At 55.9% G+C, this 56851-nt stretch carries 55 protein-coding genes (2 of these 55 running past the window's edge); 28 read left to right on the top strand and 27 right to left on the bottom strand.

Annotated features, from left to right (window positions below; all coding sequences use genetic code 11):
- From IEV29_RS08730 to IEV29_RS08720, 3 genes are all read left to right on the top strand, one after another.
- Positions 1-543, top strand: partial view of a DUF2238 domain-containing protein gene (locus IEV29_RS08730; RefSeq protein WP_188380805.1) — the 3' portion only. It extends 93 nt beyond the left edge of the window; only the last 543 of its 636 coding nucleotides appear in the window; the start codon falls outside the window, past its left edge; it ends in the stop codon at positions 541-543.
- A 74-nt stretch (positions 544-617) separates the two neighbouring features.
- Positions 618-1040 (top strand): VOC family protein, encoded by a 423-nt coding sequence (locus IEV29_RS08725; RefSeq protein ID WP_188380804.1) that lies wholly within the window; start codon positions 618-620, stop codon positions 1038-1040.
- Between the two features lie 104 nt (positions 1041-1144).
- Positions 1145-1486 carry a DUF3144 domain-containing protein gene (locus tag IEV29_RS08720; RefSeq protein ID WP_188380803.1) on the top strand — a complete coding sequence of 114 codons (342 nt, stop codon included), beginning with the start codon at positions 1145-1147 and terminating at the stop codon, positions 1484-1486.
- A 90-nt stretch (positions 1487-1576) separates the two neighbouring features.
- Here IEV29_RS08720 and IEV29_RS08715 read toward each other — a convergent pair whose 3' ends face one another.
- Positions 1577-1879: an antibiotic biosynthesis monooxygenase family protein gene (locus IEV29_RS08715; RefSeq protein ID WP_188380802.1), complete on the bottom strand. Its 303-nt coding sequence runs from the start codon at positions 1877-1879 to the stop codon at positions 1577-1579.
- 179 nt (positions 1880-2058) lie between these two features.
- On the opposite strand from IEV29_RS08715, the gene IEV29_RS08710 reads away from it, so the two are divergent.
- Positions 2059-2538, top strand: a complete 480-nt coding sequence (locus IEV29_RS08710) for a CreA family protein (protein ID WP_188380801.1) — start codon at positions 2059-2061, stop codon at positions 2536-2538.
- Positions 2539-2548: 10 nt separating this feature from the next.
- Complete coding sequence (locus IEV29_RS08705; RefSeq protein WP_229726287.1) at positions 2549-3586, top strand: AI-2E family transporter; 1038 nt, start codon at positions 2549-2551, stop codon at positions 3584-3586.
- A 7-nt stretch (positions 3587-3593) separates the two neighbouring features.
- Here the strand turns inward: IEV29_RS08705 and IEV29_RS08700 are convergent, their stop codons facing one another.
- The gene (locus IEV29_RS08700) at positions 3594-4829 is read right to left on the bottom strand and encodes a TIGR03862 family flavoprotein (protein WP_188380800.1); all 1236 of its coding nucleotides are present in this window, start codon (positions 4827-4829) and stop codon (positions 3594-3596) included.
- A gap of 149 nt (positions 4830-4978) precedes the next feature.
- Between IEV29_RS08700 and IEV29_RS08695 the strand changes: the two genes are divergently transcribed.
- A complete protein-coding gene (locus IEV29_RS08695) occupies positions 4979-5569 on the top strand; it encodes a DNA-3-methyladenine glycosylase I (RefSeq protein ID WP_188380799.1) in 591 nt (196 codons plus the stop codon).
- 590 nt (positions 5570-6159) lie between these two features.
- Entirely contained in the window at positions 6160-6480 is a 321-nt protein-coding gene (sugE, locus tag IEV29_RS08690; protein ID WP_188380798.1) for a quaternary ammonium compound efflux SMR transporter SugE, read from the top strand.
- A gap of 48 nt (positions 6481-6528) precedes the next feature.
- On the opposite strand, the gene IEV29_RS08685 is transcribed toward sugE, so the two are convergent.
- From IEV29_RS08685 to IEV29_RS08675, 3 genes are all read right to left on the bottom strand, one after another.
- Positions 6529-7023 carry an SET domain-containing protein gene (locus IEV29_RS08685; RefSeq protein WP_188380797.1) on the bottom strand — a complete coding sequence of 165 codons (495 nt, stop codon included), beginning with the start codon at positions 7021-7023 and terminating at the stop codon, positions 6529-6531.
- A gap of 124 nt (positions 7024-7147) precedes the next feature.
- The gene (locus IEV29_RS08680; protein WP_188380796.1) at positions 7148-8875 is read right to left on the bottom strand and encodes a methyl-accepting chemotaxis protein; all 1728 of its coding nucleotides are present in this window, start codon (positions 8873-8875) and stop codon (positions 7148-7150) included.
- Between the two features lie 66 nt (positions 8876-8941).
- Positions 8942-9436 (bottom strand): chemotaxis protein CheW, encoded by a 495-nt coding sequence (locus IEV29_RS08675; RefSeq protein ID WP_188380795.1) that lies wholly within the window; start codon positions 9434-9436, stop codon positions 8942-8944.
- Positions 9437-9751: 315 nt separating this feature from the next.
- On the opposite strand from IEV29_RS08675, the gene IEV29_RS08670 reads away from it, so the two are divergent.
- Complete coding sequence (locus IEV29_RS08670; protein ID WP_188380794.1) at positions 9752-11359, top strand: NAD(P)/FAD-dependent oxidoreductase; 1608 nt, start codon at positions 9752-9754, stop codon at positions 11357-11359.
- A gap of 1 nt (position 11360) precedes the next feature.
- Here the strand turns inward: IEV29_RS08670 and corA are convergent, their stop codons facing one another.
- Positions 11361-12326, bottom strand: coding sequence for a magnesium/cobalt transporter CorA (gene corA / locus IEV29_RS08665; protein WP_188380793.1), 966 nt, complete (start codon positions 12324-12326; stop codon positions 11361-11363).
- Between the two features lie 87 nt (positions 12327-12413).
- A complete protein-coding gene (locus tag IEV29_RS08660) occupies positions 12414-13217 on the bottom strand; it encodes a M15 family metallopeptidase (protein ID WP_188380792.1) in 804 nt (267 codons plus the stop codon).
- A gap of 109 nt (positions 13218-13326) precedes the next feature.
- On the opposite strand from IEV29_RS08660, the gene IEV29_RS08655 reads away from it, so the two are divergent.
- Positions 13327-14847 (top strand): B12-binding domain-containing radical SAM protein, encoded by a 1521-nt coding sequence (locus tag IEV29_RS08655; protein ID WP_188380791.1) that lies wholly within the window; start codon positions 13327-13329, stop codon positions 14845-14847.
- 17 nt (positions 14848-14864) lie between these two features.
- Here IEV29_RS08655 and IEV29_RS08650 read toward each other — a convergent pair whose 3' ends face one another.
- Entirely contained in the window at positions 14865-15077 is a 213-nt protein-coding gene (locus IEV29_RS08650) for a DUF3717 domain-containing protein (RefSeq protein WP_188380790.1), read from the bottom strand.
- Positions 15078-15226: 149 nt separating this feature from the next.
- Here IEV29_RS08650 and IEV29_RS08645 point away from each other — a divergent pair, with 149 nt between their 5' ends.
- The 3 genes from IEV29_RS08645 (at position 15227) to IEV29_RS08635 (ending at position 18061) form a co-directional block, all read left to right on the top strand.
- The gene (locus IEV29_RS08645) at positions 15227-16921 is read left to right on the top strand and encodes a SulP family inorganic anion transporter (RefSeq protein ID WP_188380789.1); all 1695 of its coding nucleotides are present in this window, start codon (positions 15227-15229) and stop codon (positions 16919-16921) included.
- Positions 16922-17053: 132 nt separating this feature from the next.
- Complete coding sequence (locus IEV29_RS08640) at positions 17054-17659, top strand: DUF2062 domain-containing protein (RefSeq protein ID WP_229726286.1); 606 nt, start codon at positions 17054-17056, stop codon at positions 17657-17659.
- Between the two features lie 12 nt (positions 17660-17671).
- The gene (locus IEV29_RS08635; protein ID WP_188380788.1) at positions 17672-18061 is read left to right on the top strand and encodes a gamma-glutamylcyclotransferase family protein; all 390 of its coding nucleotides are present in this window, start codon (positions 17672-17674) and stop codon (positions 18059-18061) included.
- Positions 18062-18079: 18 nt separating this feature from the next.
- Here IEV29_RS08635 and IEV29_RS08630 read toward each other — a convergent pair whose 3' ends face one another.
- Positions 18080-18679, bottom strand: coding sequence for a GNAT family N-acetyltransferase (locus IEV29_RS08630; protein WP_188380787.1), 600 nt, complete (start codon positions 18677-18679; stop codon positions 18080-18082).
- A 115-nt stretch (positions 18680-18794) separates the two neighbouring features.
- The gene (locus tag IEV29_RS08625) at positions 18795-19556 is read right to left on the bottom strand and encodes a TerC family protein (protein WP_188380786.1); all 762 of its coding nucleotides are present in this window, start codon (positions 19554-19556) and stop codon (positions 18795-18797) included.
- Between the two features lie 277 nt (positions 19557-19833).
- Between IEV29_RS08625 and argS the strand changes: the two genes are divergently transcribed.
- From argS to IEV29_RS08600, 5 genes are all read left to right on the top strand, one after another.
- Complete coding sequence (argS, locus tag IEV29_RS08620; protein WP_188380785.1) at positions 19834-21588, top strand: arginine--tRNA ligase; 1755 nt, start codon at positions 19834-19836, stop codon at positions 21586-21588.
- A 1-nt stretch (position 21589) separates the two neighbouring features.
- On the top strand, positions 21590-22180 hold the full coding sequence (locus tag IEV29_RS08615) for an SPOR domain-containing protein (protein WP_188380784.1): 591 nt from the start codon (positions 21590-21592) through the stop codon (positions 22178-22180).
- A 28-nt stretch (positions 22181-22208) separates the two neighbouring features.
- The gene (locus IEV29_RS08610; protein WP_188380783.1) at positions 22209-22874 is read left to right on the top strand and encodes a thiol:disulfide interchange protein DsbA/DsbL; all 666 of its coding nucleotides are present in this window, start codon (positions 22209-22211) and stop codon (positions 22872-22874) included.
- A gap of 105 nt (positions 22875-22979) precedes the next feature.
- Complete coding sequence (locus IEV29_RS08605) at positions 22980-23780, top strand: SDR family oxidoreductase (protein ID WP_188380782.1); 801 nt, start codon at positions 22980-22982, stop codon at positions 23778-23780.
- A 151-nt stretch (positions 23781-23931) separates the two neighbouring features.
- Complete coding sequence (locus IEV29_RS08600; protein WP_188380781.1) at positions 23932-24210, top strand: hypothetical protein; 279 nt, start codon at positions 23932-23934, stop codon at positions 24208-24210.
- Positions 24211-24243: 33 nt separating this feature from the next.
- Here IEV29_RS08600 and IEV29_RS08595 read toward each other — a convergent pair whose 3' ends face one another.
- The 3 genes from IEV29_RS08595 to IEV29_RS08585 form a co-directional block, all read right to left on the bottom strand.
- On the bottom strand, positions 24244-25116 hold the full coding sequence (locus IEV29_RS08595) for an MBL fold metallo-hydrolase (protein ID WP_188380780.1): 873 nt from the start codon (positions 25114-25116) through the stop codon (positions 24244-24246).
- Positions 25117-25168: 52 nt separating this feature from the next.
- Positions 25169-25501 carry a DMT family transporter gene (locus tag IEV29_RS08590; protein WP_188380779.1) on the bottom strand — a complete coding sequence of 111 codons (333 nt, stop codon included), beginning with the start codon at positions 25499-25501 and terminating at the stop codon, positions 25169-25171.
- 119 nt (positions 25502-25620) lie between these two features.
- Positions 25621-26685, bottom strand: coding sequence for an MBL fold metallo-hydrolase (locus IEV29_RS08585; RefSeq protein ID WP_188380778.1), 1065 nt, complete (start codon positions 26683-26685; stop codon positions 25621-25623).
- Between the two features lie 152 nt (positions 26686-26837).
- Here IEV29_RS08585 and IEV29_RS08580 point away from each other — a divergent pair, with 152 nt between their 5' ends.
- The 6 genes from IEV29_RS08580 to IEV29_RS08555 all read left to right on the top strand — a co-directional run bounded on the left by IEV29_RS08580 (position 26838) and on the right by IEV29_RS08555 (position 32644).
- Positions 26838-27260, top strand: a complete 423-nt coding sequence (locus tag IEV29_RS08580) for a YchJ family protein (RefSeq protein WP_188381130.1) — start codon at positions 26838-26840, stop codon at positions 27258-27260.
- Complete coding sequence (gene bioA, locus IEV29_RS08575; protein ID WP_188380777.1) at positions 27257-28612, top strand: adenosylmethionine--8-amino-7-oxononanoate transaminase; 1356 nt, start codon at positions 27257-27259, stop codon at positions 28610-28612. Before IEV29_RS08580 ends, bioA begins: the two co-directional genes overlap by 4 nt.
- The gene (gene bioF / locus IEV29_RS08570; RefSeq protein ID WP_188380776.1) at positions 28609-29805 is read left to right on the top strand and encodes an 8-amino-7-oxononanoate synthase; all 1197 of its coding nucleotides are present in this window, start codon (positions 28609-28611) and stop codon (positions 29803-29805) included. The genes bioA and bioF overlap by 4 nt, the downstream gene beginning before the upstream one ends.
- An 8-nt stretch (positions 29806-29813) precedes the next feature.
- A complete protein-coding gene (gene bioD / locus IEV29_RS08565; protein ID WP_188380775.1) occupies positions 29814-30560 on the top strand; it encodes a dethiobiotin synthase in 747 nt (248 codons plus the stop codon).
- A 22-nt stretch (positions 30561-30582) separates the two neighbouring features.
- Positions 30583-31611, top strand: coding sequence for a biotin synthase BioB (gene bioB / locus IEV29_RS08560; protein ID WP_188380774.1), 1029 nt, complete (start codon positions 30583-30585; stop codon positions 31609-31611).
- Positions 31612-31717: 106 nt separating this feature from the next.
- Positions 31718-32644 carry a hydroxymethylglutaryl-CoA lyase gene (locus IEV29_RS08555; protein ID WP_188380773.1) on the top strand — a complete coding sequence of 309 codons (927 nt, stop codon included), beginning with the start codon at positions 31718-31720 and terminating at the stop codon, positions 32642-32644.
- Positions 32645-32716: 72 nt separating this feature from the next.
- Here the strand turns inward: IEV29_RS08555 and IEV29_RS08550 are convergent, their stop codons facing one another.
- The 5 genes from IEV29_RS08550 to IEV29_RS08530 form a co-directional block, all read right to left on the bottom strand.
- A complete protein-coding gene (locus IEV29_RS08550) occupies positions 32717-34702 on the bottom strand; it encodes a TRAP transporter large permease (RefSeq protein WP_188380772.1) in 1986 nt (661 codons plus the stop codon).
- Complete coding sequence (locus IEV29_RS08545; protein WP_188380771.1) at positions 34699-35328, bottom strand: TRAP transporter small permease subunit; 630 nt, start codon at positions 35326-35328, stop codon at positions 34699-34701. Before IEV29_RS08545 ends, IEV29_RS08550 begins: the two co-directional genes overlap by 4 nt.
- Positions 35329-35435: 107 nt before the next feature.
- Entirely contained in the window at positions 35436-36596 is a 1161-nt protein-coding gene (locus IEV29_RS08540) for a TRAP transporter substrate-binding protein (RefSeq protein ID WP_188380770.1), read from the bottom strand.
- A 516-nt stretch (positions 36597-37112) separates the two neighbouring features.
- Entirely contained in the window at positions 37113-37409 is a 297-nt protein-coding gene (locus IEV29_RS08535) for a helix-turn-helix transcriptional regulator (protein WP_188380769.1), read from the bottom strand.
- Positions 37410-37520: 111 nt separating this feature from the next.
- Complete coding sequence (locus IEV29_RS08530) at positions 37521-38954, bottom strand: aminotransferase-like domain-containing protein (RefSeq protein ID WP_188380768.1); 1434 nt, start codon at positions 38952-38954, stop codon at positions 37521-37523.
- Positions 38955-39180: 226 nt separating this feature from the next.
- On the opposite strand from IEV29_RS08530, the gene IEV29_RS08525 reads away from it, so the two are divergent.
- Complete coding sequence (locus tag IEV29_RS08525; protein ID WP_188380767.1) at positions 39181-41505, top strand: FdhF/YdeP family oxidoreductase; 2325 nt, start codon at positions 39181-39183, stop codon at positions 41503-41505.
- Positions 41506-41535: 30 nt separating this feature from the next.
- On the opposite strand, the gene IEV29_RS16280 is transcribed toward IEV29_RS08525, so the two are convergent.
- The 5 genes from IEV29_RS16280 to IEV29_RS08505 all read right to left on the bottom strand — a co-directional run bounded on the left by IEV29_RS16280 (position 41536) and on the right by IEV29_RS08505 (position 47643).
- On the bottom strand, positions 41536-41670 hold the full coding sequence (locus IEV29_RS16280) for a hypothetical protein (protein WP_268234296.1): 135 nt from the start codon (positions 41668-41670) through the stop codon (positions 41536-41538).
- Positions 41671-41742: 72 nt separating this feature from the next.
- The gene (locus IEV29_RS08520) at positions 41743-44388 is read right to left on the bottom strand and encodes a DNA topoisomerase III (protein ID WP_188380766.1); all 2646 of its coding nucleotides are present in this window, start codon (positions 44386-44388) and stop codon (positions 41743-41745) included.
- Positions 44389-44651: 263 nt separating this feature from the next.
- Positions 44652-45128 carry a Smg family protein gene (locus IEV29_RS08515; RefSeq protein WP_188380765.1) on the bottom strand — a complete coding sequence of 159 codons (477 nt, stop codon included), beginning with the start codon at positions 45126-45128 and terminating at the stop codon, positions 44652-44654.
- A 285-nt stretch (positions 45129-45413) separates the two neighbouring features.
- Positions 45414-46562 (bottom strand): DNA-processing protein DprA, encoded by a 1149-nt coding sequence (gene dprA / locus IEV29_RS08510; protein ID WP_229726285.1) that lies wholly within the window; start codon positions 46560-46562, stop codon positions 45414-45416.
- 7 nt (positions 46563-46569) lie between these two features.
- Positions 46570-47643 carry a LysM peptidoglycan-binding domain-containing protein gene (locus tag IEV29_RS08505; RefSeq protein WP_188380764.1) on the bottom strand — a complete coding sequence of 358 codons (1074 nt, stop codon included), beginning with the start codon at positions 47641-47643 and terminating at the stop codon, positions 46570-46572.
- Positions 47644-47818: 175 nt separating this feature from the next.
- On the opposite strand from IEV29_RS08505, the gene def reads away from it, so the two are divergent.
- The 4 genes from def (at position 47819) to cls (ending at position 54662) form a co-directional block, all read left to right on the top strand.
- The gene (gene def / locus IEV29_RS08500) at positions 47819-48352 is read left to right on the top strand and encodes a peptide deformylase (protein ID WP_188380763.1); all 534 of its coding nucleotides are present in this window, start codon (positions 47819-47821) and stop codon (positions 48350-48352) included.
- 79 nt (positions 48353-48431) lie between these two features.
- The gene (fmt, locus tag IEV29_RS08495) at positions 48432-49379 is read left to right on the top strand and encodes a methionyl-tRNA formyltransferase (protein WP_188380762.1); all 948 of its coding nucleotides are present in this window, start codon (positions 48432-48434) and stop codon (positions 49377-49379) included.
- A gap of 206 nt (positions 49380-49585) precedes the next feature.
- Positions 49586-53344 carry a methionine synthase gene (gene metH, locus IEV29_RS08490; protein ID WP_188380761.1) on the top strand — a complete coding sequence of 1253 codons (3759 nt, stop codon included), beginning with the start codon at positions 49586-49588 and terminating at the stop codon, positions 53342-53344.
- A 10-nt stretch (positions 53345-53354) separates the two neighbouring features.
- A complete protein-coding gene (gene cls, locus IEV29_RS08485) occupies positions 53355-54662 on the top strand; it encodes a cardiolipin synthase (RefSeq protein ID WP_188380760.1) in 1308 nt (435 codons plus the stop codon).
- Between the two features lies 1 nt (position 54663).
- Here the strand turns inward: cls and IEV29_RS08480 are convergent, their stop codons facing one another.
- From IEV29_RS08480 to IEV29_RS08465, 4 genes are all read right to left on the bottom strand, one after another.
- Positions 54664-55431 carry a class II glutamine amidotransferase gene (locus IEV29_RS08480; protein WP_188380759.1) on the bottom strand — a complete coding sequence of 256 codons (768 nt, stop codon included), beginning with the start codon at positions 55429-55431 and terminating at the stop codon, positions 54664-54666.
- A gap of 76 nt (positions 55432-55507) precedes the next feature.
- Positions 55508-56185, bottom strand: coding sequence for a tRNA (guanine(46)-N(7))-methyltransferase TrmB (gene trmB, locus IEV29_RS08475; RefSeq protein ID WP_188380758.1), 678 nt, complete (start codon positions 56183-56185; stop codon positions 55508-55510).
- Between the two features lie 119 nt (positions 56186-56304).
- Entirely contained in the window at positions 56305-56562 is a 258-nt protein-coding gene (locus tag IEV29_RS08470) for a BTH_I0359 family protein (RefSeq protein ID WP_188380757.1), read from the bottom strand.
- A gap of 232 nt (positions 56563-56794) precedes the next feature.
- On the bottom strand, positions 56795-56851 hold the 3' end of the coding sequence (locus tag IEV29_RS08465) for a P-loop NTPase family protein (protein WP_188380756.1). Its footprint extends 303 nt past the window's final position; only the last 57 of its 360 coding nucleotides appear in the window; the start codon falls outside the window, past its right edge; its stop codon occupies positions 56795-56797.

Genomic DNA, 56851 nt, shown 5'->3' with positions numbered 1-56851 from the left:
GAACGTGCGACCTGGCTGATGGAAGTCATGCCGGTGTTGATCGCCGTCCCGTTGCTCGCGTGGACTTACAAGCGTTTTCCGCTGACCAATCTGTTGTACTTCCTGATCTTTCTGCATGCGCTGATCCTGATTCTTGGCGGTACCTACACCTATGCGCGGGTGCCGATTGGTTTTGTCGTGCAGGACTGGTTGGATCTGGCGCGCAATCCGTACGACAAGCTGGGCCATTTCTGGCAAGGCCTGGTGCCGGCCCTGGTGGCAAAGGAAATTCTGCTGCGTAACGGCCATGTGACAGGCCGCAAGATGGTGGCCTTTCTGTCGATCTGTGTGGCGATGGCAATCAGTGCCTGGTATGAACTGATCGAATGGTGGGCGGCCCTGTTGATGGGGCAGGGTGCGGATGAATTCTTGGGTTTGCAGGGCGACGAGTGGGACACGCAGTCCGACATGTGGTTTGCGTGCATGGGAGCCTTGTTTGCCATGCTGATTCTACGGCGCTGGCATGACCGTCAGATTGCACGTCTGCGAGGAGAGCGGAACTGACCCAATCCGGTGCTGTCGCATAACAAAATGTCGCTAATGCCGGCATCCATGCAAACCCATCAGAGGAGGAGCACATGACAGCCAAGAAAACGACCGCCACGATCATCCCTGGCATGCGCTATCGCGATGCGACTGCAGCCGTTGACTGGCTGTGCAAGGCGTTTGGTTTTGAAGTGGATGACATCTACAAGAATCCGGACGGCACGATCGTGCATGCGCAACTGACGTTCGGGAACGGCATGATCATGATCGGCTCGATCAAGACCGAGACGGATTTTGATGGCTTGATCAGGCAGCCGGATGAAATCGGGGGCTTCGAGACGCAAAGCCCGTATCTGATCGTGCAGGATGCAGAAGCCATGTATGCACGCGCCAAAGCCGCCGGTGCCACGATTGTGGTTGAGCTCAAGTTTGAGGACTATGGCGGACAGGGTTTTAGCTGTCGTGATCCGGAAGGCCGCTTGTGGAATTTTGGCACTTACGATCCGTGGTTGTGACAGCGAACCTGGGCGGGCAATGTTAATTCATGTGAAAATGCGGGCTTCGCGTTGCTTGTGCTGATGGCGACGCCCCGATTTCTTTAATTATTGTGAATTTGATCATGAGTGACGACGATTTCAAACCCAAAAGCATTTCCCGCCAGACCTCCAAGGAGCCGGATCCGAATCAGAAATTCTGGGACGCAGCGGACGATTTCATCCGTCTGGCGAATGAAGCCTGCAAGACGACTGAGCGTGGCCAGGTCTGTGCGGCGATCATGTATGCTGCTGCCCGTTTCAATGCATTCGCTGCTTCGGTTGATGCGCCGACGGTTGAAGTCTTCAACAAGGAGATTGATCCGGCCATCAAGTATTTCCGCGGTGAGTTCGAGAAAATGCTGCGTGAAAACATGCGTGATTACGCCGACAACTTCAAGAACTACCATCCGGAAAAATGGCAGTAATCTGCGGAAAGCAGTTCTGTGTAATAAAAAGCCTCGATACCGCAAGGATCGAGGCTTTTTGTTGGCGGCGCCATGCGCCTTATCTGTCTATCAGGCCGATTTTGCCAGCAGATTGAAGTGTTCCACTGCCGGCGGCGCAGCGAAGAACGGGCCGACGATACCGCGCCATTCCTGAAAGGCGGGCGATTCACGGAAATCGACCGTATGATTTTCCAGTGTTTCCCAATAGATCTGAATCACGTAACGTTCCGGGGATTCAATCCCCTTGTTGATGGCGTGGCCTTGGTAGCCCTTCGCCTTGCCGATCACGGTGTTGAGGCCGCGTTGCACGGCTTCATCAAATTCGGCTTGCTTGCCTGGTTGAATGCGGAGATCGACGAGTTCGAGAATCATGGTCTGTTCCTGTAGAAATGGCGGATGCGCGATTATGACATCTTTGTCCTTGTGATCGCATCGTCGAAGTGAGGCGCGCATATGCAGATAGCGGGCGGTGCGCTGCCCCACATCATGTTTCATCGGTTACTGGTAATCTTGTTGTGCGTCCTCATTCGTTTGTTCATTCGGAGAAGCCCATGCGTTCCCTTCCTTCCTTGTTGCTGCTGATTGCTACGGTATGTGCATTGCCCGCACAGGCGCAGCAGATTGGCGAGGTCAGCACGGTCTTCCGTTTTCTTGGCAAGAACGATCGCATCGTGATCGAAGCCTATGACGACCCCAAGGTGCAGGGCGTCACCTGTTTTGTCTCGCGTGCCCGTACCGGCGGCATCAGCGGCACCGTCGGTCTGGCCGAAGATAAGTCGGATGCTTCGATTGCCTGCCGTCAGGTTGGCGATGTGTTGCAATTCAAGGGCAAGTTGCCCCAGCAGGAGGACGTCTTTACCGAACGCACATCAATCCTGTTTAAACGTCTGCATATCGTGCGCGTGGTTGATTCAGCGCGGAATACGCTGGTTTATCTGACTTATTCCGACAAGCTGATTGAAGGCAGTCCGCAGAATGCCGTGACAGCCGTGCCGGTGCCCCGCAGCAATCCGATTCCGCTTGCCAAGTAACGGAACCAGCATGGCATCAAACCCCGAAAAAGAGATGTCGGCAAACAAGCGCGGTGAGGTAATCGCGATTGCTTCTTACATTCTGGCGGCGCTCGCCTTGTTGCTGGTGCTGCATCTTGGTTTGCTGGCAGCCTTGTTTTCCGGTTTGCTGGTGTATGCGTTGGTGCAGCTGATTGCGCCGCATCTCGGCAAGAAACTGGTTGGGCGGCGCGCCCGTATGTTTGTGGTGGCATTGCTCAGTGCCGCGATCGTGACTGCATTGACGGCGCTGATCTGGGGTGGTGTGACCTTCCTGCGCAGCGATGCCGGCAGCATGCAGGTACTGCTGCGCAAGATGGCCGATGTGCTGGAGGCTACGCGAGGCCAGATTCCCGACTGGCTGGCGGCGTATGTGCCGGTCGATGCCGAAGCGCTGCGCACCATGATCGTCAACTGGCTGCATGCACATGCGATTGAAGCGCGCACCATCGGTGCGACAGCCGGACGCATTCTGGCGCATATCCTGATAGGCATGATCATTGGTGCCATGGCGGCCCTGTTCGATACCACGACCACGCCTGCTTATCGTCCGCTGGCCGCCGCATTGCATGCGCGTGTCGTGACCTTGCACAATGCATTCAGTAACGTGGTGTTCGCGCAGGTAAGGATTGCAGCGATCAATGCCATACTGACCGGCATCTATCTGTTGGTGATTCTGCCTTTGTGCGGTGTGGAACTGCCTTTGCGCAAAACCATGGTCGTCGTGACCTTTCTGGTGGGCTTGTTGCCTGTGGTCGGCAATCTGGTATCGAACACCATTCTGGTCGTGATCGGGCTATCCCATTCCCTGCATATTGCGCTGATCTCGCTGGTCTTTCTGATTGGCATTCACAAGCTTGAATATTTTCTCAATGCGCGCATCATCGGCCATCACATCAATGCACGCACGTGGGAATTGTTGGCTGCGATGCTGGTGATGGAGGCGATGTTTGGCATTCCTGGATTGATTGCCGCGCCGGTGTTCTACGCTTACATCAAGCGCGAGCTGTCAGACCGCGGCCTGGTCTGATCTGAGTTCAGCCTGCTGTCCGTTGTTGCAGCCAGTGGAGTACGCCTTCACCCGCGACACGGCCGCTGGCAAAGCAGGCGGTCAGTAGATAACCACCGGTCGGCGCTTCCCAGTCCAGCATTTCACCTGCACAGAACAGGCCGGGTTTGGTCTTGCTCATCAGTGATCCGGTCAATGATTCGAAGCAGACGCCGCCTGCACTGCTGATCGCCTCGTCTAGCGGACGCGTGGCATGCAACGTCAGAGGCAGTGCCTTGATGGTTGCTGCGAGTCGTGTCGGGTTGCTGAATTCGTCCTTGCCCAGTACCTCGCGCAACAAGCCTGCCTTGACACCGGCAATCCCGACCTTGCTTTGCAGATGACTGGAAAGTGAACGCGCTCCGCGCGGGTGGCTGACTTCTTCGAGAACGCGCTCGGCTGATTTTCCTGGTGCCAGATCCAGCATCAGCGTGACGTGGCCTTCTGCATCCAGCCGATCACGCAAGGCGGATGACAAGGCGTAGATCAGGCTACCTTCCACACCACTTTCCGCAATGACGAACTCGCCCTGACGCGCCAGCAGAGCGCCGTGCACACCGTGACAGGATGCCACCACCGATTTGACCGGTTCACCGGCAAAGCGGGTACGGAAATGTTCGCTCCATGCGACGTCGAATCCGCAGTTGGCAGGCTTGAGTGGTGTGCTGATGATGCCTTGCGCTTGCAGGACAGGTAACCACTTGCCATCCGATCCCAGGCGTGCCCAGCTGCCACCGCCCAGCGCCAGCACGACCGCATCCACATGGATATAGTGTTCACCATCGGGTGTGGCAAACCGTAACGCATCATTGCCGTGCCATCCCAGCCAGCGATGCCGCATATGAAACTGCACACCACGGTCGCGCAGCCGTTTCAGCCAGGCGCGCAGTAACGGTGCGGCTTTCATGTCGATCGGAAAAACACGTTGTGAACTACCGACAAAGGTTTCGATGCCGAGCTCTTTTGCCCAGAGACGTAACGCGTCCGCGTCAAGGCGCGCCAGTATCGGTGCCAGTTGCTCGCTGCGAGAACCATAGCGCTGAACAAATTGTGCGGCAGGTTCCGCATGTGTCAGGTTCATGCCACCCTTGCCCGCGAGCAGAAACTTGCGGCCCACAGAGGGCATGGCATCGTACAGATCGACGGCGATGCCTTGTGCTACTATCGTTTCAGCTGCCATCAGGCCGGCTGGTCCGCCACCAATGACGGCAACGCGCGCGTTCATAGGAGCGTTAGGCAGCAGGGCTGCATGGATTGAAAGGCTGCGGAATGCATGGCGGACAGGGTAAGACCGGAAAGGCGCCATTCTTGATCATGCACGACATTTGTTCAAGCCTTGGGTGATAATGCTGGCCTGCTTGTGAAGGGAATCCTATGACGATCGCGCGCTGTGCCTGGGTCAATCTCGCCAATCCTTTGTATGTTCGGTACCACGATGAAGAATGGGGCGTGCCTTGCCATGATGAAACGCAGTTATTCGAGTTGCTGAATCTGGAAGGCGCACAGGCGGGCCTGAGCTGGTCGACGATTCTCAACAAGCGTGAAAGTTATCGGGAAGCGTTCGATCAGTGGGATGCAGAAAAGATTGCCCGCTATGACACACAAAAAGTGGCGGCGTTGCTGGCTAATCCGGGTATTGTGCGCAACCGGCTCAAAGTGGCTGCAACGATCACCAATGCGCAGGCCTACTTGCGCTTGCGCGATGAGATCGGCGGACTCGATCCGTTTTTATGGGCATACGTCGATGGCAAACCGATTTTGAACACGCGTGAGTCGACCTGGGATACCCCCGCCAAAACCGAATTGTCAGATCGACTCTCCAAGGACTTGGCAAAACGCGGTTTCAAATTTGTTGGATCGACCATCGTCTATGCGTATATGCAGGCGATCGGCATGGTGAATGACCACGCGCGCGATTGCCATTTACACAAAACATCACCGAAAAAGAAACAGACAGGCCGGTAGAAGATACTGCTGGTTGAATGAGGATGCCTACGGATGGCAGAAAAAAGGCAAAAAAAAGCCCGCTTTCGAGAGCGGGCTGAATCTATATCAAAGGAGGAGACATAGAGGAGACAACTGAAGTATAGGGACGGGCTTGTTTACAAGCCAATTTCCATTTCTGATATCCGATATTCACATTTCGAATATCTCGATTTCCGCAAATCCGGTTGAGCAAGGCGCTGACATGCTGCTTCCAGCGCGCTGTCAGACTGCAAACAAAAAAAAGCCCGCTCTGGGAGCGGGCTAAATCTATATCAAAGGAGGAGACATAGAGGAGACAACTGAAGTATAGGGATCAGCTTGTTTACAAGCCAATTTCCTTTTGTCATATCAGTTATCGAAATAATGAATAACGAAAGGCAATACTTTTTTCTCCCTCTGCTCTCGGTCCCCGCTCTTTATCTGCCAGTATGAAAATTTGTGGTCTGATCAGCAGTTTTGTTGCTGCACGTTCATTTTTTGACGTATTTTGTTGTTATATAAGCACATCGCTGGCGCATTGAACGTCTCATCCCATGCTGCAAGTGATGCGGTTTTCATGAGGAGCGGTAATGGCTTGGCTTGTTTTGCTGGTAGCAGGTGTGTTTGAAACCGTATGGGCAATTGGCTTGAAGTACACCGATGGATTTACGCGTCTATGGCCGAGCATCGGTACGGTCATCGCCATGGTCGTGAGTGTCGTCTTGCTCGGGCTGGCGATGAAAACCCTGCCGGTGGGCACAGCCTATGCCGTCTGGACCGGCATAGGGACGGTGGGGACAGTCATTCTGGGGATGGTGCTGTTTGGCGAGCCGGTGACCTTGCCGCGCATGATCTGTATTGGCCTGATCGTCAGCGGAATTGTTGGACTCAAGTTTTTCAGTACCCACTGACGATGGCACGATCAGGGCGCTCTCGCAGCGAGGCGCGTCCTTTTCGGCTTATTTCTTCTTGGGTGCCAGCATCGTGTGACGACAGCCTGGCGCACCGCAACGGCATTCATAGTTCTTTTTGACCTTCTTGGTGTAGCGCTCGTCCAGCACCAGTCCGTAGTCGTAATTCAGTTCCTCGCCCTTTTTGATGTCGCGCAGGGAGTAGATATAGACGTGTCCTTTTTCCTCGCGTGCTTCACAATTCGGTTCGCAGGCATGATTGATCCAGCGTGCATCGCTGCCATCGACGCCGCCATCGATCAGCTTGCCACTTTCCAGACTGAAGAAAAATGTATGGAAAGGATTGTCGGGATCGGTGCCGTGACGGCGACTCGCCTCCTTTTCACTGATGCGCTCCCCTTCGTATTCGACGATAAAGGTATCGGCAGGAATTTTGCGCGAGGCAAACACACCGCGGCCATGAATCGGCGAATTGCGGACGGTGATGTATGGCTTTTCTGGAGCAACGGGCCTGGAATGCTTTGACTTGCTGGATGCGCTCATGGATGTGGTGGCGTTGGGCTGAAATGAAAAAGCGGCGACACATCCTCTGTATCGCCGCGTGTCATTGTCTATCAATCCCGGCGTGCCGACAATCATCCTGTCCGCATTGGTACAAAACGTGGGGTCAGAATTCTTCCCAGTCGTCACCGCCTGCTTTTTCCGTGATCACCTGCTTTTTGATTTGCGGGGCAATTGCCTTTGTCGTGACAGCGGAGCCAGATTGACTCGCCATTCCTTTTGCCGCCGTGTCGGTTTTCACGATTGACCGAGCGGGCGCGCTCGGTGTTGTTGCAGGCATTACCTGATGCTGCGCGTCCAGACGGAAGATGCTGACGGAACGTGACAATTCGCCTGCCTGATCCTGCATGCTTTGCGCAGCGGCAGCAGCCTGCTCGACCAGCGCTGCATTCTGTTGCGTCATTTCATCCATCTGGCTGATGGCACGATTGATCTGCTCGATGCCATCGCTCTGTTCCTGGCTGGCAGCCGTGATCTCGCTCATGATGTCCGCTACCCGTCTGACGGAAGCGACGATCTCATCCATGGTGGTGCCCGCCTCATCGACCAGTGCACTCCCGGAATCCACCTTGCCTACGGAGTCACCGATCAGCGCCTTGATCTCCTTGGCAGCGCCGGCACTGCGCTGCGCCAGATTGCGTACCTCGGCCGCCACGACGGCAAAGCCTCGTCCCTGTTCACCGGCACGGGCCGCTTCGACGGCCGCGTTCAAGGCAAGAATATTGGTCTGAAACGCAATGCCATCGATGACACCGATGATATCGACGATCTTGCGCGAGCTATCCTTGATCGACCCCATGGTTGTCACGACCTGATTGACGACCTCGCCGCCGCGTGTGGCGATCTCGGAGGCGGTGACAACCAGTTGGTTGGCCTGCCGTGCATTGTCGGCGTTCTGCCTGACGGTCGAGGTCAGTTCTTCCATCGAACTCGCCGTCTCTTCCAGCGAGCCGGCCTGTGCTTCGGTGCGGCTCGACAGATCTGCATTGCCGGATGCGATCTCGCCGGATGCCACGGTAATGGTTTCCGTGCTGTTGCGCACGGCGCTGACGGTTTGCAGCAGGCTGCTGTTCATCTCTTTAAGGGCTTGGAGCAGTTGTCCGGTTTCGTTGCTGGATGTCACGTCGATCTGCTGCGTCAGGTTACCCGCAGCGACACTGCGTGCAATCTGGACGGCATCCTGCAATGGTCGTGCAATCGCGCGAATCAGCATGGCGGTCATAAAACCGGCCACCAGCACGCCGAACACAATCATGCCGATCGAAATATTGCGCGTCAGGACAAAACGCTCTTGTGACAGGGTAAAGGCGAGTTGAGCTTCTTCCAGCTGCATGGCGATCAACTGATCAATGCCCCTGCGCACCGGCTGGATGAGCGGGGTCATGTTTTCATTGACGATCTCGGTCACACGCAGGATGTTGCCGTTGCGTGCCGCAGTGACGGCAGGTTGCAATGCCTTGTCAACGAAGATCTTGTAGTCGGCCGCGAATTTGGCGGCGATCTGCTTCTCTTCTTCGTTGGCATAGGTTGCCATATAGGCGGCGTAAGCCGTATCGATTTTCTTCAGCCGTGCTTCAATGGCATCCATGGTGCGGGCCATCTGATCCGGATCGGCATAAATCGATGACACCAGATCCAGTTGATTGATGGTCAGTTCGGTAATGACGGTGTTCAGATTGCCCAATGGCACGGTACGGTCTTGGTACACGGTTTTCAATGAGTCATCGGTCTTGTCCAGCGCAAACAGGCCAAGCGCGCCGGTACCGATCAGCAGCAGCGATAGCAAGCCCATGACAAACAGCAACAGCGATTTGATCGTGATGTTCTTCAGCATGATGTTTCACTCCATGCGTGAGGCTCTCCTGCAATACATGCAGTGGAGCGAAAAAGGAAAGGAAAATCAGGCGGCAGCTTCGGTACGCAGCAAACCCATGCCTTCGCCATCCAGCAGGCAATCGATATCGATCAGGATCAGCATGCGATCGTCGATGGTGCCGATGCCGGTCAGATAACCGGTATCCACGCCCGGGTGCATATCGGGCGCGGGTTTGATCTGGGAAGGTTGCAGCACGATCACGTCCGACACGCTGTCAACCACCATGCCGATCACGCGTCCGGCGATGTTGAGGATGATGACAACGGTGAATTGGTCGTAGGTGGGTGTGCCGAGCCGCATGCGGATACGCATGTCGATGATCGGTACGATGGTGCCGCGCAGATTGATGACGCCTTTCAGATGAGCCGGTGCATTGGCGATCTGGGTGACGGTATCGTAGCCGCGCAGTTCCTGTACTTTCTGGATCGGGATTCCGTACTCTTCATTGCCAAGCTTGAATGACAGCACTTCGTGTGCGCTGTCGTGCGTGCCGGCAGATCGCATGCGGGATGCGGTCATGGCTCCTCCTGTCTCTCGTCTCTTTGTCGTATCGCGTCCTCATGGACGTCTGATCGTGATGGCAATACGTCATCGTTCTGCGACGGTGTGCGCCTTGCTGGATTCACCTTAATCAAAACGTTGCCTACCGTCAATTCATCTGTGTCCGGACTTGTGTTGCAAAACAACGCCGGGCAGCGGCCGTGATTCATTTCAGGCGGGTTTTGCCTGTGTGGGGATGCGAAAAATGAAGGAGCGCTGGAGTAAAATAGCGGGTTGCCGACCGATTCAACCCTGGCGGCAAAGCATTCTTCCCGGGTTGGCTGGACTTCAAGCATGCTGCGACTGACCGACGTACAACTTCCTCTCGATCACACGGATGACGAGCTGATGGCTGCCATCTTGCGCCACCTCGGCATTGGGCGTGATGAGCTGTTGTCGCATACGGTGTTTCGTCGTGGTTACGATGCACGCAAGCGCAGTGCGATTTCGCTGGTGTATACGCTGGACGTTACGGTGAAGAATGAAGCGGCCTTATTCAAGCGTCTCAAGGGCAATCGCCATGTCGCGCTCGCGCCGGATACCAGCTACAAGTATGTCGGGCAGGCCCCAGCCGATCTAAAAAGTCGTCCGGTCGTCATCGGGTTTGGTCCGTGCGGATTGTTTGCTGCGCTGATCCTGGCCGAAATGGGTTTCAAGCCGATCATTCTGGAACGGGGCAAGGTCGTGCGCGAGCGCACCAAAGACACATGGGGTTTGTGGCGCAAACGCGAATTGCAGCCGGAATCGAATGTGCAATTTGGTGAAGGCGGCGCAGGTACCTTCTCTGACGGCAAGCTGTGGACCCAGATCAAGGATCCCAAACACTACGGTCGCAAGGTACTGACCGAGTTTGTCGCCGCCGACGCACCACCGGAAATCCTGTACGTCAGCAAGCCGCACATCGGCACTTTCCGTCTGGTCAAGATGATCGAGCTGATGCGCGAAAAGATTGTGCAGCTGGGCGGCGAATTCCGTTTTGAAAAGCGCGTGGATGACGTGGTGATCGAAGGTGGTCGCATCCGCAGTCTGCTGCTGTCCGATGGTAGTCAGCTCGACGCCGATCATGTGGTGCTGGCGATCGGGCACAGTGCACGCGATACGTTCGAGATGTTGCACAAACGCGGTGTATACGTGGAAGCCAAACCGTTTTCGATGGGTTTCCGTATCGAACATCCGCAATCGTTGATCGACGCCTGTCGTTTCGGTCCGAGCGCAGGGCATCCGATTCTGGGTGCGGCGGATTACAAGCTCGTGCATCACGCCAAAAATGGCCGTTCGGTCTACAGCTTCTGCATGTGTCCGGGTGGCACCGTGGTTGCCGCGACGTCGGAACCAGGCCGTGTCGTCACCAACGGCATGAGCCAGTATTCGCGCAATGAACGCAATGCGAATGCCGGCATCGTGGTCGGGATTACACCGGAGGATTTTCCGGGCGGGCCGCTGGCGGGCATGGAAATGCAGCGTTTCTGGGAATCGCGCGCCTTTGAACTTGGCGGCGGCAATTACGATGCGCCGGGCCAGCTGGTTGGTGACTTTATTGCCAACAAACCATCGACAGCGTTTGGCAGCGTACAGCCTTCCTACAAACCGGGCGTCAAACTCGGCGATCTCAATCCATCCCTGCCCGATTATGCAATCGAGGCAATTCGCGAGGCCCTGACCGGGTTTGAAAAGCAGATCAAGGGTTTCTCGATGCACGATGCCGTCTTGACCGGGATCGAGACGCGCACGTCATCGCCCGTCCGCATCAAGCGTAATGACAACGACCTGCAGAGTCTGAATACACGCGGCCTGTTCCCCGCAGGGGAAGGCGCTGGTTATGCCGGCGGCATCATGTCGGCAGCCATTGACGGCATCCGTGTGGCAGAAGCCGTCGCACTCGACATTCTCAAGAAGTCTTAATCTACAGCCAGCCGGATTTGCGGAAGCGGTAATACAGATAACCGCAGACCCCGGTGACCATTGCAATCGCGACCGGATAGCCAAATTTCCAGTCCAGCTCCGGCATGTACTTGAAGTTCATGCCCCATAAACCAAAGAAGGCGGTTGCCACTGCAAAGATCGCTGCCCATGCGGCGAGTCGCTTGTTGACTTCGTTTTCCTCGATCGACACCATCGACAGGTTGACCTGAATGGCGGTGGCGATGGTGTCGCGGATGGCATCGGTCAGCGCATTGATGCGATACAGGTGATCGCCGACGTCACGGAAGTAATCACGCGTGCTTTCGCACAGATTGGGCACGCGGCCACCGTACAGACGGCCGACGGCTTCCATCAGCGGCGCAACGATGTGCTTGAGCATCACGACTTCGCGTTTGAGCGCATAAAGCTGTTGGATGTTGTTGCGCTGCTGTCCCGGATTGAAGATGTCGCCTTCGATTTTGTCGAGCTGGGTTTCCAGCGCTTCAACCACGGGAAAGTAGCGATCCACCACGGCATCCATCAGTGCGTAGAGAACAAAGGCCGAGCCTTTGCGCAACTGATGCGGCTCCTGCTCGCAGCGGGCGCGCACGCCGAGAAAGCCGTGTTTGCTGCGCGTACGTACCGACAAAATGTAATTGCGGCCGACAAACACGTCGAGCTCGCCGACCTGCAATTTGCCATCGACCATTTCTGCGGTGGGCACCACCGCAAACAGGCAGTCACCATACTCTTCGATCTTGGCACGCTGGTGACCGTGATTGGCGTCTTCCACTGCCAGTTCGTGCAGATGGAATTCCTGCTGCATCTGCTGCAGTTCTTCGGGGCTGGCATCTTTCATCGCCACCCAGACAAAACAATTGGGCTGCTGCAGATAGTCGCTGATCTCCTCGACCTGAATGTCGGCCAGCTTGTTGCCATCCTGATAGGCGACGCAATTGATGAGCATGAAACGGTCTCCGGTTGATCTGTTCAGATGCGCATGATGTTTGGCACAGTATATGGCCGAGCCGGCTCCAGGACTGTGCAATTCCGCTCAATCGATGCACGCACTGCGGGATTTGTTGGCCCGACACTGCCGGTAGGTTTTGACGTGATGCTCGAACACGGTTTTGGCCTGTTCCGGCGGCAACGCTGCCAGCTTTCTTGCCAGTGAGCGGCTGACCTGAAAATGCTGGTAATCAATCGGCGCGTCCCAGTCACCACCCCAGACCGTGAAGCCATGCGTGGCAAACACTTCGACCACCTCCTCCGCCATGCCTTTGCGTGCAGGCTTGCCCGGCCGTTCCTTTTGCCGGTTCAGATAGAGGCGTCCTTCGGCAGGACTGATCTGTGCCTTGCCATCCTTGCCGATTTCCACGAATGGGTTTTGCACCGGATTGATATCGATCGCCAGCCCGTAGGCATGCAGCGATGGCGCACTGCCGCTGACGATGGCGCGGTCGTTGAATGCGGATGTATTGTTGGCACGCATCGAGGCTGCATCATCGCCACGAAAATGCTGCATGCCCCGCGCACCGGCCAGCGCGAAGCCGCGTTCGCGTAATGTGGAAAACAAGGCGGACACATGATCGGCCACGGCCGCCAACACGGTGACTTCACCATCGTCGTGCGTTTTGCCATCAAAATCGACATAACTGAATCGTACGACGCGCAACTGCTCGCAACGTACCGGCGCACTGGCGCGCAGCACACCGTTCTGACGCAAGGTTTGGCACAACGGAGCATCAACATCGAGAACGCGTCCGTGTGCGGCGGGTGACCAGAAAAGCATTGCGCCGCTGACGCTCAGGAGCAGGGCGTGAATTCGTAATCGCAAACAGCGGGAGAAGGTAGGCATGCGGCAGATATCGGCGTGTACATCGACGCGCTACCTTACCGCAAAATGCAGCGGTGACGGGAAGTGAACGCGTAGAATGATGCTTTCTCCGGCTTTTTTATCTGCTGTCATGACCATTCTGCTGTCCACACTGAATGCCCGCTATACGCATGCCTCGCTTGGCCTGCGCTATCTGCAGGCGAACATGGGCGAATTGCAGGCGCAGACAAAACTGCAAGAGTTTGTGATTGGTGCGCGCGCGAGCGATATCGTGGAACGTCTGCTTGCGCATCAGCCGCGCATCGTCGGCTTTGGTGTCTACATCTGGAATGTGGAAGAAACCACAAAAGTGGTGGCCTTGCTCAAGCGCGTCGCACCGCAGGTCACGGTCGTGCTTGGCGGCCCCGAGGTGTCCTACGAGCCGGAGGGACAGGACATCGTCAAGCTGGCCGACTATCTGGTAACGGGTTGGGGCGAAGTGACCTTTCCTGCCTTGTGCAAACAGATTCTGCACGGTCCCAAACCGCTGATGAAGATTCATGCAGGCGTGCAGCCGCCACTGGAAGATCTGATCACGCCTTACGATCTTTACACGGATGAAGACATCAAGCATCGCACGCTCTATGTCGAGGCATCGCGTGGCTGTCCGTTCAAGTGCGAATTCTGTCTGTCGTCGCTGGACAAGACAGCGTGGCCATTCGATATCGACCATTTTCTCGGTCAGATGGAAGCGCTGCATGCACGTGGTGCGCGGCTGTTCAAGTTTGTCGATCGCACCTTCAACCTGAACGTCAAGGTCAGCCTGAAGATCATGCAGTTTTTTCTCGACAAGCTGGCGGCCAATCCTGACGATCCGGTCTATGCCCACTTCGAAGTGGTACCCGATCATTTGCCTGAGGCGTTGCGTGAAAGCATTCTGCAGTTTCCACCGGGAACCTTGCAGTTCGAGATCGGTATCCAGAGTTTCAATCCCGAGGTGCAGACGCTTGTCAGTCGTCGCCAGAATAACGAGAAGGCAGCCGAGAATATCCGCTGGCTCTGCGACAACTCGCACGCACATTTGCATGTCGATCTGATTGCGGGTTTACCCGGCGAAGATGTCGCCAGTTTTGCGCAGGGCTTTGACAAGCTGGTGGCGCTCGGTCCGCATGAAATCCAGTTTGGCATTCTCAAGCGCCTGCGTGGCACGCCGATCATTCGTCATACCGAAGAATACAAACTGGTCTTCGATCCGTATCCGCCCTATTCCATTCTGGCGACCGATCGCATCGACTTTGGCGAGATGCAGCAGCTCGTGCGCTTTGCACGCTACTGGGATCTGGTCGCCAATTCGGGAAGGTTCAGCAATACCTTGCCCGTGATCCTTGGCGCCACGCCTTTTGCCAACTTCATGCGGTTATCGAACTGGCTGTATGAAACGACCGATGCAACCAATCGCATCGCACTCGAAAAACTGGCGATGCTGGTCACGCAATGGCTGACGCTGGAAGGCATGTCCGCAGAAACGGCAAAAGAACTGGTGCGCAGCGATTACGCAGGACAAGCCCACCGCGCAAGGCAACAAGTGACGAAAGAGGTGCCGGGCAAGGATGGCGCGGCCGTTGCTGCGTCAGGACGAAACGAGCGTCAGGCTCGTCACCTGGCTGCCTGACTGGACGCCTGCCAACATTAGCGTGTCTGTTGCCAAGTCTCGATCAACTGGCGGCTTGCCGGATCAATCGTTTCCAGCGCAACGGCTTTGTGCTGATGAAAAATCATCAGGGCGTAGATCTTGGCCAGTGCATTGACTTCTGGCGACAAGGCATGTTCTTCACCGGTTGATGGCCGGCGGTTGCGCCAGTGATTGATGGCTTGTTCTAGTTCTGCAAGTGTGAGTTCCATTGAGGCATTGTACGCGCGCGGCGCTTATTTGGCCGGTAGCGTACTGTTCGTTGCTCTCAAGGAAAACGCATAATCCGGGTAGACTTATTGGTTCCGGCCATTTGATGTGCCTCTTTTTTGCACTTCCTTTAAAACGCATTGCTGCTTCCATGAGTGCATTCGATATCAAGCGTTTCTTCCCATTCCTGAACTGGCCGCGGCCGACCTTGTCGTCGCTGAAAAGCGATGCCTGGGCGGGTTTTAGTGTTGGTCTGGTATTGATTCCGCAGGCGGTGGCGTATGCAACGTTGGCGGGCATGCCGGCGGCAACGGGTTTGTATGCGGCATTGATTCCGACGCTGGTTGGTGTGTTGTGGGGTTCGTCTGCCTTGCTGGCGGTCGGGCCGGCGGCGCTCAGCAGTTTGCTGGTCTTTGGTTCCCTGAGTTCGCATGCGGTCCCGGCGTCGGCGCAATGGGTCGCGCTGGCGGTCTGGCTATCGATCTATTCCGGCCTGTTCCAGTTTTTGCTTGGTGCGTTCCGGCTTGGTCGTTTGTCGAATCTGGTTTCGCAACCCGTCATCGTCGGTTTCATCAACGCCGCCGCGCTGATCATCATGGCGTCGCAGATTCCGACGCTGATCGGCGTGCCGGACTTGTTTACGCGTTCGCCCGATGTAGTGCTGGAGAGAATTGCAGCCGATCCTTCGCACTTATTGATGACGTCTGCATTTGGTTTCGGCGCCTTGCTATTGCTGTGGGCGACCAAGAAATTCTTCCCGCGCTTTCCGGGCATCTTGCTGGTGACCGTGCTGGCAACATTTCTAAGCTGGGCCTTGGGGTACGCGCCCGCAGGTGGCGAAGTAGTCGGCGATATTGCCAGGGGCTTGCCGCCACTGGTGTTGCCGACGGCGATTTCGTTTGAAATGCATCGTGAGTTGTGGTCGGCAGGACTGGTGTTGGCGCTGATCAGTTTTACCGAAGCGATGTCGAGTTGCCGCGTGCTGGCGCGCAAACGCCGCGAGCGCTGGGATGAAAATCAGGAACTGATCGGTCAGGGGCTGGCCAAGGTGGCGAGCGGTTTCAGCGGTGCCTTTCCGGTCAGCGGTTCGTTTTCGCGTTCGGCACTCAATCTGTATGCAGGGGCAACCAGTGCATGGGCGACCCTGTTCACTTTGTTGTGTGTACTGCTCTGTTTGCTGTTCTTCACCGATCTGCTTTTCTATGTGCCGCGCACGGTACTGGCTGCCATGATCATTATGCCGGTCTTCAGCCTGTTTGACTTCGGTGCCTTCAAACGTCTGTATCTGATTGCCAAGGATGATGCCGCGATTGCGCTGGTAACGTTTTTGGTGACGATTGTGGCGATGCCGCGTTTGCACTGGGGCGTGGTGGCTGGCATTGGTTTGACGATGGTTTGCTACCTGTATCGGCACATGCAGCCACGCATCATCGAAGTCAGCGAGCACAAGGATGGCACCTTGCGAGACAGCCGTCGCTTCGATCTGCCGCGACTGGCAGATGATCTGATTGCGGTACGTATTGATGCCGCACTGAATTTTCTGACAGGTGCCGCGCTGGAACGCTTTGTAACGGAGCAGATCAGCGAGTCGCAGCAGATCCGGCGTGTGCTGCTGTGTGTCGGCTCGGTCAATGACATTGATGCAACGGGTGTGGATACGCTGGAATCGATGCAGGCGGCGCTCAAGGGGATGGGGGTCGATCTGTATGTCACGGCGATCAAGAAGCAGGTGTGGGATGTGCTGGATGATGCCGGATGGATTGCGATTCTCGGAAGTGACCATATCTTCATGACAGACCGCGAAGCAATTGCCGCACTGGCCGATCCTGCGCACGCGCGTTCCTGAAAAGCAAGATGTTCATCCGGTTGCGGTGAATTCCGCCCGGAATTGCTTGTCCCATCAATCGGATGAGGGCATCTTGCCCGCTCTCAATTGCCTGTTGGCATCCTGTCGTCGCAATCCCCAGGAGAAACGTCAATGCGTCGTACCCGGTTTTACAAGCACATGCCGACCTCGCAGAGTTTTCATGACAATCGTTACCTGCGACCGCTCGCGCGTTATCTGCATCACCATTACCTGTGGCAATTCAATCGCCGTACGGTGGCCGGTGGCCTCGCCGTGGGTTTGTTTGCCGGCATTCTCAGTCCGATCGCGCAGATCCTGTTTGCCTCGATTCTGGCCATGATTGCACGTGTCAACCTGCCGGTGGCGGCATTTGCCACGCTGGTGACCAATCCGTTTACCGTGCCACCGATCTATTATGCTGCCTACCGTGTCGGCAAAAGCCTGATTGGCAGCGATCCCGGTGCGGCAGAAGATCTGGATCCTGAAACCATGGAAAAGATTGTCGGCGCCGGCAGCCTGGAAGGTGGTATCGGCAACTGGTTTGCCAACATGATCGACTGGCTGCAGGCAGCCGGCCCGCAACTGATGCTGGGACTGGCGATTTTTTCCGTGGTGTCGGCGGTGCTGGGTTATGTACTTGTGCACGTGATCTGGCAACTGAACTCACGGCTGCGCTGGAAGCGGCGTGTGCGCCGTATCCAGCAGCAAATGGACGACTGCAGCATCAAGGGAGATTAAGCGAGGCACATTATGCATGTATTCACCTATGGCTCTCTAATGTTTCCTGCCGTGTGGCAGCGCGTGGTGCATGGCCGCTATCGTTCCGTGCCGGCCATGCTGCCCGGTTACGCGCGCTATGAAGTCGCAGGCGAAACCTATCCCGGCATGGTGCCAAAGACCGCTTCGGCGGTGAACGGCGTGCTGTATCTGGATGTGGATGAGGCGGATTTGCTGGCGCTCGATGTGTTCGAAGGCAGCGAATACCGGCGTGACGTGGTGACGGTGTCGGTTGCGGCGGATGAAAATCTGACCGCAGTGACGTATGTATTTACGGCGATGCAGCGACTGACGAACCGCCCTTGGGAGGCGGGCAGTTTTCGCATCACGCAGTTCATGGAGGCTTATTGCCGGGATTCTTAAGCGGCAGCCGGGACAACGCTAGTCGCGTGCCAGTTTCTTTTGCAGTTTTTCTTTTACTTGCGGCCATTCTGTTTCGATGATGCTGTACAGCATCGAGTTGCGAATGCGACCGTCCGGCATGATGCGTTCATGACGGATGATGCCTTCTTGCAGCGCGCCGATGCGCAGGATGGCGTTGCGTGAGGCGGTATTCAATTCATCCGTCATGAACTGCACGCGCGTCGCCTGCATCTGCTCGAAGGCATGCGTGAGCAACAGCAGCTTGCATTCGGTATTGATGTGCGTGCGTTGCGCCGAGCGTGCCAGCCAGGTATGGCCGATTTCCATGCTGCGATTGATCGGATCGATTTTCCAGAAACGCGTACTGCCAATGACGGCGCCGGTGTCACGGCGGACGATCACAAACGGCATCATGCTGCCTTCAGCACGCCCGTTCAGTGCCCGTTCGATGTACTGATCCACTGTCGTCGGGCCGGGAACGACGGTGACTTTCAGATTCCACAGTTCGCCATCGGCTGCTGCGTCCAGCAGGGTTTCCGCGTGCATGCCTTTCAATGGTTGCAATTCGACGGTATCGCCACGCAGGGTTGGCTGGTTGTGGCAAGGATCGGTGGCCATGAGCAGATCATCAAGAATGGTCAGCCTGCATCGTCGCACAAGCTGACCAACTATGCTCAAAGGCACCGCGGCGGGTAAGGTTTTTCCGCGGTATTCCGGCGATGATCAAGTCGAATCATTCCGGATGGTTACGGTCACTTGCATACGGCGCATGCAGATGCACGGGTTTGCTTGCCTTCTTGCGTGCACGAATGTTGATCAGCTCGACCACCAGCGCAAATCCCATCGCCGTGTAGATATAGCCTTTCGGAATGTGCTGATCGAAACCCTCGGCGATCAGGATCACGCCGATGGCAACCAGAAACGCCAGCGCCAGAATCTTGATCGACGGATGCGCCGACACAAAGCGGCCGATCGGTCCGGCAAACAGCATCATCAGCGCGACCGAGGCAATCACGGCCGCCACCATCACAGCCAGCTCATCGACCATGCCCACGGCCGTAATGATGGAATCCAGCGAAAACACCAGATCGATCACCATGATTTGCAGGATCACCGACGTGAAGGTGGCCTTGACGGTGCTGGAGCTGTGCCCTTCCTCGCCTTCCAGTGACTGATGGATTTCGCCCGTACTTTTCCAGATCAGGAACAGCCCCCCGGCGATCAGGATGATGTCGCGTCCGGATATCTCTTGATTGAGGATGGTAAAGATCGGTGCGGTGAGGCCGACGATCCATGCCAGTACCATCAGCAGACCAATACGCATGAACATGGCGATGAACAGCCCGAGCTTGCGGGCAAACTCCCTGCGCTCTTTGGGGAGCTTGTCGACCAGAATGGAGATGAAGATGATGTTGTCGATGCCCAGCACCAGTTCCAGTGCGGTGAGCGTGATAAACGCCAGCCAGGCGTTCGGGTCCGTCAATAGTTCGAGCATGGCCTGTCTCCTTCATTTTTGAATAGGTATTCGAAACGAAAACGAGGTGTTGCTTGCATCTCAGGGGCGCAAACCAGTGTACGCAGGGCAACGTCAGGATTTCGTTAAATAACGGCGCAGGCGGGAAAAAGAATGTCTGGTGACCGCGGGTAACTGGCTGGTAACTTTTTGAGACGAATGCGTACGGAGGTCAGGCACGCAGCCTGAATTGCAGCCGGTATAATGCCCGCACGTTTCAATCAACTTGCGGCGCCTCTCAGCCGGCGCACTTTCATTCATGCTCGCCGCACAAAAACAAAGACTGACCGAACTTTTCCAGGATGCCGTTGCCCCGCTGGTGGCTGGCACCGAACTCAACCCGAATATCGTGCTGGAGCGTCCGCGCGATCCGTCGCATGGCGACGTTGCCTGCAATCTGGCGATGCAGATCGCCAAACCGCTTAAAAAGAATCCGCGTGAAGTGGCACAGACACTGGTCAGCGCCCTGCTCGACAATCCTGCCAATCGCGATCTGATCGAGACCGCAGAAATTGCCGGCCCCGGTTTTATCAACCTGCGTCTGACGGCCGCGTCGCGTCAGGAAGTCGTGCGCACCATCCTGCAACAACGCGGCGATTACGGCCGCGGCTTTGGTGGCACGGGCAAGAAAATCATCGTCGAATTCGTGTCCGCCAATCCGACCGGTCCGTTGCATGTCGGCCATGGTCGTCAGGGCGCGTTGGGCGATGCCTTGTCGTCCCTGTTTGAGGCGCAGGATTACGATGTCACGCGCGAGTTTTATTACAACGACGCCGGTGTGCAGATCGCCACGCTGGCAACATCGGTACAGGCACGTGCCAACGGTTTGAAACCCGGCATGGAAGGCTGGCCGGAGTCGGCTTATAACGGCGATTACATTCAGGATATTGCCAACGACTTTCTGGCAAAGAAAACCGTTTCTGCCAGCGATGGTCAGCCGGTAACGGGTAGCGGTCGTGTCGATGACATGGAATCGATTCGCCAGTTTGCCGTTGCTTATCTGCGTCGTGAGCAGGATCTGGATTTGCAGGCCTTTGGCGTCAAGTTCGACAACTACTTTCTCGAATCTTCGCTCTACAGCGACGGCAAGGTGGCATCGACGGTCGATGCGCTGATCCGCGCTGACAAGACCTACGAGCAGGATGGCGCATTGTGGTTGCGCACCACCGACTATCGCGACGACAAGGATCGCGTGATGAAGAAGTCGGATGGCACGTACACCTACTTCGTCCCCGATGTTGCGTATCACACAGTGAAATGGCAGCGTGGTTTTACCCAAGCCATCAACGTGCAGGGCAGCGATCACCACGGCACCATTGCACGTGTACGCGCCGGCTTGCAGGCACTTGATATCGGTATTCCACAGGGCTATCCCGACTACGTGCTGCACAAGATGGTCACTGTGATGAAGAACGGCGAGGAAGTGAAGATTTCCAAACGCGCCGGTTCTTACGTCACGCTGCGCGATCTGATCGAATGGTCGAATGGTGAAACCGCAGAAGGTGAGGCGCGCGATCTGACGCGTGGCCGCGATGCGGTGCGTTTCTTCCTCATCTCGCGCAAGGCCGATAGCGAATTCGTGTTCGACGTCGATATCGCCCTGACGCAAGGCGATGAGAATCCGGTTTATTACGTGCAGTATGCCCATGCGCGTATCTGCTCGGTGCTCGCACAATGGACCGATGGGAACGAAGCCGATCTGCTCAACGTCGATCTGTCGAAACTGACCGCGCCGCGCGAAGCATCGCTGCTGGCGAAACTGGCTGAGTATCCGGAGATGCTGCAAAAGGCGCTGGAAGAACTCGGCCCGCATCAGGTGGCCTTCTATTTGCGTGATCTGGCAGGTGAATTGCATAGCTACTACAATGCAGAACGCGTGCTGGTGGACGATGCGGCGCTGAAGATGGCGCGTCTTGCCCTGATGCATGCAACCAGACAGGTGTTGCGTAACGGTCTGGCGCTGATTGGTGTCTCGGCACCTACGCGGATGGAACGTACGCCCGTACAGGAATGACATGAACAAGAAACTCAAGCAACAGGCTGGTGGTACGCTGCTCGGCCTGATTCTCGGTCTGATCATCGGCCTCGGCATTGCGGTTGGCGTGGCTCTGATGATTTCCAAGACGCCTCTGCCTTTCACCAACAAGGCAACGCCATCGGATCGTATCAATTCGCAAACCGGCGAACCGGTCGATCCCAACAAATCGATGTACAGCAAGCGTGCTGCGCCCCCGGTGACGACCGGCGTTGACCCGGCTCCGCCTTCCTCGACCGTGACGGAAGACAGTGTCAAGGCGCAACCGGTTGAACGTGTGTCGCCGGGTACGCAAAAGGCCGAGGCCGCTGCCAAGGCCGAAGATGCGGACGAAAAATGGATTTACTATCTGCAGGCGGGGGCCTTCCGTGAGCGTGCCGATGCCGAAAGCATGCGTGCCAAACTGGCACTGATTGGCCTGGAAGCCAACATCTCCGAACGTCAGGCAGAAACCGGTACGCTGCATCGTGTGCGCGTCGGTCCGTTCGGACAGATGGAGACAATGAACCGCGTTCGTACCAAGCTGTCTGATAACGGCATCGACGTTGCTGTCGTTCGAATTGGAAAGTAGTTTTCGGTCAATAACTGAAAGGAATCACATGCGTTTTATTCAACATCTGCTGGCAGTTGCCACGCTTGGTCTGGTTGCAGCGACCGCCGGTGCCTCGCCATCTGCGCCGGTCAATGGCACGGACTACCGCGTGCTCGACAAGGCACAGCAGACCGACAGTGGCAAAAAGATCGAAGTGACCGAGTTCTTCTGGTACTCGTGCCCGCACTGCAACCTGCTCGAGCCTTCGCTCGAAGCATGGGTGAAAAAGCAGGGCGACAAGATCAATTTCAAGCGCGTCCCGGTCGCTTTCCGTGATTCCTTCGTGCCGCAGCAAAAGCTCTACTTCACGCTGGAAGCCATGGGCAAGGTCGAGGCACTGCATGGCAAAGTGTTCCGTGCCATTCATGCAGAAAAGCAGACGCTGGATACCGATGCGCAGATCCTTGCCTGGATTGGCAAGCAGCAAGGCATCGATGCCAAGCAGTTCGCCAATACCTATAACTCCTTCGGTGTGCAAGCCAAGGTGCAACGTGCGATTCAGCTGCAAAGCGATTACAAGGTGGATGGCGTACCCATGGTTGCCATCGATGGCCGATTCATCACCTCACCGTCGATCGTGAGCAAAGGTCTGGGCCGTAGCGTGCCGGAAAATGTGTTGCACGACAGTACGCTGCAAGTGATGGACTGGTTGCTTACCCAATCCAAAAAATAAATCAGGTCTGCGCCGGTTCGATTGGCGCGCAGACAGTTTGCGTTCTAACGTTTCAAAAGTCCGTACCTCGCAAGAGGACGGGCTTTTTGTTTGAAAGCCTGGCCGATGTCATCCTCTACTTCTCAACGTGTTTTCATTACCGGCGCTTCCAGCGGGCTGGGTGTGGCATTGGCACGGCATTACGCCCGTCAGGGGGCCAGCCTTGGACTGGTCGGCAGGCGGGGTGAAGCCTTGCTTGAGCTGGTCGACAGCCTGCCCAATCGTGACCGTCACTGCCTCTACACGCTGGACGTCACCGATCACGACGCCTTGAGTAATGCCGCGCAGCACTTCATGGCGCATGCGGGCGGTATCGATATCGTGATTGCCAGCGCCGGTATTTCACGCGGGACGTTGACTGAATACTCGGAAGACCTCGATGTGTTCGACCGCATTCTGGCCGTGAATGTGACAGCGACGGTGGCGACCTTTTCTCCCTTTCTCGAAACCATGCGGCAGCAAGCGGCAGCGGGCAATCATGGATGTCGTCTGGTCGGCATTGCCAGCGTTGCAGGCATTCGCGGTCTGCCGGGTGCCAGCGCTTACAGTGCATCCAAGGCCGCTGTCATCAGTTACTGCGAATCCTTGCGTGTGGAATTGAAAACGGATGGCATCAAGGTCGTCACGATTGCCCCAGGTTATATCGATACGCCAATGACGCAAGTGAATGATTACGCGATGCCTTTTCTGATGTCGGCGGAAGATTTTGCACAACAGGCAGCGGACGTCATCGCGGCTGGACGCAGCTATCGTGTCATTCCGTGGCAAATGGGTGTGGTGGCAAAAATACTACGTTTGCTACCCAATTGTGCGTATGACTTTCTGTTTCGCAATGCGCCCCGCAAGAAACGGACATTGCCACTGTAAGTCGCGTTGCAATGCCTGACATGGTTTTGCGCAGGAAGAATATTTTTAAACGGGCGGGTATCCGGTTCCGGCAATTTGGTTTACAGTGAGAGCCATTCTCATCTGGAGAATTTTGCAGAAACCATTGCCTCGATTTGTGCTCCAAGCTGTGATGAATACCCTTCAATATCTCGAAAACGTACGCCGCGCTGCGATGAAGTCGCATCGCGAAACCTACAAGGGCTGGCCCTTGCAGGTGACGTCACGTTTGTGCAGTGAGAAACGGGATTGTGCGGATTGCAACTACTGCCCGATGATCGTCGTGACCGAGCAGCAATCGATCGGTTTCCGTGAACTGGAAGTGCCATGCGATGGCGGCTTTCAATCAGTGGATGAGTGTATCAAGGCGGGCGTTGTGCTTGCGCGCCAGTTCATCGACCAGCGCATCTGACCTGCCTGGCTGGCGCGCCCTCTGGTTGCCTGATTATTTTTCCTGTCCGTAGCGACCCGACACTCTTGCCAGCTGCTCGTATGCACCCTTGATGTTCAGCGGTAGCCATTCCTCGTAATTGGCAAAGGCCGCGTAGCGTGGCAGCTTGATCTCGCGCTGCATCTGTTCCAGTGTCCTGCCTTCGTTCATTCCCTCTAACACGGCGTCGCGCAAGTCTTCCAGATAGGCCAGGTTTTCACGTACGTCATTCTTGGTGCCGACCACGCTGTGACCGGGTGCTACCTTGTCAAAGTCCAGTTGCAATACCTGCTTCAATGACGCAATCGAGCCTTCAAAGTCGTAGTAGTACATTTCCTTGAACGGCAGACGCTTCAGGATGATCCAGTCGACCACGAACAGAAACTTCGCGTCTGGTACATACATGCTGATGTTGCCCGCGCCGTTGTTGGGGCCGTAATACTGCAACGCGATCCTGCGCCCTTCAAAATCGATCTCCATGCGGTCACTGAAGGTTGTGGTCGGGATCACGGTTTGCGCACGGTTACGCTTCAGATCTTCGGCTGCCTTTTCGTGCGCGATAAAGAACGTACCCGCATCGCGGAACACCTCGCCACCCGCCACATGATCCAGATGGTTGTGCGAGTAGATCACGTATTTGATCGGCAAATCGCCAAAGCGTTGACGGATTTCCTTGCGCAGCCAGGTTGCGGCATCGCTACTGATCGGATCGGTCATCAGCAAGCCTTGCTTGCCGACGATAAACACCGAGTAATGCATGTTGTCCTGAAAGCGGTAGATGTTGTTACCGAGATCCGTGATCGATCGTTTGGTGTCCTGCGCAATGGCCGATGACGCGGGCAGGAAAAAAGGCAGTGCGAAGACGGCGAACAGCAAGTGCTTGAACATGGCTATCCTTTGTTGGGCGTTGCAAACGCTGGTCTGACAGCAGCAGGTGCGTTTAGTGCGCGCTGCTTTTCGAAAAGACATTCAGCACAATCACGCCGGAAATGATGAGGCCGATGCCGATCAGTCCGGCCAGATCCAGTTTCTGTCCATACAGTACCCACGCCGCCAGTGAAATCAGCACGATGCCGACGCCCGACCATACCGCGTAGGCAATGCCAACGGGAATGCTGCGCAAGGTGAGTGAAAGCAGATAGAACGCAATGCCGTAAAACACCACCGTGATCAGCGAGGGCAGGACTTTGGAAAAACCTTCGCTTGCTTTCATGGCGGAAGTGCCGACGACTTCGGCGAGGATGGCAAGGCCGAGCAGAATCCAGTGGTGCATGGTGCATGTCTCCAGAGAAAATGAATGCAGTTGGCAAGGTAACCCGAATCGGCATGAAGAGCAGACGTCTGCCCGCCTGAGCCTGGGTGGCGTCTGGTGGAGATGGTGACGCCAGCTTGCTAGCAAGTTTGAAAACGCACAACGTGATCCGCACCGACCGACCGTTGCAGCAAACCGTCGTACCAGAGCTTGTGCAAATGTGCGAGTGCCTCGCCCAGTGCAAAACTGAGTTGATGCGAATCGAGCTTGCGCGTGAACATGATCGGCACAATGTCTGCTGCTGATTGCGGTGTCTTGCACGCTACAAGTACTTCTTCCAGTCGTGCTGCGTGATGGTCCTGCAATTGACGGATGCGTGTGTGCATGCCCCGAAACGGTTTGCCGTGCGATGGCAGGACCAGCGTGTCTTCGGGCAGTTGCAGATACTTCTGCAGGGAATCGAGAAACTGCTGTACCGGATTGGCGTCCGGCTCGATCGCGAACACCGAGGTATTGGTCGAGATACGCGGCAAAACCATATCGCCGGAGATCAGGACATTCAAATCGGCACAATACAAGGCGGCATGTTCAGGCGAATGACCGAAGCCGGTGATGACACGCCATGCATGCGCGCCGATGCGAAAACTCTGATCGTCATGCATGCGCGTATAGCGATGCGGCACGGCGGATACATAGGTCGGATAATAACTCTTGCGTCCTTTCAGCTCTTCCAACATCTGCGGATCGGACAAACCATGATGCTGAAAGAACGGAAACATCGCGGTGCCATCTGCGCCCGGCAGTCCTGCCGACATCATGCGTGCGAAAGCATATTCGCCGGTGGTCATCCATAGCGGCACCTTACAGCGCTCGCACAGCCAGTCAGCCAGTCCGACGTGATCGGGATGGCAATGCGTGACGATCACGCGCACGATCGGCAAGCCATCCAGTTGCGAGGCAAAGATGCTTTCCCATGCATCGCGCGTGGCCTGATTGCCGATGCCGCAGTCGATCGCGGTCCAGCCACGTACGCGCCCTTGTTCCGACTCGAACTCATCTTCCAGCAGCCACAGGTTGATATGGCTGAGCGCAAACGGCAGCGCCATGCGCAGCCATCTGACGCCTGGCGCAACGTCCAGCACGGTGCCGGTATCCGGCAGCGTATCGCCGTAGGGATAAGTGAGTTGGGTTTCCAGTGGATTCATGATCTCTTGTGCTGGCAGTGGCGGGGCAGCCGCCGCGCTACAATAGCTGTCTTGAATGAAGGTGTCATTTTACCGGCTGTGTCGATGCCTGTTCCCGTTGGCGCGACATCGTGACCTTCTCTGCAATATTGACTGCAATACGCTTGCAAACGATGAAGAAACCGGCTGTTCAGGCCTGCCCGTGTGGTGGTGCCGATTATGCACAGTGCTGCCAACCGTTTCATGACGGGATGCCGGCACCCGATGCCGAAAAGTTGATGCGCTCACGCTACAGCGCGTATGTGCTCGGCCATATGTCCTACGTGCATGCAAGCTGGCATGCATCGACGCGCCCCCCGCTAGATGAGCTGGTGCATGACCACGGCATGCGCTGGCTCGGACTTGATGTGAAGAAGTTTGTTCCCGACGGCAACGAGGCAACGGTTGAATTTGTCGCACGCTCCAAGGTGGATGGACGCGCGCATCGCTTGCATGAAGTCAGTCGCTTTGTCCGCGAAGACGGTCGATGGTTCTATATCGATGGCGTGTTTCCCGCGGAGCAAGGCAAAAATAATCAGAAGGATAAGCAGGCATGATCGATTCCCGCCAACAGAACAGCCTGGTCGCGCGCAGTTTACGCAGTGTCTGGCATCCGTGCACACAGATGCAGCATCACGAAACCCTGCCGCTGATTCCTGTCTCGCATGGCAAAGGCGCGTGGCTGTTTGATACGGAAGGGAAGCGCTATCTCGATGGCATCAGTTCCTGGTGGGTCAACCTTTTCGGGCATGCCAATCCGCGCATCAATAACGCCTTGAAGGAACAGCTCGACAAGATCGAGCATGCAATGCTGGCGGGCTTTACACATGAGCCGGTGGTGCAATTGTCGGAGCAATTGGCAGAACGTACAGGCCATATGCTCGGCCACTGCTTCTATGCATCGGATGGCGCATCGGCGGTCGAGATCGCCTTGAAGATGAGCTTTCATGCATGGCGCAACAGCGGACGCACCGAGAAACAGGAATTCGTCTGCCTCAAGGGCAGCTATCACGGTGAGACCATCGGTGCGCTGGCGGTCACAGACGTTGCGATCTTCCGTGATGCCTATGGCCCTTTGCTGCAACGTGCGCACGTGATCGACAGTCCGGATGCGCGTAACGCACAGGATGGCGAAAGCGCCAGCGATGTTGCCCGCCGCGCAGCCAAGGCACTGGAAGTCCTGCTGCAGGAACATGCCGATACCATTGCCGCCGTGATTGTCGAGCCGCTTGTACAATGTGCCACCGGCATGGCGATGTACGATCCGGTCTATCTGCAGGAAGTACGCTCGCTGTGCGACCGTTATCAGGTACATCTGATTGCCGATGAGATTGCAGTCGGTTGCGGTCGCACCGGGACCTTTTTCGCGTGTGAGCAAGCGGCGATCTGGCCGGACTTTTTATGTCTGTCCAAAGGTATCAGCGGTGGTTATCTGCCGTTGTCGCTGGTCATGACGCGTGATGAAATCTATCGTGCCTTCTACGATGCGGATGTCGCACGCGGCTTCCTGCATTCGCATTCCTACACGGGGAATCCGCTAGCCTGTCGTGCGGCACTGGCGACGCTCTCGATTTTTGAAGAAGACAATGTGCTGGAAACCAATCGCGTCAAGGCCACGCGTTTAACGGCTGCCCTTGCGCCACTGGTCGATCATCCGCACGTCACCAACTTCCGCCAGCGCGGCATGATCTGGGCATTTGATGTCGGGATCGACGATGCCGACTTGGCGGCGAGTTTTTCGCGTCGTTTCTTTTCTGCGGCGCTGGAGCAGGAATTATTGCTGCGCCCGATCGGCACCACGGTCTATCTGATGCCGCCCTACATCCTCAATGACGATGAGATCGACTGGCTGGCAGAGCGCATGCAATCCGTGCTGCATCAGGTGCTGATTCAAGGGCGTGATACATGAGCGGCAAGCATAAACTGATCGCCGCGCTGGATGCGCAGATTGCCGCGCTGGATGCGCAAAGTCTGCGTCGTCGCTTGCGCATTGCCGAGTCGCCGTGTGCGCCGCATGTGCAGGTCGATGGCCGTCCCATGCTGGCATTTTGCAGCAATGATTATCTTGGTCTGGCTTCGCATCCCCGCGTTATTGCCGCCTTGCAGGAAGGTGCGGCCTTGTATGGCGCGGGGAGTGGTGCTTCGCATCTGATCAGTGGCCACTCGCGCGCGCATGCCTTGCTGGAGGAGCGTTTGGCGGCTTTCATGTCGCCGCAGATCGAGCACGTGCGTGCCTTGTATTTCTCGACCGGCTACATGGCCAATCTGGCGATGCTTAGCGCGTTGGGTGGTGCGGATGTCGAACTGTTTTCGGAAGAACTGAACCACGCTTCGCTGATTGATGGTGCGCGCTTGTCGCGCTCGCAAGTGAAGGTGTATCCGCATGGCGATGTCGCCCAATTGGCTAACCTGCTGCGTGACAGCAAGGCAGCAAAAAAGCTGGTGGTGACCGACAGCGTTTTCAGCATGGATGGCGATCTGGCACCGCTGGCAGCGTTGTTGTCGTTGTGCGAGCAATATGATGCATGGCTGGTGGTGGATGATGCACATGGCTTTGGCGTATTGGGTGCACACGGTCGTGGCGTGCTGGAACAACTGGATCTGCGTTCGCCCAATCTGATTTACATGGGAACGCTGGGCAAGGCAGCGGGTGTCAGTGGTGCCTTCGTTGCGGCGCATGCCAGCGTCATCGAATGGATGGTGCAGCGGGCGCGTCCGTATATCTATACAACGGCGTCGTCGCCGGCGGTGGCGCATGCCTTGCAAACCAGTCTGGACATTATCGAAGGGGCTGAAGGTATTGCACGCCGTGCGCAACTGCATTCCCTGATTGCCTACTGGCACGAAAGCATGCGGCCAAGGCAGTGGCAGGTCATCGCCTCGGACACAGCGATCCAGCCGCTTGTGATTGGTGACAACGCCAAGGCCATGCAAATTGCTGCGGCTTTGTATGAGCAAGGTTACTGGGTGCCGGCAATCCGGCCGCCAACCGTACCGGCTGGTACGGCGCGGTTGCGTGTGACCTTGTCTGCCGCACACGAGAAAGCCGATGTGGCGCGACTGGTGGCTGCCATTCTGGAACTGGAAAAAATACAGGAATGACAACACAAATGACATCGCAACATGCCATCGACAAGCCACTCGGTTATTTCGTCACCGGTACCGATACCGAGATCGGCAAGACTTTCATTTCCTGCGCCTTGTTACATGCGCTCGGTCAGTGCGGTGTACGTGTTGCAGCAATGAAACCGATTGCAGCCGGTGCAACGCTGATCAAGGAAGCCGATGGCGAGGTCTGGCACAATGAGGATGCCGATCAACTGGCGGCAGCTGCCAATGTCAAATTGCCATCGGAACTGGCTGTGCCGTATTTGCTGGAGCAACCGGCTGCGCCGCATATTTCGGCGGAATTGATGCGTGTTGACATGCATATCGCGCATATTCTTGACACTTATCGCCAGGTGACGGCGTTGGCCGATGCGGTGGTGGTTGAAGGCGTCGGTGGCTTTCGTGTACCCATTTCTGCAACGGAAGATACGGCAGATTTAGCCCAACAACTGGCTTTGCCCGTCATAATGGTGGTCGGCCTGCGTTTGGGCTGTATCAGCCATGCCTTGCTGACTGCGGAGGCGATTGCTGCGCGCGGCCTCAAGCTGGCTGGCTGGGTAGCCAACACCGTAGACCCCGGCATGGCTTATGCAAGCGATAATGTCGAGGCTTTGCAGGCACGGCTGGAAGCGCCGCTACTCGGTTGTGTGCCGAGACTGGCCGCGGCAATGCCCGCCGCAGCCGCTGATTATTTGAATTTTTCGACCTTGCCGGGATGGCCGGATACGCCATCTGGCAAGGTCATGTAACTGTTATTAGCTAGGAGTATTCATGTCGTCGCAACCAATCACGTTCCAGGCACCTGCCAAGGCAGTCGCACCTATCGTTCCGACCAAATGGCCGGTCGAGGATGTGCTGGCGCTGTTCAATCTGCCTTTCAACGAACTGATCTATCGTGCGCAAACCGTGCATCGTGAGAACTTCGATCCGAATGAAGTCGAATTTGCGACCCTGTTGTCGATCAAAACCGGCGGCTGCCCGGAAGATTGCGGCTACTGCCCGCAAGCTGCCCGCTACGACACCGGGGTGACCGCACAAAAAATTCTGCCACTGGATGAAGTGTTGACCGCAGCACGTGAAGCCAAGGCGCACGGCGCGACGCGTTTCTGCATGGGTGCTGCATGGCGCGAACCGAAAGATCGCGATCTGGAAAAAGTGGAAGAGATGGTGCGCGAAGTGAAGGCGCTCGGTCTGGAAACCTGTGCCACGCTCGGCATGCTGGGTGAAGGTCAGGCAGAGAAGCTCAAGGATGCAGGCCTCGATTACTACAACCACAACCTCGACACCGCGCCGGAGTTCTACAACAACATCATCTCGACCCGTGATTACCAGAACCGTCTGGATACGCTGGAACGGGTACGTGGCGTCGGCATCAAGGTTTGCTGTGGCGGTATCGTCGGCATGGGTGAATCACGCCTGCAGCGCGCCGGCCTGATAGCGCAACTGTGCAATATGGACCCGTATCCGGAATCGGTGCCGGTCAATAATCTGGTGCAGGTCGAAGGTACGCCGTTGCATGGCACCGAGCCGATCGATCCGCTGGAATTCGTGCGTACCGTTGCGGTCGCGCGTATCACGATGCCGAAAGCGCGTGTGCGTCTGTCGGCTGGTCGTCGTGAAATGGGCGAAGCGATTCAGGCATTGTGTTTTGTTGCCGGCGCTAATTCGATTTTCTACGGCGACAAGCTGCTGACGACCGGTAATCCGGAAGCGGATGCCGACGTTGCGCTGCTGAACAAGCTGGGCATGCATACGCGTAACAGCGCGATTGATGCACGCTGCGAAGTGACGCATTCCTAAGCATCTGTTGCAGTGTTGATGCGGCCGGCTTAGACCGGCCGTTTTTCATTCAGTCGTCATGTGCTGATCAAGCGCACAACAAGACAAACAAAGTACGAGGTTGTCGATGTCTCTTTCCCTGCCCGCCGCCGTCAAGATCATTGAAGTCGGTCCGCGTGATGGTCTGCAAAACGAGCCACAAACCATTCCTGCCAACGTCAAGATCGAACTGGTTGATCGATTGTCGCAAGCCGGTTTTGTGAATGTGGAAGCGGCGTCGTTCGTTTCGCCCAAGTGGGTGCCGCAGATGGCGACGTCAACGGATGTGATGGCGGGTATCACGCGTCGTCCCGGCACGATCTATTCCGCGCTCGTGCCGAACATGAAAGGGTTTGAAGGCGCGCTGGCAGCCGGTGTGGATGAAGTGGTGATTTTTGCTGCTGCATCAGAAGCTTTCTCGCAACGCAATATCAATTGTTCGATTGCCGAATCGGTCGAGCGCTTTCGCGATGTGGCGCGTGCCGCCAAGGAAAATAACATGCGTTTGCGCGGCGCCTTGAGCTGCGCTTTCGGCTGCCCGTATCAGGGTGAGGTCACGGCAGACAGTGTGGCCGACGTGACCATGCAATTACGCGATCTCGGTTGCGACGAAATCGATATTGCCGACACCATCGGCGTGGCGACGCCGCGCCATGTGCAGACCATCATGCAGCGCGCTGCAAGTGTCTTTCCGATCGATTGCCTGTCCGGCCATTTTCACGATACCTACGGACAGGCGCTGGCCAATATCTATGCGAGCCTGGAAGTCGGCATCACGATCTATCACGCGTCCGTGGCGGGTCTTGGTGGTTGTCCGTATGCGAAAGGTGCAACGGGTAATGTCGCAACCGAAGATGTGCTCTACCTGATGCAGGGCCTGGGAATTGAAACCGGTATCGATCTTGATGCCGTGGTGGATGCGGGACAATTCATTTCCGCGCAGCTCGGACGCAAGCCGGCCAGTCGTGCCGGCAATGCGATTGCCGCAAAAGGTGAACGTTGTCAGATCAGTTGACTGTTCGTTGAGCAAGAATGAAAAACGGGATGCGGCCATTTGGCGGCATCCCGTTTTTTTTAGTTTGTACGATCAGTTGTACAGCACGCCCGGCAACCAGAGACCGATACCCGGGAACAGGTACAGCAGAACCAGCGCCACGATCTGGATGCCCATGAAGGGCAGCATGCCGAGGAAGATCTGATTCAGGGTGACGTGTGGTGGTGCCACGCCTTTCAGATAGAACGCGGACATCGCAACCGGTGGCGACAGGAAGGCTGTTTGCAGGTTCAGCGCGACCAGCAGACCGAAGAAGAGCGGATCGATCCCGAAGTGTGGCAATAGCGGGATAAAGATCGGCATGAAGATCACGATGATCTCGGTCCATTCCAATGGCCAGCCCAGCAGAAAGATGATGACCTGCGCCAGGATCATGAACTGGATCGGCGTGATGTCCATGCCCAACACCCAGTCATTGATGATTTCCTGTCCACCCAACAGCGCGAACGAGGCCGAGAAGATCGACGAGCCGACGAACAGCCAGCACACCATCGCACTGGTCTTGGCCGCAAGGAAAGCCGATTCACGCAGCATGGTCAGGTTGAAACGTCGATAGGCAATCGCCAGCACCATACCGCCCAATGCACCCATTGCCGCTGCCTCGGTTGGTGTGGCTAATCCCAAGACGATGCTGCCCAACACTGCCATGATCAAGAGAGCAAGAGGGAATAGGGATCCCAACAGCATCTTGAAAATTTCCAGCCGAGCAAACGTAAAGATCGCGTAGAACGCCAGCATGCAAATCAGACCGACGCCGAAGATGATCCAGAAAGTCAGCGGTGCGCTGCGCTTTCCTTCTTCTGCCGATGTGTTTGCTGCTTCGTCCATGCTCATTGGGGCATCAGGTTCGCTGACGGATGCTACGCCCGCAGGTTCTTCCAGCGCGGATGAACTATCCGATGCCACCGGAGGCTCCGCTAGTCCATCATTGCCTGCTGTTTCCAGCGCGGGAGGTTCACCAAAGCTGTCAGATGCGGGTGGTTCTGCGAGTCCGCCGAAATCCTGAGGTGCACTGTCGCCGACGTAGAAGCCCATTTCGGATGTGTCGATCGGCCCGGCGACCGGTGCAGTCAACATGCGATAACTCAAGCCCATGATCAACGCGAAAACCAAGGCAGGTAATAAGGCGATGCCAAGCTGGCCCAACAAAGTTTTCGACGACACGCCTGCATCGGCAGCACGGCGTCCCTTGATCGCGTTGATGAGGCCGGTGAATGCATTGCTACGCGTTGTGACGGAAATTTTCTCTGCGTAGGAAGGCAATTTGACCTGACGCTCCTCCGGAGGCAAAGGCGGTGCCATGCTGGGACGCAGTTTTGCCATCAGGATGACGTAGCCGATGTAAAGGACGGTGAGCATGATTCCCGGGAACAGCGCACCTGCGTACAGCTTGACTACGGAGACGCCTGCCGTCGCACCGTACACAATCAGCAGAACAGATGGTGGGATCAGAATGCCGAGACAGCCGCCTGCAGTAATCGAGCCGGCTGACAGTTGCGTGCTGTACCCTGCCTTGAGCATGGCTGGCAAGGCCAAGAGGCCCATCAGCGTGACGACGGCACCAACGATACCCGTTGCCGTGGCAAACACAGCACAGGTAATGATGGTGGCGACGGCCAGCGAACCGGGAATGCGTGCCAGCGCAATGTGCAAGCTTTTGAAAAGTTTTTCGATCAGGTTGGCGCGTTCGACCAGATAACCCATGAAAATGAACAGGGGTATCGAGATCAGCACATCGTTGGCCATGACTGAATAGGCGCGTTGCACCATCAGATCCAGCGTCAACTGCACCGCCATATCGGGATCCCGACTATGGAACGCAAACCACGCAAACATCACACCCATCCCCATCAACGTAAACGCTGTCGGGAACCCGAGCATGATGGCGACTACGACGAGTGCTAGCATCAACAGACCGAGATGGCCATTTGTGATGTTTTCAGGTGAAGGCATCAGAATCGCGATGCCAACTACAATCGCGAACAGAATCGTTAGGCCAAACCAGGCTTCTTTCTTCATGCATGGCCTCCGTGTTGTTTATTTACGAGTGCACGATCTGCTTCCGCGATGTCGCGATCAGTCGTGCTGACCATGGATTTGAGTTTGTCGACATCGACTTCTTCGACATCCTGCTCACGCTTGGGCCATGCGCCATTGCGCAGGCAGATGATGCAACGGATGATCTCGACCACACCCTGCATGATGAGAAGGACACCGGCGACCGGAATCACCATCTTGAACGGATAGAGCGGTGGTCCGTTGGCGGTCAGGGTGGAATGTTCACGAATCGCAAACGATTCGGCCGCATAGTCATAGCCAGCCCAGATCAGCGCAACGATGCCGGGGATGAAGAACAGGAAGTACAGTGCCAGATCAAGCCCGGCCTGCAGTCTTGGTGGAAAAAAACCGTACAGCACGTCGCCGCGTACGTGCCCATTCTTTGCCAGCGTATAGGCACCTGCCATCATGAAGGCGGCACCGTACATCATGATCATCAAGTCGAATGACCATGGATTGGGTTTGTTGAGAACATAGCGTGAGAATACTTCCCACGAGATAAGCAGTGTCAGCGCAAAGATCAGCCAGGAAAATGCCTGACCGACCCAAGTGCTGATCTTGTCGATAAAGAATAGAAGTTGCTGCATGACGGCCTCCGAATCCACTACAGAGAACGTGTGCAACGGAGGGTAATCCGTTGCACACGTCGTTCAGGCATGCCCTTGCTTAAAGGGCGAAGCGACTTGCGGAGGCGTTAACCTTTTTTCGGCGCAGCCTTCATGAAGTAGTGGTTGTAGGCCATGCGACGATTGTTGTTGGTGTCCATGTCCCACTTCATCGCACGTGTTGCAAAGTCACGCTGCGATTTCTCGACTTCCTTGAAGAGAGGATTGTCGGCCCCTTTTTTGGCAACGATGTCATCCCAGATCTTGAGCTGGGTTTGCAGCACCGCATCCGGCGTCTTGTAGAACTTGACGCCATCTTTGGTCTGCATGTCGCGGTAATCGGTCGAATAGCGATCAATTGCCTTCCAAGACATGTCGGCCGACGCCGCTTCGGTCGCATTCTGGATGATGGCCTTGAGTTTTGGCGCCAGCGCGTTGTACTTGGATTTGTTGAAGCTGATGTCGAATTGCTCCGAGCTTTGGTGGAAGCTCTGCAGCATGCAGACCTTGGACACGTCCGGGAAGCCCAGTACGCGATCCGAGCTGGCATTGTTGAACTCGGCACCATCCAGCAGGCCGCGATCCAGTGCAGGCACGATTTCGCCGGCTGGCAGCGCATTCACGGCGGCACCCATCGCAGTAAACAGGTCAATTGCCAGGCCGTTGGTACGGAACTTGAGGCCTTTCAGATCTTCCGGTTTAGTGATCGGCTTTTTGAACCAGCCGAGCGGCTGGGTTGGCATCGGGCCAGACAGGAAGGAAATCACGTTGGCGCCGATCTGCGTATAAAGTTTTTCCAGCAGTGCCTGGCCGCCACCGTATTTGTGCCATGCGAGCACCATGTTGGCGTCCATGCCAAATACCGGCCCAGAGGTCCACAGTGCGATTGCGCTTTGCTTGCCATAGTTATAGCCCATGACGCCGTGGCCGCCATCCAGCGTGCCTTTCGAGACAGCATCGAGCAGGCCGAACGCTGGCACGACGGCGCCGGCTGGCAGGACTTCAATCTTGAGTTCGCCGCCGGTCATGTCGTTGACTTTCTTGGCGAAGTCGAGTGCGTATTCGTGGAAGATGTCCTTGGCTGGCCAGGTGCTCTGGAAGCGCAGGTTGGTCACCGTTTGTGCGGTGGAAATCATTGGGAAAGCGAGTGCTGCTGCAGCGGCGCTGCCGGTTGCCGCGGTACCGATAAATTTACGGCGCGATGGGCGTGCGGAGGATTGCGGCTTTTTTTGATCGTGATTCGATTTCATTGTCTGTCTCCTGTATGTTTTATTAGAGGGAACGCTGAACATCTATCGAAGCGCATTCAGTGGTGATCACACCTCGAATACGGTTCGCACATCAAGTCATGGAGCCTTGGCAGATCTCTGATGGATTGTCCAAGAAGAAAGTGAGAGTGGTCGAACTCCTTTCATTTTGTAAGCGCCGCGGGACGGCGCTAGTCTGCAAGGGAACGCAGAGTCGATGCGCATGAAGCAAGACACATCGATGCCGCAATCATTGAGTCGATCAGTCTGGATATTCCAGAGGTAAGTTGATTGTAGCGGAGGCTGCAATCTGTTTGAATTTTTTTTGCCTGCCCCGAATTTTGCCGATCGATCCGGCATTATTCCTATTTTTTTCTTACGGGACGCTTACAGTCGGACATGCCGTCGATCTCCTTGCGTCTATCCGAATAGCGACGCGCCTGAAAACGGTGTCTATGCGTAAGGAAGCCGCGTCCATACAAAAGATGGGTAGGCCAGGCGCTGTGCGGCAGTCGCTGGCTACTGCGTGCCGAATAGCGAAGGAAAAATGTCGATGCCGGTTTCGTTCAGCGCGGCAAAACTGCGGCCATCTTCCTGCGTCGTCAGATCAACGATCCCGGCGCCTTCAAATTCATTGAGAACACGCAGCAAGGTACTCATCGGGATGCAGGTGCGCTTGCTCAGCTTGGCCAGTGACCACGGCGTTGCCTGACTATCTTGCGCGGCTTCCTGCGATGCCTCCCACAGATGCCGCAATATGGTCACCTTGACCGGATCCAGGCCGTCGCCCTCCTGCGATGCATCCTGTGTCGCCATGCGTTTTCCTTTGTGTCCATGATCGGTGCACGGCTCTCTGCGTTGCCTGTGTCAGTGTCATCGATTATAGGATGGGGCATGCGGCCCATCAACTGTTGCAGTGGCGTATCGTCAGCTGGATGGCGCCTGCTTGCGCAGGCAATCGGCGACGAGTTGGCCGAGTGTCTTGAGTGCTTCGTCGATGTCGCGCGACCATGCGTAGCTGTAATTGAGGCGGATGAAGTTGCGATAGCTGTCGCTGATCGAGAACATCGTGCCGGGACCGATCGTGATGCCGCGTTCCAGCGCACGTTCGTACAGCTTCATCGAATCCACGCCAGCCGGCAGCTCTACCCACAGCACATAGCCGCCTTTGGGTTGTGATGTCAGCGTACCTGCCGGGAAGAAGCGTTGCACCGCAGCGCGCATCATGTTGGCTTGTTGTGCGTACACTTTACGTACATGACGCAAGTGATGCTCGTAACCATCGTGTTCCAGATACTCGGCAATCGCCAGCTGCGGGAAAGTCGGTGTCGTCAGGGTATTCAGAAATTTCAGTTTCTCGACATGATCACGATAACGACCGGGCATTGCCCAGCCAATCCTTGAAGCCGTCGTCAGACTCTTGGAGAACGATGCGCAATGCATCACATAACCTTCCGTGTCATACGACTTGAGCGACCTGGGATGCACATCGCCAAAGTACAGTTCGTTGTACACATCGTTTTCGATCAGGGGCACCTTGCGCTCTGTCATCAGATTGACGAGTGCCTGTTTCTTTTCATCCGGCATCTGAAAGCCAAGCGGATTCTGGAAATTTGACATCACCATGCACGCCGCAATCGGTTGCTGGTCCATCACTTCTTTCAACGCGTCGAGATCGATGCCTTGCTGCGGATGGGTTGCAACTTCTATCGCTTTCATGCCCATGCGTTCGATCGCATGCAACATGGCGTAGAACGTGGGCGACTCGACCGCAACGGTATCACCGGTTTTGCCAACGGCTTGCAGACAGAGATTGATCGCTTCGGTTGCGCCGATGGTGACGACGATTTCGTTTGGATCGATGGGTGTGCCGTTTTGCAAATAGCGCCGGGCAATCTGGCGGATCAGATGCGGATTGCCCGGCGGCAGCGCGTCGGTCACGCCCCACTGCGTTTTGCGACGTGCAATGCTGTAGGCGCGACGATTGATTTTCTCCGACGGGAAGAGCGCAGGATCGGGATAGGGCGAGCCAAGTGGAATGGCATCGTGACTGCCGATCGAACGCAGTGTCGATAAAACAAGGCGACTCACATCCACATGCGAGGATACGGCAATCGGTTGTGAAGTACGCAATGCCGGCTGTACGGTCTTTGCCGATTCACGCACAAAGTAACCGGATTGCGGATGGCTTTCGACGATGCCTTTGCTTTCCAATAACAAATACGCATGGACGACGGTGGTGATGCTCAGTGCATGATGCTGGCTCATCTGTCGTATCGACGGCAGACGTTCTCCCACGTGAAAAACGCCACGCGCAATTTGTTCTTCAATTTCCGTTGCCAGTTTTTCGTACAGCTTCACGCATACCCCTGATGACAGTCATGTCTCTTTTCTCAAGATTGATGACTCGTATTCATTGCTCAAATATTAAGCAGTTCGTCATCGCAACTGTACTCTTTTTATTTGTGGAAATGTGTATGCCCCTTGTGTGATCAGGGGAACGTACGCTGTTATCCGTACGGCAGACAGTGAGCATGCAGGAACCTGACCATGACGCCCAGCCGTTTTAACGGAATCCTGATTCGCCATGGAAAAGTTGAAATCGAAAGCCAGCATCGAACCTTATCATCACGCCGCAGGTGGCTGGGGTGCGGTCAAATATGTCGCGATCAATCTGATCAAGGAAAAGGTTGCGGGCGGCAACTATCGCACGCTGTTCAAGCAGAATCAGCCGGAAGGGTTTGACTGTCCGGGGTGCGCGTGGCCGGATCGCGAACACGCATCGACTTTCGAATTTTGCGAGAACGGTGTCAAAGCCGTTGCGGCAGAAGCGACGACCAAGCGTGTGACGCCGGCTTTCTTTGAAGCCAACACCGTCGCCACGCTGATGGCGCAATCGGATTACGAACTGGAGCAGCATGGACGCCTGACGGATCCGATGGTGTATGACGCGCAGACGGACAAGTATGTACCGATCTCGTGGGATCACGCTTTCAAACTGATCGCCTCGCATCTGAACAAGCTCGACAACCCGGCTCGCGCGGCGTTTTATACGTCTGGTCGCGCCGGCAATGAAGCCGCGTTTGTCTATCAATTGTTCGTACGCATGTTTGGTACCAACAACTTTCCTGATTGCTCGAACATGTGTCATGAGGCAACCAGCCGCGGCTTGCCCGCCACCGTTGGTGTCGGCAAAGGCACGGTGACGTTGCACGACTTTGAGCAAGCTGACACCTTGTTGATTTTTGGGCAAAACCCGGCGACCAATCATCCGCGCATGCTGGGTGAACTGCGCGAAGCATCCAAACGTGGTGCCGTGATTGTCTCGATCAATCCATTGCGCGAGCGTGGTCTGGAACGCTTTACTGATCCGCAAAGCATGCTTGAAATGTTGACGATGTCGAGCACCAAGATTGCCTCGACGTTTATCCAGCCCAAACTGGGTGGCGATTTTGCGCTCATCAAGGGCGTGGCAAAACGTACGCTTGAACTGGATGACGAGGCGATTGCACAAGGCCGCGAGCGCGTGTTGGATGCTGATTTCATCGCGCAACACACGCATGGATTCGATGCGTTTGCCGATGATTTGCGCATGCAGGATTGGCAGGAGCTGATTGATGAGGCGGGTGTCTCGCGTGAACACATCGAGACGCTGACGCGCATCTATGTCAACGGCAAGCGTGTGATCGCAACGTGGGGTATGGGCATCACGCAGCACAAGCATTCGGTACAGACCGTCCACATGCTGTCGAACCTGCTGATGATGCGTGGCAATATCGGCCGTGAAGGTGCAGGATTATGTCCCGTACGCGGGCACTCCAATGTGCAAGGCAATCGTACCGTCGGTATCGAAGAACAGCCATCGCAGGAATTTCTGGATCGTCTTGGCAAAGCATTCAACTTCGAGCCGCCACGCGAGCATGGCCTTGATGTGGTCGAAACAGTGCAAGAAATGCTGGAAGGCCACGTCAAGGTTTTTATCGGGCTGGGCGGCAATTTTGTCATGGCGACGCCGGATACGCCGCGCACGTTTGACGCGTTGCGCTCATGTGATCTGACTGTGCATATCACGACCAAACTCAATCGCAGCCATCTTATACACGGCAAGGACGCCTTGATCCTGCCAACGCTGGGCCGTACCGAGATTGATGTGCAGAACGGCGTGCCGCAAGGTGTGACGGTGGAAGATTCGATGAGCATGGTGCACATCTCGTACGGTATGAATAAACCGGCATCGAAAAACCTGATGTCGGAAACGGCCATCGTTGCCAACATTGCGCATGCGACATTGGGCTCGGACAAGATCGACTGGCTCGGTTATGCCAGTGACTACGATCGTATCCGCGATGCGATTGAAAGCGTACTGGACGGGTTTGAAAACTACAACGAACGCATCGCGCAACCAGGAGGTTTTCATCTGCGAGTGGCATCACGCGAAAGGGAATGGCTGACCGATACGGGCAAGGCGAATTTCATCCCGCATAAAGTGCAGCGTGATACCCCGATTCGCCGTGCCAAACAGTTGCATGGCGATCAGTTGATGACCCTGATGACAACGCGTTCGCACGATCAGTACAACACGACGATCTATGCACTCGACGATCGGTATCGCGGCGTGTTCGGTCAACGCCGTGTGGTCTTCATCAACCCGGAAGATATCGAGATGCTGGGTTTCAAGGCTGGCGACTGGGTCGATATGTCGACGGTGTGGGATGACGGAATTGAGCGTCGTGCAAATCGCTTCCTGATCGTGGCTTACGATATTCCACGTGGCTGTATCGGCGCCTACTATCCGGAAACCAATCCGCTGGTGCCGCTGCACAGTACGGGCGATATTTGCAATACGCCGACATCGAAATCGATCCCGGTTCTGCTGACCCGTTCGCAGGAAGAGATGGCATTGGCCGCCTGATGGACGCTTCGGCATCTGCAGGCCGCATGCTCAGAAGGCATGCGGCTTTGGTTGGCTGACCAAACGCAGCAAGTCAGTAGCAGACAGAAACGATCGCGTCAGTGAGTGCGATGCAGGCAGGATCAGACCTCGCAGATCGGTGAGCGAACGAACCGGATCACTCATGGGTGTTCGACATTAAAAATCCCGGCCAGACCTGATATCTGCCGGGATTTTTTTATCGCGTTGCAAGGGCGCTTACTTTGCGGTTTTCTTCGCAGCCGTTTTTTTTGCGGCTACTTTCTTGGCGGCAGGTTTTTTCGCCGCGGTCTTGCTCGCCGTTTTCTTGGCTGCTGCTTTTGGCGTGGCTTCGGTGGCATCACCGGCCTGGTCCTTGTCTGCAGTCGCCTTGCCTTTGGCAGGTGCCTTCTCCTTGCGCGGCTCGAACTCGAAACTCACCTTGCCATCCTTGCCCTTGACCAGATAGGCCTTGAAGGCGCGACGCGTACGTTGCGAGATGAAGCCTGGCAGCAGATCCGTTTTGCCGTCGTTAAGCAGCTTGCGCATCTGTTCCGGCAGGATTTCCTGTTGCAGGATGATGCGGCCGCTACGGAAGTCACAGGTCTTGGGTTTGGCAACCGAGTTTTCGCAGACATAAGAAAGCGGTTGCTCGTACACGCCACCGGCGCATTTCGGACAGGGGCCAAGCGAGGTCTGATCACTGAAATCGACCGGTTCGGCATTCTCGTCATCGTCGTTCTGGCCGAAATCGAACTCGAGCTTGTAGTTCTTGATCTCTTCGTCGCGCGAAATCTTCAGCACGGCAGCGAACGGACGTCCCATCTTCGAACGGAAGCCTTGCAGCGGGCCGATGGTGCGGTTGGCCAGCAGCTCTTCAACTTCGCTGATTTCAAATTGACGACCGCCTGGCACCTTGGTCATCGAGAATTCGCACTTGGTACAGGCAAAGCGACGATAGTTTTCCTTCACCACGCCCCCGCAGTTCGGACATGGTGTCTGCAACGTTGCATAGTCGCCGGGAATCGTGTCGTTGTCGTACTCCTTGGCACGCTTGACGATGATCTGCGCCATCTGCGCGATTTCGCGCATGAATTCTTCGCGACTGATCTTGCCGCGTTCGATTTCGGACAGCTTGTATTCCCATTCGCCGGTCAGTTCCGGCTCGGTCAGTTCGTCGACGCCCAGGCCGTGCAGCAAGGTCATCAACTGGAATGCCTTGGCAGTCGGGATCAGCTCGCGGCCTTCGCGCAGCAGGTATTTTTCGGTCAGCAGACCTTCGATGATGGCAGCGCGCGTCGCTGGCGTACCAAGGCCTTTGCCGGCCATCGCATCGCGCAGTTCACCGTCGTCGATCAGCTTGCCAGCGCCTTCCATTGCGGACAACAGCGTTGCTTCCGAATAGCGTGCAGGCGGCTTGGTGACGAGGCCGTTGGCGACAACCGATTCGGTCTTGACCTTTTCATCCTTGGCGACCGGCACCAGATTGCCGCTATTTTCGCCATCCTTCTCTTCGTCCACGTCCTTGCCGTAGACCGCCAGCCAGCCGGGGTTGGTCAGCACTTTGCCTTCTGTCTTGAACTGATGGCCCGAGACTTCGGTAAAGCGCGTGGTGACCTGGAATTCTGCGGCAGGGAAGAAAATCGCCATGAAGCGGCGCGTGACGAGGTCGTACAGCTTTTGCTCTGGCTCGGACAGATTTTTCGGCGCTTGCGTGGTCGGGATGATCGCAAAGTGATCGCTGATCTTCGTATTGTCGAAGATCCGCTTGTTTGGTTTGACCCATTTGCCGTTGGTAATCTGTTTGGAGAACTGATGGTAATTATTGTTCTCGGCCAATGTTTCCAGGGTTTCCAGCACGGTCGGCAGGTAGTCTTCCGGCAGATGACGCGAATCGGTACGCGGATAGGTCAGGACCTTGTGTTTTTCGTACAGCGCTTGTGCCAGACCCAGCGTATTCTTGGCCGAAAAGCCAAAGCGTGCATTGGCTTCGCGCTGCAGGCTGGTCAGATCGAACAGTGCCGGTGCCATCGACGTGGTTGGCTTGGACTCTTCCGTAACAACGCCGATCTTGCCGCGGCAGGCGGCGACGATGGATTCGGCAGCCGCCTTGCTCCACAGACGCTCGGCACGCTTCTCCGGATCGGTTTCGTCCTTCTTGAACTTGGTGTCCAGCCAGCGGCCCTGATAGATGCCGGCAGCGCAGACGAATTCGGCACGCACTTCCCAGTAATCGCGCGGGACGAACTTCTTGATTTTCTCTTCGCGGTTGACCACGATCGACAGCGTTGGCGTCTGTACGCGACCCACGGTCGTCAGATAGAAGCCGCCTTCTTTCGAATTGAAGGCTGTCATCGCGCGCGTGCCGTTGATGCCGATCAGCCAATCCGCCTCGCTGCGGCTACGGGCAGCATCGGCCAGCGGCGTCATGTCGGCGTCGCTGCGCAAATTCTTGAACGCTTCGCGGATGGCAGTTGGCGTCATCGATTGCAGCCACAGACGTTGAATCGGCTGCTTGGCCTTGGCGTATTGCGCAATCAGACGGAAGATCAGTTCGCCTTCTCGCCCCGCATCGCAGGCGTTGATCAGGCCGGTGACATCCTTGCGTTTGATCAGCTTGTTCAGCACCTTGAGGCGCGATTCGGTCTTGGCAATCGGGTTCAGCGCAAAGTGCGGCGGAATCATCGGCAAATGGGTAAAGGTCCATTTGCCGCGCTTGACGTCATATTCTTCAGGAACCGCGATCTCGACCAGATGGCCGACCGCGGACGACAGGACGTATTCGTCGGATTCGAAATACTCATCGTGCTTGGTGAAGCCGCCGAGCGTCTTCGCGATATCGTTCGCGACGGATGGCTTCTCGGCAATGATGAGGGTTTTTGTCATATATATAGTGAGTCTCGAAAGAAACGCGGCAAACTGCGCGCAGTACACGCCACCCAAAGTTGCCTTGAAAGCAAGTTGCGGCGGGGAACGGGCTCTAATATAACAATTACACGCCCGTCAAGCGGGCAATGATAAGCGCGTTGCGGCAAAATTCGCAAGCAGGAGCGGACGGAAGCGGAAAGAGTTGCTTAAGAGGTACGCCAAAACGTGAACGGGCATGGTCGCATCAGCAATCCATGCCCGTCGCAAGAGTGCTGCACCGATCAGTGCAGCATGCGCGGTGTGGCGTCGTCTTCGTCGACAAACAGTTCGTCGAAGATCAGGCCATCCGGTTCCTTGCCCTGGCTCCACAACACCATCAGGACGATGACCTTGAGTTTGTCGAGCGAGATGGGCGATTCGGCGGCAGCCAGGGCGCGTTCAACGATGATCTCGCGCTGGATCGGATTGATCAGCTTGGCCGATTCGAGAAACTGGATGAAACCGATGCCGGGCGTACCGATGACGTCGATCTCGCGATCTGCGTAAATACGGATGCCGAAAGAGAAAGCGGTCTGATGCGGATAATTATCGGAGAAGGCATCGTTGGTTTGCGCCAGAGCAGTCAACCAGCCAAGCGCCTTGGCGATTTCCTCTTCCTCAAATCCGATGGCGGAGAGTTTCTTTACCAGCACGTCGGATTCAGGACAGGCATCCGGCCGGTAATAGGTTTCGTACAAATAAACTAAAACGTCGAACATGGCTTCACCGTAGCGCTTGGGTTAAGGCAACATTCTTTCGAATGCCACCAGGATCGAATGCTCAAGAATCACGCTCTGCAAAATTACCTATGAGAGTTGTGACGACAGCGGCAGATCAGAGACAGCGCTTACTTGGTTTAAGCATACCTGAAAACGGCGTGTGTCGATAGAAAAGACAGGGTTTGTTGCGTGGCCGCGATGTCCAAAATGAAAGGAAATACAGGTTTGGCACGATTTCGTTTTCAGGATGACATCCAAGCGTGTCGACGTGCTAACGCTTTCGTGTCAGTCAATCCGGCGATACATGCCGCCGGGCAGCATTTCCGCACGACCGGCCAGTTCGAGGGAGAGTAGTTGTGCGCTAAGTGCCGCGGCGTCCATCGCACATCGGGCTGCAAGCGTATCGACATCGACTGGATCGAACCCCATGGCATGCAGAACGATGCTGCTGTCATCGTCAGTTTGCGTGTCTTCCACCATGTCTTGCGTGCTCGCCTTCATCGAAATCGACGCAGGTGATACGTACTGCAGTTCTTCCAGAATGTCCTGCGCGGATTCCACCAACTTGGCGCCCTGCTTAATGAGTTGATGACATCCCTTGGCGAGTGGCGAGTGAATCGAACCGGGAATGGCGAACATGTCTCTACCCTGCTCTGCTGCCATGCGCGCTGTAATCAGCGAGCCGGATTGCAGGGCAGCCTCGATCACCAGCACACCGCGTGCGAGCCCGCTGATGATGCGGTTGCGACGCGGGAAATTGCTGGCGATGGCGGGTGTGCCAAGTGCATACTCGCTCAATAGACAGCCTTGTTCGGCAATCCGATGTGCGAGGGTGCGATTGCGTGCCGGATAGACCAGATCACAACCGGTGCCGATCACCGCAATCGTCGAACCGTTACCTTTCAAGCCGCCTTCATGGGCGGCCGTATCGATGCCGAGCGCCATGCCGGAAACGATCGTCAAACCGGCTTGACTCAGATTCTCTGAAAATTTTTCTGCATTGGCGATACCTTGTGCCGTCGCATTGCGACTGCCGACGACTGCCAGTGCCATTTGCGACAGCAAGGCAGGTTTGCCTTTGGCATAGAGAATGATCGGTGGATCGGGGATTTCCAACAGGCATGGCGGATAGTTGCTGTCTGCCAGTGTCAGGATGTGATTGCCTTCCTGTGCAGCCCATTCGTGTGTGCGCTCGATGAGAGCAAGAAGTGCATCAGAGGGCGGTGCCAGCAAGGCCTGGGCTATGCGTTCGCTAACGCAGTCGCGCAGAGCGGGAATATCTGCGTTGAAAATAGCCTGCGGCAGGCCAAAGTGCCCCAGCAGACGTCGTGCGGTTTCTGCGCCGACGCCCGGCGTTTGCATTAATCGCAGCCATGCGCTCAGATCGTCGTCAGGCGGGGCATGGCGCATCTCTTTCGACGGGCGCGCTGTCATGCCCTCTTTATTCTGGTGAGCTGGCGATATCGCCAATCTGCACGGTGTCGCGCACTTGCATCACCAGACCGTAGGAGATGTTGTTGAACACGCGGAAGATAAACAGATTGCCGTAATGTTCATCGGGTAGCTTGACGGTTTCTTTGCGACCGCTTGTGCGGTCAACAATGGTTTTGCCAAGACGCTGCAGTTGCAGCACGCTGCCAATATCGAGACCATCCTTCTTGCCTCGATTGATGGTGACGATCTGATTTTGCCCGGCATGTGTGACGCCGTTATAGACAGAAACGATTTGCGCGTCGACGCGTTGTTCCGGTGCATGCGGCACGAAATTAAGGAAAGAGGTTGGTTCAACCGGCAACAGGCGATCGCCGATGCCCATTTCTTCCTTTGATTTCGTGATGATGATGGTATGCGGTTGCTCAACGGTGGTGCCGGCACGTTTCAGATTTGCCGCGCCAAGATAGGCTGCTTCGTAGCCGATGATTTTCTGCGTGCCTGGGTCCTTGAGCGGCTTGCCTGCCCGGAACACATGAAACTCCGTTTTGTCGCCCAGTGCGCCACGCACATAGGCGATATCGCCGTTGCCGATGACGACGCGTTCTTCCTGTGCGGCGATGATGCGTGGACTGGTAGTCAGTTCATCTGCATCGACAATCAGTGGTTGCGACAGGAACGGTCCGATCTCGCTGAGAGAGATGGAACTGATGGCATCCGGTCCGAGTGCGCTGGTGCGAATTTCCGGGGAAAGACGCACGGTGCCAGGCGCGTCAGTACCAGCGGCACCGTTGTTGCGACTGAGGGAAAGGCGACCGGTTGTGCGGTCAAAATAGACAACCTGACCTGGATAAATCCAGTGCGGATTGCGAATCTGATCACGATTCAGGTTCCAGACTTGCGGCCAGCACCAGGGTTGTTCGAGAAAACGTCCCGAAATATCCCACAACGTATCGCCTCGTACGACGACATGCTGATCGGGGGCATTGGGGAGAAAAGTGCAGCGGCCGGAGGACTGAGATTGAGCGGGAAGGACAACAGAGGCAAGTGCGAGGAAAAGTGCAGCTGTGCTAAAATTTTTCATGGTGTGTCCGGTTGTTTCCGTCAATTGTGACGCCATCTGATGTGCTGCCGCAGGTGTTGGACGAGCGTTGATTTCGTCAAAATACTTGCCATAGTGAATCAAATTCTGCACATAAACCATTGAAGTAGCAAGAAACCCTGTCAACGATTCGCCGCTCTGTTGCGCAAAAGCCCGTATGTCCTTACTGCCTATCCTGCGATATCCCGATCCGCGTCTGCACAAGGTTGCCAAGCCGGTCAGCGTATTTGATGCGCGCATCAAGAAGCTGGTCGAGGACATGGCCGAGACCATGTACGATGCACCGGGTATTGGTCTGGCCGCGACACAGATCGATGTGCACGAGCAGATCATCGTGATCGATGTCTCGGAAGAACATAATCAACTGCGCGCGTACATCAATCCGGAAATTCTTTGGGCCAGTGAGGAAAAGCAGGTCTACGATGAAGGCTGCTTGTCGGTACCCGGCATCTACGACGGTGTCGAGCGCCCTGCGCGTGTGAAGGTGCGAGCCTTTGATGTGGAGGGGCAGCCGTTTGAAGTGGATGCGGATGGTTTGCTGGCAGTCTGCATTCAGCATGAAATGGATCATCTGAAGGGCAAGGTGTTCGTCGAATACCTGTCGCCACTCAAACGCAATCGCATCAAGACCAAACTCGTCAAGGAAGAGCGCGAACTGGCGCGTAGCGCGCAACGCGCGGCTGCACGCTGAGCTTTTCCTGCGCATCGGGCGGGCGTCTTTGCAGTCGCCCGCTTTTTTATTTTCATCTTCCGCCGGGTACTGGATCGCCATGAAAATCATTTTTGCCGGCACGCCGGAATTTGCCGCCGTTGCACTGGCGGCCTTGCATGCAGCGGGATTTGAAATTCCGCTGGTACTGACGCAGCCTGACCGCCCTGCCGGACGTGGCATGCAATTGCAGGCATCGGCTGTCAAGCAGTTTGCCGTTGCGCATGGTATGCCGGTGGCACAACCGGTATCACTGCGCCTGGATGGCAAGTATCCGGATGTCGCTGCCGATGCACATGCGTTGCTGAAGGCGACGCCACATGACGTGATGGTGGTGGCTGCATACGGCTTGATCCTGCCGCAGTCCGTGCTGGATATTCCGCCGCGCGGCTGCGTCAATATTCATGCGTCGTTGCTGCCGCGCTGGCGTGGTGCGGCTCCCATTCATCGTGCGATCGAAGCGGGCGATGCTGAAACCGGTGTGACCATCATGCAGATGGAATTGGGACTGGATACCGGCCCGATGCTCGCGATGCAAGCTTTGCCGATTGCCGACGATGACACGACGGCGAGTCTGCATGACAAGCTGGCAGAGTTGGGTGGGCGCATGATTGTTGATACGTTACGCCAGATGGAACGAGGCCCCCTGATTGCGACACCGCAGCCTGATGGCGCCAACTATGCTGCCAAGATCGCCAAGGAAGAGGCTGCGCTCGATTTCGCGTTGCCGGCATCCGTGCTGGCGCGCAAGGTGCGCGCCTTCATGCCGTTTCCCGGGGCTTCTGCCGATTTTAATGGGATGGCAGTCAAATTCTGGCGCGCCGAAGCGGTGGATGCCGGAACGTGGTCGCCGGGCCAGGTCATCGCGGCCAATCCGCAAGATGGTGTGCTCGTGGCGTGCGGTGAAGGTGCCTTGCGTGTCAGCGAATTGCAGAAGCCAGGCGGCAAGCGATTGTCTGCCGCCGAGTTCCTCAAGGGCTTTCCGTTGGAAGGTGGTCGTTTCAGCTGATTTGGCTGGCCGCAAACCCTTGATTTCACGTATAATTTTGTCTTTCGCGCCGATTTGATTGAACAGGTCAAACCAGCTTGCGGGCGCAGAACGGTTTCATGCCGTTTATCCAAATTCTGCTAAAGCGGCGTAGGTGCAAAACCCGGTCCGACTGCAGGCCGGGTTTTTTGCATTTTGCGCAGTGAAGCCATACCAGAGAAATGACGATGAAGAACGCCGCTCCTTCCGATACCGAAGTCCTGTTACGCGACCTGATGTCCAAACGCATCCTGATTCTGGATGGCGCCATGGGCACCATGATCCAGCAATACAAGTTGACCGAGGAAGATTATCGCGGCGAGCGCTTTGCCGCCTTCGCCGTGCCCGGCAAGGAACTGTTCGTCAAAGGAAACAACGAGCTATTGTCGCTCACGCGTCCTGACGTGATCAGCACGATCCACGAACAGTATCTGGCGGCCGGTGCCGATCTCATCGAAACGAATACCTTTGGCGCGACGACGGTGGCGCAGGACGATTACCACATGGCGCATCTTGCCTACGAGATGAACGTGGTATCGGCCAAGCTTGCGCGTGCTGCGTGCGACAAGTATTCGACGCCGGACAAACCACGCTTCGTCGCCGGCGCACTCGGCCCGACGCCGAAGACCGCCTCGATTTCGCCTGACGTCAACGATCCGGGTGCACGGAACGTGACCTTTGATCAACTGGCGGCGGCCTATCTCGAACAGACGCGTGGTCTTGTCGAAGGCGGAGCCGACGTGCTGCTGGTCGAAACCATTTTCGATACGCTGAACTGCAAGGCGGCACTGTTTGCGATTGATCAGTTCTTCGAAGAGTCCGGCAAGCGTTTGCCGATCATGATTTCGGGCACGGTGACCGATGCATCGGGTCGTATCCTGTCAGGTCAGACCGTCCCCGCGTTCTGGCACTCGGTGCGCCATGCCAAACCGTTGACGGTTGGATTGAACTGCGCGCTGGGCGCGACTCTGATGCGTCCGTATGCACAAGAACTGTCAAAAATCGCGGATACGCATGTCTGCATCTATCCGAACGCCGGTTTGCCGAATCCAATGAGCGATACGGGTTTCGACGAAACGCCGGATGTGACGTCATCGCTGCTCGAAGAATTTGCCAATAGCGGTTTCGTCAATGTCGCAGGCGGCTGTTGCGGCACCACGCCCGATCATATTCGCGCGATTGCGGAAACGGTCAAATCCATCAAGCCGCGTGACATTCCTGAGGTCGATCCCGCGCTCAAGTTGTCCGGTCTCGAACCTTTCATCGTTGATGACAGCTCGTTATTCGTCAACGTCGGTGAACGTACCAACGTCACGGGTTCGAAAGCCTTTGCGCGTCTGATCATCAACGAGCAATACGACGAAGCGCTGGCCGTCGCACGTCAGCAGGTTGAGAACGGTGCACAAGTCATCGATATCAACATGGATGAAGCGATGCTGGATTCGCAGGCAGCGATGACGCGCTTCCTGAATCTGGTGGCATCCGAGCCTGATATCGCACGCGTACCGATCATGATCGATTCGTCGAAATGGAATGTGATCGAGGCCGGCCTGAAATGCGTGCAGGGCAAGGCCATCGTCAATTCGATCTCGATGAAGGAAGGTGAAGAGAAATTCCTGCACGAGGCTCGTCTGTGCCAGCGTTACGGTGCCGCCGTCATCGTCATGGCCTTTGATGAAAAAGGTCAGGCCGATACCTTTGAACGCAAAATCGAGATCTGTGGCCGCGCCTACTGGCTGCTGGTCAACGAACTGAACTTCCCGCCGGAAGACATCATCTTCGATCCGAACATCTTTGCGGTGGCGACGGGTATCGAGGAGCACAACAACTACGCCGTCGATTTCATCAACGCCGTGCGCTGGATCAAGGAAAACCTGCCGCGTGCGAAGATCAGCGGTGGCGTGTCCAATGTCAGCTTCAGCTTCCGCGGCAACGATCCGGCACGTGAAGCCATTCACACGGTCTTCCTGTACCACGCGATCAAGGCCGGCATGACGATGGGCATCGTCAACGCGGGGATGGTCGGGGTGTATGACGATCTGCCTGCCGAGTTGCGCGAGCGCGTGGAAGACGTGGTGCTCAATCGTCGTGAAGATGCGACCGAGCGCATGATCGAATTCGCGGCCACGCTCAAGGCTGGCGACAAGAAGGAAGAGGCGACACTCGAATGGCGTAACAATCCTGTGCGCCAGCGTCTGTCGCATGCGCTCGTGCATGGCATCACGCAATGGATTGTCGAGGATACCGAAGAAGCGCGTCAGGAAGTCATGAATGATGGTGGCCGTCCGATCCATGTGATCGAAGGGCCGCTGATGGATGGCATGAATGTGGTCGGCGATCTGTTCGGTCAGGGCAAGATGTTCCTGCCGCAGGTCGTGAAGTCTGCGCGCGTGATGAAGCAGGCGGTGGCGCATCTGATTCCGTTCATCGAGGAAGAAAAGCGCCAGCTCGAAATCGAAACAGGTGTGGTTGCCAAACCCAAGGGCAAGATCGTCATCGCCACCGTCAAGGGCGATGTGCACGATATCGGCAAGAACATCGTCTCGGTCGTCCTGCAGTGCAACAACTTCGAAGTCGTCAACATGGGCGTCATGGTGCCGTGTTCCGAAATTCTCGCAAAGGCGAAGGAAGAGAATGCCGACATTATCGGCCTGTCTGGCCTGATTACGCCATCGCTCGAAGAGATGGCGTACGTCGCCAAGGAAATGCAACGCGACGAATACTTTCGGGGTTTGCAGACGCCCTTGCTGATCGGCGGCGCGACCACCAGCCGTGCACATACCGCCGTCAAAATTGCCAACAACTACGATGGTCCGGTGGTCTACGTGCCGGACGCTTCGCGCTCGGTGTCGGTGGCGCAATCGTTGTTGACGCCTGAGCAACGCGATGCGTATGTGGCCGAGATCGCAGCCGATTACGAGCGCATCCGCGAACAACATGCCAATCGGAAAGCGACACCCATGCTGACGCTGGCAGAGGCGCGCGCCAACCGCATGCAGTTGTCATTCGATGGAGACAACAAGCCGGTTAAACCAAAGTTTATCGGTCGTCGCGAATTCCGCAATGTCGATCTCGCCACGCTCGCACGCTACATCGACTGGGGTCCGTTCTTCCAGACCTGGGATCTGGCTGGTCCCTTCCCTGCCATTCTGACTGATGAGGTGGTGGGCGAGGCGGCGAGCAAGGTGTTTGAAGAAGGCCAGGCCTTGCTCAAGAAAGTCATTGAAGGCCGCTGGCTGACCGCCAACGGCGTGATCGCCCTGCTCCCGGCCAATACCGTCAATGACGACGATATCGAAGTCTATACCGACGACACCCGCAAAGAGGTTGCCTTTACGTATTACGGTGTGCGGCAACAGACAGTCAAACCGGTGGTCGATGGCGTACAACGTCCAAATCAGTGCCTGTCCGATTTCATTGCACCCAAGTCTTCGGGCGTGGCCGATTACATCGGTCTGTTCGCTGTAACAGCCGGTTTGGGTATCGAGAAGTATGAGAAGCGATTCGAAGATGCGCATGACGATTATTCGTCGATCATGCTCAAGTCGCTGGCCGATCGTCTTGCAGAAGCCTTTGCAGAGTATCTGCACGAACGTGTGCGTACCGATCTGTGGGGCTATGTGCCAGACGAAAAGCTCAGCAATGAAGAGCTGATCAAGGAGGTGTATGTCGGCATTCGCCCTGCTCCCGGTTATCCGGCTTGTCCTGAGCATACCGTCAAGGTCGACATGTTCAAGACGCTGAAGGCGGAAGAGATCGGCATGCAACTGACGGAGTCGTTTGCGATGTTCCCGGGTGCGGCAGTATCCGGCTTCTACTTTGCCCATCCCGAATCGAAGTACTTCGTGGTCGGCAAGATCGGCGACGATCAAGTGACCGATATGGCAATGCGACGCGGCGTCGCCAAGGAAGACGTGGAGCGCTGGCTATCGCCTAATCTAACCTAGACGGAGTTACATGAGAACGAGAATAAACTGGAAAGATCGGACAAGAAGAAGCAAACTCCTGATTATTCTCGGCACCATGACCGTGACGCTGGTTGTTGTGCTGCTGGGTCTCAATTTCACGATGGGCCAGAAGAAGGTTCGCGAAGAAATTCCGCGTCTCTACGCACTCTCGGATCCGCAGTTTGAACGCACCATGGGCGCATTGCTTGGCCCGACCATTGTCGGCGGCAATCGCACGACGGCATTGATGAACGGTGACGAAATCTTTCCCTCCATGCTGGAGGCGATCCGTGGCGCCCGCCATACAATCAACTTCGAAACGTATATCTATTGGTCTGGCGATATCGGCAAGCAGTTTGCCGAAGCATTCGCCGAACGCGCACGCGCCGGCGTGAAAGTGCACGTGCTGATCGACTGGGTCGGCAGCAGCAAGATGGAGCAGGCATATCTGGACGTCATGGAGCAGGCTGGCGTCGAAGTGCGTAAATATCATCCTTTGCGTTGGTATAACCTGGCGCGCATGAATAACCGCACGCATCGCAAGTTATTGATTGTCGATGGCCGCATCGGCTTTACAGGCGGTGTTGGAATTGCCGCGCAATGGACAGGCGATGCGCAAGATCCCGAACATTGGCGAGATTCGCACTATCGCATCGAAGGACCGGCCGTGGCGCAGATGCAGGCCGTCGCCGTCGACAACTGGATCAAAACCACGGGGCAGGTTCTGGATGGCCCCGGTTATTTTCCCGAGTTGGAAGAGGTCGGCAATCATCATGCGCAGGTATTCAGCAGCTCGCCGCAAGGCGGTAGTGAAAGCATGCGGCTTATGTATTTGCTGGCGCTGACGGCGGCGCAGAAAAGCGTACAGCTTTCCATTTCCTATTTCGTGCCCGATGAGATGACGCGGCAGGTACTCATCGATGCGGCAAAGCGTGGCGTGAAAATTCAGATCATCGTGCCCGGCGAGCATATGGATGTCGATATCGTGCGACGTTCTTCGCGCAGCATGTGGGGTGAATTGCTGGCGGCCGGTATCGAGATTTATGAGTACGAGCCGACCATGTTTCATTGCAAGGTCATGATTATTGACGATCTCATGGTATCGGTCGGTTCCACCAATTTCGATGACCGCTCATTCCGCATGAACGATGAAGCAAATCTCAATATCTACAATGCCGATTTTGCGCGATCGCAAGTCGTTGTCTTCAACGAAGACTTGCGTCATGCGCATCGCATAACGTACGAAGAATGGAAAAATCGACCTGTTTATGAAAAGCTCAAGGAGCGCGTTGCTGGCTGGCTGGCGCCGCTGCTTTGAGTTATTCGACGGGTAGTCCGTCGATAAAGACCTTGAGTTCACCTTCCCTGAAGGGGGTCCAGATTTCGTTGCTGGTCAAGGGCTCGGTCACGATGACGGCGACGCGATCGTTGGGTGTCGTCACTTCCGAAAAATCCACGCTCAGATCTTCATCGCTGAGTGCCGCTTGTGTGAATGGATACTGACGCACAATGTAATGCAGATTGGTTGAGCAATGCGCAAACATCACGGAGCCATCCGACAGCATCATGTTGAAGGTGCCGTATGCAGAAAGTTCGGCACACAATTCGGCAATCGCTTCACGCAATTGCGGCAACATTGGTAAAGCATCGTCGAAACGACGTCTTAACTCCTGCAGGATGTAGCAAAACGCTGCTTCACTATCTGTAGTGCCAACCGGCTGAAAGGGGCCATCGAGCTGTGGTGCAAACCCCTTTAGGTCACCATTGTGCGCAAAGACGAAATAACGTCCCCAGAGTTCTCTGACGAAAGGGTGGCAATTTTCCAGTGCGACCCTGCCTTGCGTCGCCTTGCGGATATGCGCGATGACGTTTTTGGATTTGATCGGATACTTGCGGATGAGATCGGCAATCGGCGATCTGATGGCGGCTTCGTGATCGACAAAGTGGCGTACGCCTGCTCCTTCAAAAAACGCAATGCCCCACCCATCTGCATGATGATCGGTGCCACCGCCGCGTGTTGCAAAGCCGGTGAAGCTGAACACGATATCGGTTGGTACATTGCAATTCATTGCGAGAAGCTGACACATGGTAAAACGCTATCTGGTTACGAAATGTGGGTCCACACAGTATCACGAGTTGACTGCACGAGCGGCGGAAAGCTGCTCAGATTTTTGGCGGCAATGTCGCCATACACCGCCAGAGTGCATGCCCGGAGGCCAGATATTTGGCTTCAAACGGCGTGATGGTATGCGTGGGGATGTACCGTTCTGCCTGCACATCTTGTCCGCTCAGCTGCGTGACAGCGGCAGCGAATTCTTCGACGTACAGCGCCCAGTTACTGCGACATTCAATTAGGCCGCCCAGTGCAACGATAGTGGGAAAGACCGGATGCCCATGCCAGCGGCGTGAGAGGTGTCCGATCTTTGGCCATGGATTGGGATAAAGCAGGTACTGTCGTGCTGGAAAAATGCCGTGCGCCAGCATGAGCCGCCAGTAGTCGACCAAATCCGCGCGTACGCATATGAAATTTTCCGGTACCGCCTGAGGCCATTGCGTATTGCGGGTGATGCGATCTTCCGACTGATCGATGCCAATGACGAAATGATCCGGAAATTGCGTGGCCAGATGCAACGTTGACAGTCCGACACCGCAACCGGTATCGAGAATCAACGGTTTGCTCCCGGCCTTTTTCCAGATCCCGATGTTCTGATCGAAACTGCGTTGATTGTAGCTGGCTACCGGCTTTTGAAACGTATGTGTTGCATGGCGCGCGACAAGTGTTGGCAATTGTTCGTGAATGCCAGTCTGACTGCTAACGATGGGAGAGGAGTTGGCATGCATTGCACGATCATGCAAAGTAAAAAATAAAAATGCCTGCATGATCGTTGCCGATCAATGCAGGCACAGCAAGACTGAATTTTAAGTGACTTGCACGCGCGTGAAAAGATGCAGGTGCAATCCTAGTGAAACGTCATCGGCTGACTCATCATGACATCATAGGCACCCAGAAAATCATCGATTTCCTCTTCACTGGGTTCGCTTGCAATCAGGTCACGGACATTCTGACGGAAGGATTCCGCCATGGGGCCGGCAATAAAGATTTCCCGCTTTGCCGGTTTATCCATGATCTCGTAGCCACCAAAACGCAGTGCATCCTGATCACTGTCTGCACCAAATTCCACGACGCTGTACTGCTCGCTGTTATAAATCAAGTTCATAACACTCTCCTGTAGCGATCGCAATCGAACGATTGCGTTGGTAGGAACATGGCACTTGAATGCTGAATTTCAAGATTGCCGCCGGGCACTCTTACAGCTTGATGGTGAAGTCTCTTACTTAGGGTTAACGGAAGATTGCTTTAATTGTTGAGCAAGAATGATGCCTTTGCGTGGCATTTTTCAATCTTTTACATAAAAGAGACAGCGTTCAAACGCAGAAGTTGCCATTGCTTCATGGCAACCTGAGGTCATCCGTCAAGTTGAGATATTGATCGTAGGGGGGGGCCAT

Source organism: Oxalicibacterium faecigallinarum, from assembly GCF_014635705.1.
Lineage (GTDB): Bacteria > Pseudomonadota > Gammaproteobacteria > Burkholderiales > Burkholderiaceae_D > Oxalicibacterium > Oxalicibacterium faecigallinarum.
Note: the sequence above shows the minus strand (reverse complement) of the source record. Positions and strands in the feature narration are given on the sequence as shown.

What these genes read in the sequence shown, in the direction of transcription:
- IEV29_RS08725 (WP_188380804.1), top strand. Translation starts at nt 618, where the DNA reads ATGACAGCCAAGAAAACGACCGCCACGATCATCCCTGGCATGCGCTAT.
- IEV29_RS08720 (WP_188380803.1), top strand. Translation starts at nt 1,145, where the DNA reads ATGAGTGACGACGATTTCAAACCCAAAAGCATTTCCCGCCAGACCTCC.
- IEV29_RS08715 (WP_188380802.1), bottom strand. Translation starts at nt 1,879, where the DNA reads ATGATTCTCGAACTCGTCGATCTCCGCATTCAACCAGGCAAGCAAGCC.
- IEV29_RS08710 (WP_188380801.1), top strand. Translation starts at nt 2,059, where the DNA reads ATGCGTTCCCTTCCTTCCTTGTTGCTGCTGATTGCTACGGTATGTGCA.
- IEV29_RS08705 (WP_229726287.1), top strand. Translation starts at nt 2,549, where the DNA reads ATGGCATCAAACCCCGAAAAAGAGATGTCGGCAAACAAGCGCGGTGAG.
- IEV29_RS08700 (WP_188380800.1), bottom strand. Translation starts at nt 4,829, where the DNA reads ATGAACGCGCGCGTTGCCGTCATTGGTGGCGGACCAGCCGGCCTGATG.
- IEV29_RS08695 (WP_188380799.1), top strand. Translation starts at nt 4,979, where the DNA reads ATGACGATCGCGCGCTGTGCCTGGGTCAATCTCGCCAATCCTTTGTAT.
- sugE (WP_188380798.1), top strand. Translation starts at nt 6,160, where the DNA reads ATGGCTTGGCTTGTTTTGCTGGTAGCAGGTGTGTTTGAAACCGTATGG.
- IEV29_RS08685 (WP_188380797.1), bottom strand. Translation starts at nt 7,023, where the DNA reads ATGAGCGCATCCAGCAAGTCAAAGCATTCCAGGCCCGTTGCTCCAGAA.
- IEV29_RS08680 (WP_188380796.1), bottom strand. Translation starts at nt 8,875, where the DNA reads ATGCTGAAGAACATCACGATCAAATCGCTGTTGCTGTTTGTCATGGGC.
- IEV29_RS08675 (WP_188380795.1), bottom strand. Translation starts at nt 9,436, where the DNA reads ATGACCGCATCCCGCATGCGATCTGCCGGCACGCACGACAGCGCACAC.
- IEV29_RS08670 (WP_188380794.1), top strand. Translation starts at nt 9,752, where the DNA reads ATGCTGCGACTGACCGACGTACAACTTCCTCTCGATCACACGGATGAC.
- corA (WP_188380793.1), bottom strand. Translation starts at nt 12,326, where the DNA reads ATGCTCATCAATTGCGTCGCCTATCAGGATGGCAACAAGCTGGCCGAC.
- IEV29_RS08660 (WP_188380792.1), bottom strand. Translation starts at nt 13,217, where the DNA reads ATGCCTACCTTCTCCCGCTGTTTGCGATTACGAATTCACGCCCTGCTC.
- IEV29_RS08655 (WP_188380791.1), top strand. Translation starts at nt 13,327, where the DNA reads ATGACCATTCTGCTGTCCACACTGAATGCCCGCTATACGCATGCCTCG.
- IEV29_RS08650 (WP_188380790.1), bottom strand. Translation starts at nt 15,077, where the DNA reads ATGGAACTCACACTTGCAGAACTAGAACAAGCCATCAATCACTGGCGC.
- IEV29_RS08645 (WP_188380789.1), top strand. Translation starts at nt 15,227, where the DNA reads ATGAGTGCATTCGATATCAAGCGTTTCTTCCCATTCCTGAACTGGCCG.
- IEV29_RS08640 (WP_229726286.1), top strand. Translation starts at nt 17,054, where the DNA reads ATGCGTCGTACCCGGTTTTACAAGCACATGCCGACCTCGCAGAGTTTT.
- IEV29_RS08635 (WP_188380788.1), top strand. Translation starts at nt 17,672, where the DNA reads ATGCATGTATTCACCTATGGCTCTCTAATGTTTCCTGCCGTGTGGCAG.
- IEV29_RS08630 (WP_188380787.1), bottom strand. Translation starts at nt 18,679, where the DNA reads ATGGCCACCGATCCTTGCCACAACCAGCCAACCCTGCGTGGCGATACC.
- IEV29_RS08625 (WP_188380786.1), bottom strand. Translation starts at nt 19,556, where the DNA reads ATGCTCGAACTATTGACGGACCCGAACGCCTGGCTGGCGTTTATCACG.
- argS (WP_188380785.1), top strand. Translation starts at nt 19,834, where the DNA reads ATGCTCGCCGCACAAAAACAAAGACTGACCGAACTTTTCCAGGATGCC.
- IEV29_RS08615 (WP_188380784.1), top strand. Translation starts at nt 21,590, where the DNA reads ATGAACAAGAAACTCAAGCAACAGGCTGGTGGTACGCTGCTCGGCCTG.
- IEV29_RS08610 (WP_188380783.1), top strand. Translation starts at nt 22,209, where the DNA reads ATGCGTTTTATTCAACATCTGCTGGCAGTTGCCACGCTTGGTCTGGTT.
- IEV29_RS08605 (WP_188380782.1), top strand. Translation starts at nt 22,980, where the DNA reads ATGTCATCCTCTACTTCTCAACGTGTTTTCATTACCGGCGCTTCCAGC.
- IEV29_RS08600 (WP_188380781.1), top strand. Translation starts at nt 23,932, where the DNA reads ATGAATACCCTTCAATATCTCGAAAACGTACGCCGCGCTGCGATGAAG.
- IEV29_RS08595 (WP_188380780.1), bottom strand. Translation starts at nt 25,116, where the DNA reads ATGTTCAAGCACTTGCTGTTCGCCGTCTTCGCACTGCCTTTTTTCCTG.
- IEV29_RS08590 (WP_188380779.1), bottom strand. Translation starts at nt 25,501, where the DNA reads ATGCACCACTGGATTCTGCTCGGCCTTGCCATCCTCGCCGAAGTCGTC.
- IEV29_RS08585 (WP_188380778.1), bottom strand. Translation starts at nt 26,685, where the DNA reads ATGAATCCACTGGAAACCCAACTCACTTATCCCTACGGCGATACGCTG.
- IEV29_RS08580 (WP_188381130.1), top strand. Translation starts at nt 26,838, where the DNA reads ATGAAGAAACCGGCTGTTCAGGCCTGCCCGTGTGGTGGTGCCGATTAT.
- bioA (WP_188380777.1), top strand. Translation starts at nt 27,257, where the DNA reads ATGATCGATTCCCGCCAACAGAACAGCCTGGTCGCGCGCAGTTTACGC.
- bioF (WP_188380776.1), top strand. Translation starts at nt 28,609, where the DNA reads ATGAGCGGCAAGCATAAACTGATCGCCGCGCTGGATGCGCAGATTGCC.
- bioD (WP_188380775.1), top strand. Translation starts at nt 29,814, where the DNA reads ATGACATCGCAACATGCCATCGACAAGCCACTCGGTTATTTCGTCACC.
- bioB (WP_188380774.1), top strand. Translation starts at nt 30,583, where the DNA reads ATGTCGTCGCAACCAATCACGTTCCAGGCACCTGCCAAGGCAGTCGCA.
- IEV29_RS08555 (WP_188380773.1), top strand. Translation starts at nt 31,718, where the DNA reads ATGTCTCTTTCCCTGCCCGCCGCCGTCAAGATCATTGAAGTCGGTCCG.
- IEV29_RS08550 (WP_188380772.1), bottom strand. Translation starts at nt 34,702, where the DNA reads ATGAAGAAAGAAGCCTGGTTTGGCCTAACGATTCTGTTCGCGATTGTA.
- IEV29_RS08545 (WP_188380771.1), bottom strand. Translation starts at nt 35,328, where the DNA reads ATGCAGCAACTTCTATTCTTTATCGACAAGATCAGCACTTGGGTCGGT.
- IEV29_RS08540 (WP_188380770.1), bottom strand. Translation starts at nt 36,596, where the DNA reads ATGAAATCGAATCACGATCAAAAAAAGCCGCAATCCTCCGCACGCCCA.
- IEV29_RS08535 (WP_188380769.1), bottom strand. Translation starts at nt 37,409, where the DNA reads ATGGCGACACAGGATGCATCGCAGGAGGGCGACGGCCTGGATCCGGTC.
- IEV29_RS08525 (WP_188380767.1), top strand. Translation starts at nt 39,181, where the DNA reads ATGGAAAAGTTGAAATCGAAAGCCAGCATCGAACCTTATCATCACGCC.
- IEV29_RS16280 (WP_268234296.1), bottom strand. Translation starts at nt 41,670, where the DNA reads ATGAGTGATCCGGTTCGTTCGCTCACCGATCTGCGAGGTCTGATCCTG.
- IEV29_RS08520 (WP_188380766.1), bottom strand. Translation starts at nt 44,388, where the DNA reads ATGACAAAAACCCTCATCATTGCCGAGAAGCCATCCGTCGCGAACGAT.
- IEV29_RS08515 (WP_188380765.1), bottom strand. Translation starts at nt 45,128, where the DNA reads ATGTTCGACGTTTTAGTTTATTTGTACGAAACCTATTACCGGCCGGAT.
- dprA (WP_229726285.1), bottom strand. Translation starts at nt 46,562, where the DNA reads ATGACAGCGCGCCCGTCGAAAGAGATGCGCCATGCCCCGCCTGACGAC.
- IEV29_RS08505 (WP_188380764.1), bottom strand. Translation starts at nt 47,643, where the DNA reads ATGAAAAATTTTAGCACAGCTGCACTTTTCCTCGCACTTGCCTCTGTT.
- def (WP_188380763.1), top strand. Translation starts at nt 47,819, where the DNA reads ATGTCCTTACTGCCTATCCTGCGATATCCCGATCCGCGTCTGCACAAG.
- fmt (WP_188380762.1), top strand. Translation starts at nt 48,432, where the DNA reads ATGAAAATCATTTTTGCCGGCACGCCGGAATTTGCCGCCGTTGCACTG.
- metH (WP_188380761.1), top strand. Translation starts at nt 49,586, where the DNA reads ATGAAGAACGCCGCTCCTTCCGATACCGAAGTCCTGTTACGCGACCTG.
- cls (WP_188380760.1), top strand. Translation starts at nt 53,355, where the DNA reads ATGAGAACGAGAATAAACTGGAAAGATCGGACAAGAAGAAGCAAACTC.
- IEV29_RS08480 (WP_188380759.1), bottom strand. Translation starts at nt 55,431, where the DNA reads ATGTGTCAGCTTCTCGCAATGAATTGCAATGTACCAACCGATATCGTG.
- trmB (WP_188380758.1), bottom strand. Translation starts at nt 56,185, where the DNA reads ATGCATGCCAACTCCTCTCCCATCGTTAGCAGTCAGACTGGCATTCAC.
- IEV29_RS08470 (WP_188380757.1), bottom strand. Translation starts at nt 56,562, where the DNA reads ATGAACTTGATTTATAACAGCGAGCAGTACAGCGTCGTGGAATTTGGT.